Source organism: Arthrobacter sp. 05T45 (genome assembly GCF_056395875.1).
This window is the reverse complement of the sequence record NZ_JBFTKI010000012.1, coordinates 55969-113639: the sequence shown is the minus strand read 5'-3', so window position 1 is coordinate 113639 and position 57671 is coordinate 55969. Positions and strand designations below refer to the sequence as shown.

Genomic DNA, 57671 nt, shown 5'->3' with positions numbered 1-57671 from the left:
GCAGACCACCTCCTGGCCTGGGCCGACGGCGGCACCACCGGTATCTCGAACCTGGGCCAGCCCTGCCCGAAACACCACCGGCTCAAACACGCCTCCGCCTGGACACCGTCCCGGGCCAGCAAAGACCACCCGCCGGGCTGGACCTCCCCGTCCGGACGGCACTATCCCAGCGAACACCAGGACTGGGACCCACCCCACTGGCCCGAGGACTGGCTGCCCCACATCCAGGCCACGGACGAACCCGGCCCGGAACCCGACCCCGACACCGACACAGGCCCCGATCAAGGCCAGCCCGCGGATCCGGGCCCAGGCCTGCCCCCGGACCCCTTCCCGGACTGGCACCAATTCACCGCCGGGCATCCACTGCCCGAGGCGGACACAGATGATCCGTACTGGCCAGCAACCCCGGCCGACCCCTATTCGGAATGGCTCCTGCTCCAATGTGCCTGACCGACTGTGCCTGACCGAGCAGTTGCCGGTCGTCGGTGAACGCGGTGTGGTCGTTGACTCGTTAGGGCGGCCCGTTTGCATCACAGAAGTTGCCGAGGTTCGCGTCGTGCCCCTCGGCACCGTCGATGCAGCTCACGCGATCGACGAAGGCGAGGGTTACCAGACAGTCTCCGAATGGCGCGTAGGCCACGAGCAAACGGATCCGCTACCGGAGAGAAACTACCCGAACACTTGAAGCGCCATCAGCGTTCCAGTTGAAGAGCGTTAGGTGCCAGAGCTGCGGCCGTTTGCGTGAAGGGTCGATTAGTCCATTGGCGCCCAAACTCTGCAGAGCCTCTCGAACTTTCCACGACGGAGGCGTTCCACCCGCAGCAACAGCTCGTTGCCAGTCCGCCGCGGCGTCCGCGGGACTGATTCCAACGGACTTCAGAGCTTCGTGATCACGAAGATCTACAATACGGTTGGCCTCTACATTGAACTGCAACACCTCACGACCGGGAGTGCGTTCGTCAGTGTGGGCGATCATTGCAGCGGCGACACCTTCAGGTGACGAACTTAGGTACAGCGTTGGGACCTCTGGCGGCGAATACCGGCCAGCAGACCGAGATCCCGCAAGAGCCGCGTCACGGTAGGCAGGATCCACAGCACGGTAGAACGAACCTTCTACAGTGCGCATCAGGGCACTTTCCCAACTGACAACTGGTTGGTCTCGCTGCATGGTTTCCTTATCCTTACAATTTAGTTCAGGGACGCCAGTGTTCTAGGTACGGGAGCCAATCGGCTTACGAAACTTCGAGGCGCCAGGAACTCGCTGCCAGCTCCACGAATAAGGCAATTTCCTGTTCCGGCTCTTGGTCCCCATACCGCGAGTGTCCGGCCGGACTAGGTGATGGGGACCGTCTGTGCTTTGCGGAGCTGGGCGATGCCGATGAGAGTGAGTGCGGCTGTGCCCAGCAGGACCAGGATCAACAAACCCAACAGCGGGAGCTCGTGGATGGCGAGCTGGGGAATGCGGCGCGAGGGCACTGCCAGAACGCCCACAAAGGCGCCGATCAGACCGAAGTAGCTGCCCGTCATGAAACTGCGGTGGGCCCTGATGTTTCTCTTCCAGATGGCCCACAGTCCCGCTGTTAGTGTGAAGAACGTCAGCACTGAGAGTGCGTGGAGCCAATTGAACCCGCCGTCGATGGTTCTGATTCCAAACGAGGTCAGCACCACGACATACATGGAAGCAGCCCAGATTCGGCCCACGATCCGATGAACGCGGCCGCCTTTTGTCCTGCGCAGCAGGTTCATGGCTCCGAAAATCAGTGAGTAGCTGGCGGCGATTGCGTGAAGTGAGATCAGAACGGTCCAGGAGGAAGGCATAGTCCGGAGCCTAGCTGACCGTGCCCAGAGGGTTCGGAACGGCCCACCTGGAGACCTTGCTGCAGACGTAATTTCCCTTCACAGCGGCTCTAAGTCACAGAGCGGGCCAAAAGGTCCCGTAGTGGGTTCCGTAAACGGATTGTTCATCGGGCATCTGGTTGGGGTGGCTGATCTACTCGGCCTGGCAGTCCCGCCGACACCACGGCTGATTCCTGCGCGCGGGCTGCCGGACAGTCCGTAACAGGTGGCGGTAGGGCCGTTGCTCAAGCCGTCCCTACTCCGGTGGATCCGTCACCAGGATGCGCACCGCGCACAGGTCCGTGGCCGCCTTCTTCAGCACTGCGGCGCGCGGATCCGGGACGTCGAGGAACGCCAGCCTCGGCCGTGCCGCGTATTGCTTCAGCACCGGTTCGGCGAGGACCTGCTCGGCAAGGGTCCGGTCGCCGCCGGGAGCCAGATACTCGATCGGGTGCTCCGCGAAAATCCGCCCGGCATGCTCCGCAACGGCCTCCACCAGCGCATCGGCCTGGTTCGCCCGGCGCCGGGCAAAGCGCTGCTGCGACCAGCCGCCCGCAGCCGTCCGGGACTGGACATGCCGTGTACCGGTCTTCGACGCGAGCACGGCGCCGCCGCTCACCACCGCCACCGAGTAACCGCCGCGGCGGACCAATACCGCCCCGATGCCCCGCGACTGGGAGGCCAGGGAAGCGAGGCGGGCGACGGCGTCGCCGCCGCGCCCAGGACGGCCGTCCACCGGCCATGGCGCCTGGAGCAGAGCCACGGCCCCGTCGGCGGCGCGCAGCTGCAGACCTGCGTCGAGCTCCTCCTCCACCAGTGCGCCGTGGCTCGCGGCGAAGCGGTCCACCCAGCCCGGCAGCCGGTCGCCGGAGACGAAGGCCACACGGGTGTCGGGGATTGTCATGGCGGGGTCTCCGTTATGAGGGTGTCTGGACAGGCGGGAACTAGAAGTAGCCTATCTATGTGGATGATCTCTTTGGCGCAGGGCGGGACGGCGGCGCCGCTACCGAGGATGACGGCGACGCTGACCAGACCGGCGAGAGCCGCCGGGTCTCCCCGCGGAGCCCCCTCGCCGTCCGGATGCGGCCCCGCACCCTCGATGATGTCGTGGGCCAGCAGCACCTACTCGGCCAAGGCTCGCCGCTGCGCCAGCTCGCCGCCGGCACGGACGCCACCGGCCCCGCGGGTCCCAGTTCACTGATCCTCTGGGGTCCTCCGGGTACCGGCAAGACCACCCTTGCCCATGTGATTGCCAAGGGCCCAGGGCGGAAGTTCGTCGAGCTCTCCGCCATCACCGCCGGCGTCAAGGACGTCCGCCGCGTGATGGACGAAGCCCTGACCGCGCGCGACCTGTTCAAGACCACCACCGTCCTCTTCCTGGATGAGATCCACCGCTTCAACAAGGCCCAGCAGGACGCCCTGTTGCCCGGCGTCGAGAACCGCTGGGTGGTCCTGGTCGCCGCGACCACCGAAAACCCCTCCTTCTCCGTCGTTTCCCCACTGCTGTCCCGCTCGCTGCTGCTGACCCTGAAACCGCTCACCGACGCCGACGTCGAGGGCCTTCTCCTGCGGGCCGCAACGGATGACCGCGGGCTCGGCGGCAAAGTGGAACTCAGCGACGAGGCCCTGGCACACCTCGTCCGGCTCTCCGGCGGGGACGCCCGGCGTGCGCTGACCGCGCTCGAGGCGGCGGCGGGCGTCGCGTTCGGGGACGCGGACGACACTGACGCAGTCGTAGCCGGCACAGCCAGCGGGGCGCCCGAGGCGGCCCCGGTGAAGATCGAGCTCAAGCACACGGAGCGCGCCCTGGATGTCGCCTCCGTCCGCTACGACCGGGCCGGGGACCAGCATTACGACGTCGCCAGCGCGTTCATCAAGTCGATCCGGGGTTCCGACGTCGATGCCGCGCTGCACTACCTTGCCCGGATGCTGGAGGCGGGTGAGGACCCCCGGTTCGTGGCCCGCAGGATCGTGATCTCGGCGGCCGAGGACGTCGGCATGGCTGACCCGACTGCGCTGCAGACCGCCGTCGCGGCGGCCCAGGCCGTACAGCTGATCGGCATGCCGGAAGGCCGCATCATCCTCGCCGAGGCCGTGGTGCATCTGGCCACCGCGCCGAAGTCCAACGCCGCGTACATGGGCATTAACCAGGCGATCGCCGACGTCCGAGCCGGGCTCGGGAACGGCATCCCCGCCCACCTTCGCGATGCCCACTACCCGGGCTCGAAACAGCTCGGCCACGGCAAGGGCTACAAGTACGCCCACGATGCCCCGCACGCCGTCGCCACGCAGCAGTACCCGCCGGACGACCTCGTCGGGCGCAACTACTACGAACCCACCGGCAACGGGGCCGAACGCGACATTGCCACCCGGCTCGAGCGGCTTCGGAGGATCATCCGCGGCACCTGAAAGGCACGTGGGCGGCAAGTGAACGCCCGTGACCTGCGGCTGGTCGGCGGCGGCCCGTGGCGCCGGAATCCGCCGTTGACATAGGGGCCAAGAGGTCTAACGTGGAATTACGGCGGCATGGATCTGCTGACCGTCCGTGCGGCGCAGGGGACAGCGCGGTCACATCGCTGGCTCCCTCGTTCCGGACCCCGGAACGGCAGCTGGCTTCGCTCCATCCCAGCTCATCCAGCGCGAGCGTTCCCGTCCCGTCCCCGGCAGGTGTCCCATGAGTATCAACTTCGTTACAGCCATGGCAGTGAAGTCCTTCGATGTGCCGGACAAGAAACGGTGCCCGGACAAGGCCGAATTCGACCTCTGCACAGTGAACGACTACTCGGTGGCCCGGCTGATCCTGGGCCCGGGCTGGCGGTGGTCGGAGAACACCAGACCCTACGAGCGGACCGACGTCTGCCTGCACCACCATCTCGGCTTCTGCATCTCCGGTGAAATGGAAGTCGAAACGGCCGAAGGGCTGCGCTCCACGATCCACGCCAACGACACCTACGCGATTCCGCCGGGACACGACGAATGGGTGGTGGGCCCGAAACCGTTCGTGGCCGTGGAATTCCTGGGCGCGGCGTCCTTCGGGCGCAGCGGTGTCCGGGGAGCGCACGCCAGAATCTGAGTTCGGTCCGCCGGCCGGATCTGGTAGGCTGGATCGTTGTCTGGCAAGGCACGGACGCACAATCCATGGAAACTTCGGTTCGATGAGGGTTGCCCTGTGCCCAGTAGCAAAAGGCAGCGGTTGGCCGATGCTCTCCATCGTGGAGGCCAGTAACACTGACACACCGCAGATATTGGAAGGACACAAGTGGCTAACAACACTCGTGCTCGCCGTACCGCACGCCTTTCGCGTGCACTCGGCATCGCTCTGACCCCCAAGGCCGCCAAGTACATGGAGCGCCGCCCGTACGGCCCCGGTGAGCATGGCCGTGCCCGCAAGAAGCAGGACTCCGACTACGCCGTACGTCTGCGCGAAAAGCAGCGTCTGCGCGCCCAGTACGGCATCCGCGAAGCCCAGATGACCCGTGCCTTCGAAGAAGCACGCCGCACCAAGGGCCTGACCGGTGAAAACCTGATCGAACTGCTCGAAATGCGTCTCGACGCCCTCGTGCTGCGTGCTGGCTTCGCCCGCACCATCGCCCAGGCCCGCCAGCTGGTTGTGCACCGCCACATCCTCGTTGACGGCATCCGCGTTGACCGCCCGTCTTTCCGCGTCGGCGAGGGCCAGCTGGTCCACGTTCACAGCCGCAGCGAGACCATGCCTCCGTTCCAGGTTGCAGCAGCCGGCGCTCACCGCGACGTCCTGCCGATCGTTCCGGCTTACCTGGACGTCAAGCTTGACGCCCTGCAGGCCCGCCTGGTGCGTCGCCCCAAGCGCTCCGAGATCCCCGTGACCTGCGAAGAGCAGCTCGTCGTGGAATTCTACGCACGCTAATTCAAAAGGCATCACCTACAAAGAAGCCCGTGGCAAGCGCCGCGGGCTTCTTTGTATGTAAGGTACTTGGGGGAGTTCCCCGGGAGCCGGTTCGGCTTGCCGGATTTAACTGTCGGCGAAACCGTCGGAACCCGACGCAACAAGCAGGTATCCACTGCAGTTCAAGGAGATGAGTGTCTATGTCTGGTGGCGATATTGCCGGCCTGATCGCGGCTGGAGTGTTTGCACTGCTGGTCCTGCTGCTCGCCGTGCCGATCCTGAAGCTCGGGGGAGTGTTCGACGAAATGCGGACCACCATCCGCTCCATCAGCGACGGCGCCACCCCGCTCATGGACGAGGTCACCGCGACGGTGACCACCACCAACGAGCAGCTGAAGAAGGTTGACGGCATCTCCTCGAACGTCTCGGACGCCTCCGCCAACATCTCGGCGCTGTCCTCGCTCATGGCCGCCACCGTGGGCTCGCCGCTGATCAAGGTGGCAGCCTTCAGCTACGGCGTGCGCTCCGCCTTCAGCACCCGCAAAAAGCCCGCCACCGGCCGCCGCAGCCGCTAAACCCTCCGGGAGCACCTGACATGAACAGAATCATCTGGATGGGAATCGGCGTCGCGATCGGCGTTATCGCCTTCCGCAAAGTCACCGAAGCGCAGTCCGCCCTCGGCCCCGAAGGCCTGAACCGGGCCGTCGGACGGCTGACGGACGGCCTGCTCGACTTCGCCGATGCGGTCCGCGATGGCATGGGCGAGCGGGAGTCAGAACTCCGCACGGCCCTCGGGATCGAGACGGCAACGGACCTCGCCGCCGGCGGCACTGTCGCCCGCCGGGATGCGGTCCGGCGCTAGCCGGGAGAGAATTAGTAAGTAAGGTGCCCGTCACCGGGGGTGACGGCGCGCCGACGCCCCCGGTGACGGGTACCAGATTGACGGGCCCGGATCAGTGCCGGTCCTCAGCTTGTCCCGCGCAGCACAGACGCGGGCCACATAACGCAGTGAATATTGAAGGGTAAGAAAACAGCTCATGAAGTCGCAGGAGATCACCAAGCGCTGGATCGACTTTTTTGTCAGCAAGGGGCACACCGCCGTCCCCTCCGCCTCCCTGGTCTCCAGCGACCCGTCCCTGCTGTTTACGGTCGCCGGCATGGTCCCGTTCATCCCGTACCTGACCGCCCGTGAGGAGGCCCCCTACCAGCGGGCCACCAGTGTGCAGAAGTGCATCCGGACCGGTGACATCGAGGAAGTGGGCAAAACCGCCCGCCACGGCACGTTCTTCCAGATGTGCGGCAACTTCTCCTTTGGCGACTACTTCAAGGAAGACGCCATCAAGTTCGCGTGGGAGCTCCTGACCACCAGCGTGGACGACGGCGGGTACGGACTGCCGCCGGAGCGGCTCTGGGTCACCGTCTATGAAGAGGACGACGAGGCCGAGCAGCTGTGGCTGAAGAACACCGGCATGCCGGCCGAGCGGATCCAGCGCATGGGCAAGTCCGACAACTACTGGTCCACCGGCCAGCCCGGCCCCGCCGGTCCCTGCTCGGAGATCTACTACGACCGCGGCCCGTCCTACGGCGTCGAGGGCGGCCCCATCGCCGATGAAAACCGCTACGTCGAGATCTGGAACCTCGTGTTCATGCAGTACCAGATCGACAACGTCCGCTCCAAGGTGGATTTCGACATCACCGGAGAACTGCCCAAGAAGAACATCGACACGGGCCTGGGCATGGAGCGCCTCGCGATGATCCTCCAGGACGTCGAGAACATGTACGAGACGGACCAGGTCCGCCCCGTGATCGACCGGGCCGCGGCCCTCTCCGGCCGGGAATACACCTCCGCGGAGTCCGCCGAGGACCCGCACCACACTGACGACGTCCGCATGCGCGTCGTTGCCGACCACATCCGCTCGGCCCTCATGCTGATCGCCGACGGCGTGACCCCCTCCAACGAGGGCCGCGGCTACGTGCTGCGCCGCCTGATCCGCCGGGCCGTCCGCTCCATGCGCCTGCTCGGCGTCGAAAAAGCCTGCCTGCCGGAACTGCTGCCGGCCTCGCGGGACGCCATGAAGGGTGTCTACCCGATCGTCGAGACCGACTTCGAACGCATCAGCCGGATTGCCTACGCCGAAGAGAAGGCGTTCCTGCGCACCATCGCCTCCGGCACCGCCCGCCTCGAGGACGCCGTCAAGGAATCCAAGGCCGCCAACCAGCCGCTCTCCGGCGCCGACGCCTTTGCCCTGCATGACACCTACGGCTTCCCGATCGACCTCACCTTGGAAATGGCCGAAGAGGCCGGGCTGAAAGTCGACGAGCCCGAGTTCCGCAAGCTCATGCTCGAGCAGCGCCAGCGCGCCCAGGCCGACGCCAAGGGCAAGAAGGGGTCGCACGCTGACCTCAGCGCGTTCCAGGAGCTGCTGTCCGCCGGCGAGACAGTCTTCACCGGCTACACCGAGCTCCAGGGCGAGTCCAAGGTCCGCGGCATCCTCTCCGGCGGCCGGAAGGTCGCCCAGGCCTCGACCGGCGATGAAATCGAACTGGTCCTGGCCGAGACGCCGTTCTACGCCGAAGCCGGCGGCCAGGCTGCCGACACCGGGCTGATCACCGGCGACGGCTTCGTCGTCGAGGTCCTGGATGTCCAGCGCCCCGTCAAGGGCCTCAGCGTCCACAAGGCAATCGTCCGCGAAGGCGAAATCGGTGCCGACTCGCTGGTTCAGGCCGCCGTGGACCGGGAACGCCGCCACGCCGCTGAGCAGGCCCACACCGGCACGCACATTGTGCACGCTGCCCTGCACCAGATCCTCGGCCCGGAGGCCCTGCAGCGCGGCTCCTTCAACAAGGCCGGCTACCTGCGCTTCGACTTCGCCTGGGGTGAGGGCCTGAGCGCCGCCACCCGGTCCGAGATCGAGGAAGTCTCCAACATCGCCATCCGCAACAACTTCCAGGTGGAAACCAGGATCATGGGGCTCGCCGAGGCCAAGGCGCTCGGCGCCATGGCACTGTTCGGCGAGAACTACGGCAACGAGGTCCGCGTCGTGGAAATCGACGGCGCCTGGTCCCGGGAACTCTGCGGCGGCACCCACGTCGAGAACACCTCGCTGATCGGCAGCCTGTCACTGCTCGGCGAACAGTCGGTCGGCTCAGGAAACCGCCGTGTCGAAGCCTTCGTGGGCATGGACGCGTTCCGGCACCTGGCCGCGGAGCGGGCGCTCGTCACCGAGCTCACGGAAATGCTGAAGGTTCCCTCCGGGCTGCTCGCGGACCGGATTTCCAGCACCCTGACCAAGCTCAAGACGGCCGAGAAGGAACTCGAGCGGCTGCGCAAGGAGCAGCTCACGGCCGCCGCAGCCCAGCTGGTCGGCACCGCCCAGGATGCCGCCGGCGTCAAGGTCATCGCGCACGACGCCGGCCAGGTCAGCGGCGCGGACGACCTGCGCGGCCTGGCCCTGGACCTGCGGACGCGTCTCGGGTCCGAGCCCGCCGCCGTCGCGGTAGCCGGTGTCAGCAACGACCGTCCCGTGATCCTGATCGCCACCAACGAAGCCGCCCGGGCAGCCGGAGTCAAGGCCGGTGCCCTGGTGCGCCTCGCCGCAGGCATCCTCGGCGGCGGTGGTGGCGGCAAGGACGACGTCGCCCAGGGCGGCGGGACCGACGCCGCCAAGGTCGGTGCTGCCCTCGGCGCTGTCGTGGACGCCATTACCAGGCGATAGCGGATCCCACGTGTCTGAAGCTGCTGTGGCCGGCGTCTATCCCCGGGGCGTGAAGCTCGGGGTGGACGTCGGCACCGTCCGTGTGGGCGTAGCCGTCTGCGACCCCGACGGAATCCTGGCGACGCCGCTGCGCACTCTGGCGCGGAACGTGAAAAAGAACACCGACGTGCGAATCCTGGCCGCCCTGGCCGCGGAACTGGGCGCCGTGGAGATTTTCGTGGGACTGCCGCGCACCATGAAAGGCGAAGAGCACGCCTCCGCCAGGATGGCGACCGAGTACGCACAGCTGCTGGTACTGGCCCTGCAGGACGCCGGATCCGAGGTGCCCGTGCGCCTGGTTGACGAACGGCTCAGCACCGTGAGCGCCCACCGCAACCTGCACGAAGCTGGCATGAGCAGCAGGAATCACCGTACAGTTGTTGATCAGGTTGCGGCGGCAGGTATTCTGCAACATGCGATTGATATGCAAAAGGCCAGGGGAACGGAGGTCGGAAACCGCGTGTACGCGGAGTCTGCGCCGGGGCCGACCGGAGGCGGCGCACAGACCGGCCCGGCAGTACAGACGCACTCTTCAGAACATGGAAGGCTACAGTGAGCCCGGTCAACAGTGATGACTCCTCCGGTGACGCCCTTGGTGGCGCCGGCCGACCGCTGACGCGCAAAGAAATCCGGGCCCGGGAAAAGCTTCTGGCCACCCAGGGCCACAACGTGATCCCGCCGCAGGCTTTTGAGGCGGGACCGGACGTTCCGACGCCGGCACCGGCACCAACGCCGGCACCGGCAGAGGACAGCCTGCCGCAGTCCGCACCGGAACTTCCCGACGCGGCACCGACCGTGCACGAAGAAGCCGTTCGTGAAGGGCCGGTGCGTGAAGAGCCGGTGCGCGAAGAAGCCGTACGTGAAGAGCCCGTGCACGAAGAGCCGGTGCACGAAGAGCCGGTGCGCGAAGAAGCCGTGCGTGAAGAGCCGGTGCATGAAGACTTCACCCAGCTGATCCCTGTCCGCGATGTACCAGGCCACGAGGCACCTTCCCGCGACGAGCCCGTCCGCGAAGACGCTGGCCACGAGGACGTCGTCTATGCGTCAGCGGGCGGGCTCGGCCACGCGGCCAGCCACGATGCGGCTGCCCATGACGCCGGCGTCCACGATGGCTACGCTCCGCACCCCCACGACGAGGCCGACCATCTCTACGGCAACTCCGGTGACCCCCAGGCACAGCCGCACCCGGAAGCCGAGTACCACGGCGACCCGGGCGAGGAGCTGATGGCCGGAGCAGCCCGCTACGACAAGGGACCGTCCAAGAAGGTCCGCCGTAGGCGCCGCTTCCTGGCACTGGTGCTGACCCTGACGGTCTTCGTCGTCGCAATCGCCGTCGGCGCACAGTTCCTCAAGCCCCTCCTCGGCGGAGACACCATGGCCGACTACCCCGGCCCCGGAACCGGTGAAGTCACCATCACGATCGAACCCGGCGCCGGAACGCGGTCCGTGGCCACCGAACTTCAGTCGAAAAAGGTCGTGGCCAACGCGGACACCTTCCTCAAGGAGTTCACCGCTTCCGGCGGTGCCCTGAACCCCGGCACGTTCTCGATGCGCCAGGAAATGAAGAACTCCGATGCCGTGGATGTCCTGCTCAACAAGGGCCAGAGCAAGGTCATGTACTTTGCGCTCAGCGCCGGGCTGCGGATCGGCGAATCCCTGCAAGCGATTTCCGAGGGCACCGGGATTCCTGTTCAGGACCTGAAAGCGCTCAGCGATGCGCCCGCACAGTTCGGTGTCCCGGCCAAAGCCAAGAACCTCGAGGGCTACTTGGCGCCGGGGGAGTACCGCTTCCCGTTGGGCTCCTCCGCCAAGGACATTTTGCAGAAGCTCGTCGGCAGCACCCAGGATGAACTCAAGGCCCAGGGCGTTACCGATCCCGCGAAACAGTACGACGTCGTGACGGTGGCCAGCATCGTCCAGGCCGAAGGTGGCCAGGCCGAATATGGTGACGTCGCCGGCGCCATCTACAACCGCCTCAAGCCCAACAACACCGAGACCAACGGGCTCATCCAGTCCGATGCCACCGTCACCTACGGCCTGGGCATCCGCAGCTTCCACATCGACGAGGCCCAGAAGGCTGACAAGTCGAACCCTTACAACACCTACGCCAACCAGGGGCTGCCCGCCGGACCCATCGGTTCCCCCGGCAAGACGGCCATTGACGCCGCCGCCAAGCCCAAGTCCAACAGCTTCCTCTACTGGGTCACCATCAACCTGGACACCAAGGAGACCAAGTTCTCCAAGACGCTGGCGGAACACAACGGCTACGTGGCGCAGTACAACGCCTGGTGCGAGGCCAACCCGGGACGCTGCGTATGACGCTGCGGGCGGCCGTCCTCGGGCATCCCATCAGCCATTCGAAGTCGCCCGCGCTGCACCGGGCCGCGTACGCCCACCTGGGCGTAGATATCGCCTACTCCGCCATTGACGTGACCGAGGCCGCCCTGCCCGATTTCATGAGGCAGGTCAGGGACGAGGTGCGCGCTGAGGGTTCCTGGCGCGGCCTGTCGGTCACCATGCCGCTCAAATCGGCCATGGTGGCGGAAGTGGACGAGGTCCGTGGCGTGGGGCGCGCCCTCGGGGTCGTCAACACGGTTGCGTTCGAATCCGACGGCGGCAGTGCCGGCCACACGCGATTGGTCGCGTACAACACCGACGTCACCGGGATCGTCAACGCGCTCCGGCACGCGGGGGCAGCCTCGGCGCCCACCGCCGTGATCCTCGGCGGGGGCGGGACCGCGGCAGCAGCCATCGCGGCGCTCAAGGAATTGGGGTCGGTGTCCGCCGAAGTGTTCGTCCGCGATGTCAGCCGTGCGGCAGAGGCCCGCGCAGCCTCCGCCGCCGTCGGCGTCCCCATCCGGGTGCTTCCCCTCGCCGGGGCGGCAGCTGCTGTCGCCGCGGCCGACGTCGTCATCTCCACGCTGCCGCCGCGCGCGGCAGACGCACTGGCCGAAGAGCTGGTGGCGAAACGTCCAGGAGAACTGCCTCCGCATGGCAGCCCGGGCGTCCTCCTGGACGTCGCCTATGATCCATGGCCCAGCCGGATCGCCGCGGTCTGGCAGGAAGCCGGCGGCACGGTGGTCCCCGGACTGGAAATGCTGATCTACCAGGCCGTGGAGCAGGTACGGCACTTCACCGGGCTGGGCGAGGCCCTCCCTACCGGTGTCACAGATGTGATGTGTGACGCAGTCGGGGCGCCCCGACGGGTGTTCTAACCGCCCGACATGGCAGGATGGAATGTATGTTGCGTTGGTTGACTGCCGGAGAATCCCATGGCCCGGCACTGGTCGGAATAATTGAAGGCGTGCCCGCCGGTGTGGAACTCACCAGCGCCCACATCAGCGAGGCGCTGGCCCGCCGCCGGCTCGGCTATGGCCGCGGCGCCCGGATGAAATTCGAGCAGGACGTGGTCACGATCCTCGGCGGAGTCCGCCACGGCCTGACCCAGGGCGGCCCCGTCGCCATCCAGGTCGGCAACACCGAATGGCCCAAGTGGGAACAGATCATGTCCTCCGATCCCGTGGAGCCCGAAATCCTGGCCGACCAGGCCCGGAACGCCCCGCTGACGCGCCCGCGGCCCGGCCACGCAGACTTCACCGGCATGCAGAAATACGGCTTCGACGAGGCCCGCCCGGTCCTGGAGCGCGCCAGCGCCCGCGAGACGGCCACGAGGGTGGCGCTCGGCACGGTCGCCGCGGCCTTCCTCAAGCAGCTCGGCATCGAGCTCGTCTCCCACACCGTATCCATCGCCAGCGTCGCCGTGCCGGAGGGCCGGCCGCTGCCGGTGCCGGGGAACGTGATCGCCTTGGATGCCGACCCGCTGCGCTGCTTCGACCGCGAAACCTCGGACGCCATGGTGGCCGAGGTCGACGTCGCGCACAAGGAAGGCGAGACCCTCGGCGGCGTCGTCGAAGTGCTTGCCTACGGCCTCCCGCCGGGACTCGGCAGCTACGTGCACTGGGACCGGCGCCTCGACTCGCGTCTGGCGGCGGCCCTCATGGGCATCCAGGCCATCAAGGGCGTTGAAGTCGGCGACGGCTTCCTTACCGCCGCGCGCCGGGGCTCCGCCGCCCACGACGAGATCGTCAAGGACGCGGACGGCAAGATCATCCGTACCTCCAACCGCGCAGGCGGGATCGAGGGCGGCATGAGCATCGGCGATGTCCTGCGCGTCCGTGCCGCCATGAAACCGATCGCCACCGTACCCCGCGCGCTCAGGACGGTCGACGTCAGCACAGGGGAGGCCGCCAAGGCCCACCACCAGCGCTCCGACGTCTGTGCCGTGCCGGCCGCCGGCGTGGTGGCCGAGGCCATGGTGGCCCTCGTGATCGCCGAAGCGGTCGCGGAAAAATTCGGCGGTGACTCCGTGCAGGAGACCGCGCGCAACATCAAGGGTTACCTGGACAGCATTCCGGCGTCCCTGGACTCGATCGGCCACTAGTGCCGGCCGGGAAAACCGACGGGCCCTCCGCCGCGGCGGCGCCCGCGGCAAATAACGTTGGACCGGTGGTCCTGATCGGACCGATGGCCGTGGGCAAATCGGCGATCGGACAGCAGCTCGCCGAGCACTTGGGGTGCGCCTTCATGGACACCGACGCCCTCGTGGTGGCCCAGCACGGGACGATCGCCGAGATCTTCGCCAGCCGTGGCGAGCACGCCTTCCGCGAAATGGAGGCCCGGGCCGTGGCCCAGGCCATCGAAGAGGCACGGGGCGGCACCGCCGTCATTTCGCTCGGCGGCGGGGCCGTCCTTGATTCCGGTACGCAGCAGCTCCTGGGCCGCTGTACCGTTGTTTACCTCGAATGCGACGCCGAGACTGTGGCGGAACGCATCGCCAGAAATTCGGGCCGGCCGCTCCTGGCCGGCGACGCCATGGGCCGGTGGCGGACCTTGTTCGCCACCCGGCAGCCGGTCTACGAACGGCTCGCCGACCTCGTCCTCGATGTCCGGCGCGGCAGCGTTCCGGAGCTGGCTCACCGGCTGGAAGATGCGCTGGGGGAGCGCGCCGCGGCTAAGGCCGCGGCGGTGCCCACTCCGGCGTCGACAAAGGAAGTTGAATAGTGAGTACCGAATCAACCGTCATCAAAGTCACCGGACAAACGCCGGGTGAGAACTACGACGTCGTAGTGGGCCGCGGCCTCCTGGCAAGCCTGCCGGGCCTGCTGGGTGAGCGCGTCAAGCGCGTCCTGGTCATCCACCCCCGTGCGCTGCGGTTGACCGGGGACACCGTCCGGGAAGAGCTGGCCGCCGCCGGGTTCACCGCGCTGACCGCAGAAATCCCCGACGCCGAAGAGGGCAAACACATCGAGGTCGCCTCGTTCTGCTGGCAGGTGCTGGGGCAGAACGACTTCACCCGCTCCGATGCCATCGTCGCCGTCGGCGGCGGCGCCGTCACCGACCTGGCCGGCTTTGTCGCCGCGACCTGGCTGCGCGGCGTGAAGGTCATCCACATGCCCACGAGCCTGCTGGGCATGGTGGACGCCTCAGTCGGCGGCAAGACCGGCATCAACACCGCCGAGGGCAAGAACCTGGTGGGCGCGTTCCACCCGCCGGCCGGTGTCCTCGCGGACCTCGACACGCTGGAGACGCTGCCGAAGAACGAGATCATCTCCGGCATGGCCGAGGTCATCAAGTGCGGCTTCATCGCCGACCCGGCCATCCTGGACCTGATCGAGAAGGACCCGTCCGCGGTTTCCGATCCGCGCTCGGACATCCTGCGCGAACTGATCGAACGCGCCATCAGCGTCAAAGCCCGGGTGGTGTCCGAGGACCTGAAGGAAACCGGCCAGCGCGAGATCCTGAACTACGGCCACACCCTGGGCCACGCAATCGAACTCGCCGAGCGCTACTCCTGGCGGCACGGCGCCGCCGTCTCCGTGGGCATGATGTTCGCCGCCGAGCTCGCCCGCAGCGTCGGCCGGCTCAGCGACGCCGACGCCGACAGGCACCGGAGCATCCTGGAAAGCCTCGGGCTTCCCATCACGTACCGCCGCGACCGCTGGCAGGCCCTCCTGGACGGCATGCGCCGGGACAAGAAATCCCGCGGTGACCTGCTGCGGTTCGTGGTGCTCGACGGCGTTGGCCGGCCCGGCATCCTCGATGTTCCGGACACGTCCCTGCTGTTTGCCGCCTACCAGGAGATTGCCTCCTGATGCACATGGTCAAGGGCGGCACGAGCGAGTGGCCGGACGCGGGATTTCCCGGGATCCGGATCAACCCGCAGTCCCTGATGCCCCAGATCGTCAATGACGAGATCATGGCCGAGGCCCTGGCGGCCTCGACAGACCCCGGGGACCTGATCCTGGTCCGGCTCGTAGAAGGGCACGCGGCCGAAGCCGCCGAGCTCCTCGCCGAGGCCCGCTACAAGGACCCCGGCTCGCTCCGGCTGCGGATCTTCGAGGCGGACGTGCTCCGGGTCTCGAACCGGTTCGACCGGGCGGTGGAGGTGTTCCGCCAACTCCTCGCCGAGACCCAGGGCACCCTGGAGGAGGCCGCCGTCCGCCAGCACCTCGGCCGGTCCTACTTCGCCGGCGGGAACATTGGCGCCGCCGTCGAATCCTTCGCCAAGGCGCTGGATCTGCGCGTCGCCGGGTCCGCCGACGCGGCCCTCATCTATGCCTCCACCGTTGCGTTGCAGCGCGCCAGGGACGTCCTGGAACAGCAGTCCTGAGCCTGCGTCAGGCAGCTGTCCGCCGGAACCGGTAGAATAGATCTTGGATTTTTGACAAATACGCGCTGGCGGCCCGCTTGGCATGCCGGCCCGGCATAGATCGTCCGGCCGATAGCACCGGCCTGATGGAACCAGAGAGAAACTAAGAGGATACAGTGGCAACCACTAACGACATCAAGAACGGAACCGTCCTTAAGCTCGAGGGCCAGCTTTGGAACATCATCGAGTTCCAGCACGTCAAGCCCGGCAAGGGTGGCGCGTTCGTGCGCACCAAGATGCGCAACGTGATGTCCGGCAAGGTCGTCGACAAGACCTTCAACGCCGGACTGAAGATTGAGACCGCCACGGTGGACCGCCGCGACTACCAGTACCTGTACCAGGACGGCGCCGACTTCGTCTTCATGGACACCTCCGACTTCGACCAGCTCACCGTCTCGGCCGCCACCGTCGGCGACGCCACCAACTTCATGCTCGAGAACCAGATGGTCAACATCGCCATCCACGAAGGCAACCCGCTCTACATCGAGCTGCCCCCGAGCGTCGTCCTCGAGATCACCTACACCGAGCCGGGCCTGCAGGGCGACCGCTCCTCGGCCGGCACCAAGCCCGCCACCCTCGAAACCGGGTACGAGATCCAGGTGCCGCTGTTCGTCGAGAACAACACCAAGGTCAAGGTCGACACCCGCGACGGCAGCTACCTCGGCCGGGTCAACGACTAGTGAGTGCGCGCGGTAAGGCCCGGAACCGGGCCCTCGATGTGCTCTTTGAGGCCGAGCAGCGCTCAGCCTCCGCGTTCGACGTGCTGAAGTCCCGCCGCGAGCAGACAGACCAGATCGTCAACCCCTACACCCTCGAAATCGTCGAAGGCGTGGTCTCGCACCAGGTAGCCATCGACGAATTCCTGGAGACCTATTCGCAGGGCTGGACCCTGGAGCGCATGCCCTCCGTGGACCGCATCATCCTGCGGATCGGCACGTGGGAACTGCTCTACAACGACGACGTCCCGGACGGCGTTGCGGTCAGCGAGGCCGTGGCCTTGGCCAAGACGCTCTCCACGGACGAGTCGCCGTCGTTCATCAACGGCCTGCTGGGCCGGCTGCAGCAGCTCAAGCCCTCGCTGCTGGCGTAAGCTCTCAGCGCCCCGAAGAACCCCGGCCAGGACATCCTGGCCGGGGTTCTTTCTTTTCCCCGGTTGCCCACGCTGGGCTGGCCCCACTGGGTTCCAACGGTCCCTAACCGACGACGGCGGCCCGGAGCGCGGCGATCCCGGCGAGCTGGTGCTGCTCATCGCGCTGGTGTGCCGGCACGTCCCGGCCGCTGAGAATCCGCTGCCGGGTGAGGGCGAGCTGGGTGGCGGCATCGAGCAGCGCCTTCATCTGCACGCCCCGCCCCGTGGACCTGGCCCAGCGAAGCGCGGAACGGCGGCCGGCGGCTGTGGCCAGCATGTCGACCTCGGCCGCGGTAAACCATCCCGCGGCCGCGTATTCCGTCAGCCGCTGACGGGTGAGCCTGCGCTCAGCCACCCGCAGCAGCACGATCACCAGCACCGCCAGCAGGAAGATCGGCACCTGCACCATCACGTACCGGCCCAGGAAGTCCCGGCCCATGCTGTTCCAGGCGCTGTGCAACAGCATCGCGGGGACGAGGCCGGCGAAGAACGCCAGCACGGACAGCCCGGTGTTCCCGCGGCCGGCGGCGAAGCCCATCACCAGACCGGTCGTACCCGTGATAATGGCGTGGGCGAAGGGTGAGAGGACCCCGCGGAGAAAGAAAACCACCGCGAGGTCCGTGCCGGGATCGCTGGATTCGGCGATGGCGCGGCCGAAGTAGAGGATGTTCTCGGTAAACGCGAAGCCCGCCGCGATCGTGAAGGCGAACACCACACCGTCGACCGGTCCGTTGAAGTGTTTCGGGGCAAAGAGCACGAGCAACAGCAGCCCCAGGGACTTGGCGAATTCCTCCACCACCGGCGCCTGGACCGTCACGGCGAACGTCCTATAGTCCAGTCCCGAGGCGGGCCCGGCCACCAGTGAGAAATAGGGCTGGATCAGCATCGTCACCGCGATCGAGACGACGGCTCCCCAGGCAAATGCGAAAAGCAGCAGGGGTTTCGGCTCAGGTTCCCAGCGGTCGATGAAGCGCACAGTCAGCAATACGGTCCCCAGGGGAACCAGCGAGGCCACGAAACCAATGGCAAAGCCGGTGATTCCGGTCCTTTCCAGCAGGAAGGGCACCACCAGGAAGAGGCAGAGGACCGCCAGGAATCCGCCGGCCATCACCAGGCCGAATACGCCGGAACCGCGGCCGTTCTTCCAGCCCGGGCTGCCTCCCGCCGGCCCGGCGGGAGGCAGTGCCGGCTGCAGCTGGCCGCCGTCGTTGGCAGGGGCCAGCTGGTAGTTCGCGGGCTGGACACGCCCCAGCCACGTCGGGTTGGCCTGCCGGGGCAGCGGCCCCTGGCGGGGGCCGCCAGGGTGCTCATGCCCCGGCCGCGGTCCGTTCATCGTCATGGAACCGAGCCTATGTCCGTGTGAGGTTAAACGCATTCCGGCGGCGACGGGGCAGCGGTGCCGTTGTGGTAATTTGAAAGAGCAAATAATCCTTTTTTAATTCCGTCCCGTGAGGCGGGGAAAGGGGAGACGAGCTTTGACTTCCGTGCCTTCAGCACCGGGTCCGGCGCAGGTGGTGCTCACCCGGGTTGTCCTCAACCAGGCTGACATTGACCGCGCGCTCACTCGTATCGCCCATGAAATTCTTGAGGCCAACAAGGGCTCCCAGGACCTCGTCCTGCTGGGCATCCCGCGCCGGGGCTATCCCCTCGCCGTCCGCCTCGCCGCCAAGATCGCCGCCGCGGATCCCACCGTGGACGCCGCGGCCATTGTCGGCCAACTCGACGTCACGATGTTCCGCGACGACCTCTCGCACCAGCCCACCAGGCCGCCCTACCCCACCCAGCTGCCGCGCACGGGCATCGACAACAAAGTTGTGGTGCTGATCGACGACGTCCTCTATTCCGGGCGCACCATCCGGGCAGCACTGGACGCCATCATCGACCTCGGCCGGCCGCGGATTGTCCGCCTCGCCGTGCTGATCGACCGCGGCCATCGGGAACTGCCCATCCGCGCCGACCATGTCGGCAAGAACCTGCCTACCTCCTCATCGGAGAAGGTCCGGGTCCGGCTCGAGGAAACCGATTCTGCCGGAGGCGGGGCAGCAGACGGCGCCCCCGACGGCGTCCCCGTCAATGAAGTGGTCATCGAGGCCACCGCATGAGGCACCTGCTCTCCACCGAAGACCTGAGCCTGCACAACGCCATCCGCATCCTGGACACCGCCGAGGAAATGGCTGCGGTGGGGGAGCGCGAGGTCAAAAAGCTCCCCGCCCTGCGGGGGCGCACCGTGGTCAACCTCTTCTTCGAGGACTCCACCCGCACCCGGATCTCCTTCGAAGCCGCCGCCAAGCGGCTCTCCGCCGACGTCATCAACTTCGCCGCGAAGGGCTCGTCCGTCTCCAAGGGCGAGTCGCTGAAGGACACCGCCCAGACGCTCGCCGCGATGGGCGCCGACGCCGTCGTCATCCGGCACTGGGCCTCCGGCGCCCCGCACCGGCTCGCCGCGACCGACTGGATCGACGCCGCCGTCATCAACGCCGGCGACGGCACCCACGAACACCCCACCCAGGCGTTGCTGGACGCGTTCACGATGCGCCGGCACTGGTCGAAGCTGGCCGGCACGCCCTCGGCCGGCGCCGACCTCAAAGGCATGCGCGTCGCCATCGCCGGTGACGTCCTGCACTCGCGCGTTGCCCGCTCCAACGTCTGGCTGCTGCGCACCCTCGGCGCCGAGGTCACCCTCGTCGCGCCGCCCACGCTGCTCCCCATCGGCGTCGAAAAATGGCCGTGCGCCGTCAGCTTCGACCTCGACGAGACCCTCGCGCAAGGCGTGGACGCCATGATGATGCTCCGCGTCCAGGGCGAACGGATGAATGCCTCCTTCTTCCCCACCACCCGCGAATACTCGCGGCGCTGGGGCTTCGACGACAACCGGCTCCGTGCCCTCGACAGCCTGGGGCTCAAGGACACCATCATCATGCACCCCGGTCCCATGAACCGCGGGCTGGAAATCTCCGCGGCCGCGGCCGACTCGCCCCGCTCCACCGTGCTGGCGCAGGTGCGCAACGGCGTCTCAGTCCGGATGGCGGCACTGTACCTGCTCCTGTCCGGGGAGAACCGCGAGCCGGCCGCCGCACCAGTTTCTGCCATAGCTTCTGCCTCTGCGGCCGCGTCCGCGGCGCACGCCGCCATTCCGAACCTCACTTATTCCCACCAGGAGAGCCACTGATGGCCGATCAGCACCAGAACGCAGACAACAGCGGCGCCTACCTCATCCGGGGGGCCTCGATCCTGGGCGGAGCAGCCGAGGACCTCCTGATCCGGGACGGCGTGATCGCCGCCCGCGGCCGCCAGCTCGACGCCGACGGCGCCGGGGTGCGGGACGCAACAGTAATCGACGCCGCGGGCCTCGTCGCGCTCCCGGGCATGGTGGACATCCACACCCACCTGCGCGAACCCGGCCGCGAAGACGCCGAAACCGTCGAAACCGGCACCCGCGCCGCCGCCCTGGGCGGCTACACGGCCGTGCACGCCATGGCCAACAGCACCCCGGTGGCGGACACAGCCGGCGTCGTGGAGCAAGTCCTCACCCTTGGCCGGACCGCCGGATGGGTGGACGTCCGGCCGGTGGGAGCAGTCACCGTGGGCCTCGCGGGGGAGCAGCTCGCCGAGCTCGGCGCCATGGCCGACTCCCGCGCCCACGTCCGCGTGTTCTCCGACGACGGCATCTGCGTCCACGATCCGGTGCTGATGCGCCGTGCGCTCGAATACGTCAAGGCGTTCGACGGCGTCGTGGCCCAGCACGCGCAGGAACCCCGACTCACCGCCGGCGCCCAGATGAACGAGGGCGAGGTCTCGGCCGTCCTCGGCCTGGCCGGCTGGCCGGCCGTCGCCGAAGAGAGCATCATCGCCCGGGACGTGCTGCTGGCCCAGCATGTCGGGTCCCGCCTGCACGTCTGCCACGTCTCCACGGCCGGGTCCGTGGAGATCATCCGCTGGGCCAAGTCCCGCGGCGTCAACGTCACGGCCGAGGTCACCCCGCACCATCTCTGGCTCACGGATGAGCTCGCCCGCAGCTACGACCCCGTCTACAAGGTCAACCCGCCGCTGCGCACTGACGCCGATGTCCAGGCCCTCCGGGCCGCCCTGGCCGACGGCACGATCGACGTCGTCGGCACCGACCACGCCCCGCACCCGAGCGAACACAAGGAATGCGAGTGGGCGCAGGCGGCCATGGGCATGACCGGGCTGGAAACCGCGCTCTCCGTGGTCCAGCACACCATGATCGAAACAGGCCTGATGGGCTGGGAGGATTTTGCCCGCGTGACCTCCACGGCGCCGGCCGCCATCGGCCGGGTCCAGGACCAGGGCCGCCCGCTCGAGGCCGGGGAGCCTGCCAACGTCATACTCGTGGACCCGGCTGCGCGCTGGACCGTGGACCCTTCTAAGATGGCAACCATGGGCCGTAACTCTCCGTTTGCCGGCCGGGAACTGCCGGGAAAGGTAGTGGCGACGTTCTTCAAGGGCCACCCGACCGTTCTCGACGGAAAACTCAACACCCCGTACCGGTGGCCGGCCGAAGCGCTCGACGCAGGACCGGCGGGCCGCCGCCCGTGAGTGTCAAGGACCTCTCCCTGCTCTTCACGCTCGTCCTGATTGGCGTCGCGCTTGCCCTCATCGCCGTCGGCTGGCGTAACCGCCTGCGCCGCCAGTCCGACGTCGAGCCCCTCCCCGAGGTTCCCGCCGAACTCGGCGCCCCGCTGGCCGCCGCCGACGGCCAGTACGTCGCCTCCACCACCGCCGGCGACTGGCTGGACCGGATCGCCGTGCACAATCTGGGCATCCGCACCAACGCCAAGCTCTCCGTGCACCCCGAAGGCGTGCTGTTCGAGCGCGCGGGCGCCGGCCCGGTGTTCATCCCGACCGGATGCCTGACCGGTGTGCGGCAGGAAAGCGGCATGGCCGGAAAGTTCGTGGAAAAGGACGGCCTGCTGGTGCTCAGCTGGATGCTCGGTTCCCACGAACTCGACACCGGCTACAGGACGCGCCGCGCCGAGGACAAGGCCGTGCTCCTCACCACCCTCCAAGATTTGATCTCCGCAGCCCCTCAGGCAGAAGCCGATAGTGGAAAGTAACGACGTGACGGAATCCAACGAAGTGACAGAAACAGCAGTGTCAGAGAAAACAGTGACAGAAGAATCAGTGCCAGCTAACCCCACTGCACCCGCTGCAGCATCCACCCCCGCGGTCCTCGTGCTCGAGGACGGCCGGATTTTCCGCGGCACCAGCTACGGCGCCACTGGAACGGCCCTCGGCGAGGCAGTCTTCGCGACCGGCATGACCGGCTACCAGGAGACCATCACCGACCCCTCCTACGCCCGCCAGCTCGTGGTCCAGACCGCGCCGCACATTGGCAACACCGGCGTCAACACCGACGACGCCGAGTCCCGCCGCATCTGGGTGGCCGGCTACATCGTCCGAGACGCCGCGCGCCGGCCCTCCAACTGGCGTTCCGAACGCCCCCTCGACGACGAGCTCGTCGAGCAGGGGATCGTCGGCATCCAGGGCGTCGACACCCGCGCCATCACCCGCCACCTGCGCGAACACAAGACCATGCGCGCCGGCATCTTCTCCGGTGACGCCGCCCGCGCCACGGACAAGGAACTCGTCGACGCTGTCCTGGCCAGCGCGCCGATGGAAGGCTCACGGCTCGCCGAGGAAGTCAGCGTGGACGCCGCCTACACGGTGGAGCCCAAGGACTTCGGCTGGGACGGCGAGCCGCGGTTCAGCATTGCCGCCATCGATTTGGGCATCAAGCGCATGACCCCCGTACGGTTCGCCGAGCGCGGGGTCCGGGTGCACGTGCTGCCCGCCACGGCAACCCTCGCCGACGTCCAGGCCGTCAACCCGGACGGCTTCTTCATGTCCAACGGCCCCGGCGACCCCGCCACCGCGGACAACCAGGTGGCGCTGCTGCGCTCCGTGCTCGATGAGAAGATCCCGTACTTCGGCATCTGCTTCGGCAACCAGATCCTCGGCCGGGCTCTCGGGTTCGGCACCTACAAGCTCCGCTACGGCCACCGCGGCCTGAACCAGCCCGTGATGGACCGCCGCACCGGCAAGGTCGAAATCACTTCGCAGAACCACGGCTTCGCCGTCGACGCCCCGCTCAACGGCGCCACCCAGGCCCCCGAGGAGCGCTTCGGCCGGGTCGAGGTCAGCCACGTGAGCCTCAACGACGACGTCGTCGAAGGGCTGTCCTGCCTCGACATTCCGGCCTTCTCCGTGCAGTACCACCCCGAAGCGGCCGCCGGCCCGCACGACGCCGCCTACCTCTTCGACCGCTTCATCGAGCTGATGGCGGACGCTTCTTCAAAGACAGAGACCGGCACAAAGACTGCCACCGATTCCAAGACTGGGGACACGAAGTAATGCCCAAGAGAACTGACCTCAAGAGCGTCATGGTCATCGGGTCCGGCCCGATCGTGATCGGCCAGGCGGCCGAATTCGATTACTCCGGCACCCAGGCGCTGCGCGTCCTCAAGGAGGAAGGCCTGCGGGTCATCCTCGTCAACTCCAACCCGGCCACCATCATGACGGACCCCGAGTTCGCTGACGCGACCTACATCGAACCGATCACCCCCGAAGTGGTGGAGAAAATCATCGCCAAGGAGCGCCCCGACGCGCTCCTGCCGACCCTCGGCGGCCAGACGGCCCTCAACACGGCCATCGCGCTGGACAAGAACGGCGTCCTGGAGAAGTACAACGTCGAGCTGATCGGCGCCAATATCGCCGCGATTGAGCTGGGCGAGGACCGCGAGAAGTTCAAGGGCGTCGTCGAGCGCTGCGGCGCCGAGTCGGCCCGCAGCCACATCATCCACACCATGGACGAGGCACTCGCCGCGGCCGGTGACCTCGGTTACCCGATGGTCGTCCGGCCCTCCTTCACCATGGGCGGCCTGGGCTCCGGGCTGGCCTACGACGAGGGGGACCTGCGCCGGATTGTCGGCCAGGGCCTGCAGTACAGCCCCACGTCCGAGGTGCTGCTCGAAGAGAGCATCCTCGGCTGGAAGGAGTACGAGCTCGAGATGATGCGGGACAAGAACGACAACGTCGTGGTGGTCTGCTCCATCGAGAACTTCGACCCGGTCGGCGTGCACACCGGCGACTCGATCACCGTCGCCCCGGCGCTGACCCTGACGGACCGCGAATACCAGCGGCTGCGCGACATCTCCATCGCGGTCATCCGCGAGGTCGGCGTCGACACCGGCGGCTGCAACATCCAGTTCGCCGTCGAGCCGGACACCGGCCGCGTCGTCGTGATCGAAATGAACCCCCGCGTCTCCCGTTCCTCCGCCCTCGCGTCCAAGGCCACCGGCTTCGCGATCGCCAAGATTGCCACCAAGCTGTCCCTCGGCTACACCCTGGACGAGATCCCGAACGACATCACCCAGAAGACCCCGGCGTCCTTCGAACCGACCCTGGACTACGTGGTGGTGAAGGTCCCGCGCTTCGCGTTCGAGAAGTTCCCGGCGGCGGACCCCACCCTGACCACCACCATGAAGTCGGTGGGCGAGGCCATGGCCATGGGCCGGAACTTCACCGAGGCGCTGCAGAAGGCCTTGCGCTCCCTGGAGCAGAAGGGCTCCCAGCTGGACTTCAGCCACGTCCCGGAATGGGAAGTCGCGGAGCTGATCGAGAAGGCCAAGCGTCCCACCACCGAGCGCCTGCACCAGGTGCAGCGCGCCATGCTCGGCGGCGCCACCGTGGAACAGCTCTTCGAGGCGACCAAGATCGACCCCTGGTACCTGGACCAGCTCCAGCTGCTGAACGAGATCTCGCTCGAAATCCGCCAGGCCGCGGCGCTGACACCGGAGATGCTGACCCGCGCCAAGCGCCACGGCTTCTCCGACGAACAGATCGGTGCGCTGACCCACAACTCCGAGGACGTAGTCCGCGGGGTCCGGCAGGCCCTGGGCATCCGTCCCGTCTACAAGACCGTGGACACCTGCGCGGCCGAGTTCGCCGCCTACACCCCGTACCACTACTCCTCCTATGACGAGGAGGACGAGGTTGCGCTGCACGCCAAGCCGTCCATCATCATCCTCGGGTCCGGCCCCAACCGGATCGGCCAGGGCATCGAGTTCGACTACTCCTGCGTGCACGCCTCGATGGCGCTGCGCAAGGCCGGCTACGAGACCGTGATGGTCAACTGCAACCCGGAAACCGTCTCCACCGACTACGACGTCTCCACCCGTCTCTACTTCGAGCCGCTCACCCTGGAGGACGTCCTCGAGGTCATCGCGGCCGAGGAGCGCACCGGCGGGGTCATGGGCGTCTTCGTCCAGCTCGGTGGCCAGACCCCGCTCAAGCTCGCCCAGCAGCTCGCCGACGCCGGCGTGCCGATCCTCGGCACCTCGCCGGAGGCCATCGACCTGGCCGAACACCGCGGCGCCTTCTCCCGCGTCCTCGACAAGGCCGGGCTCGTCTCGCCGAAGAACGGCACCGCCGTGTCCTTCGAGGACGCCAAGAAGATCGCCGACGAGATCGGCTACCCGGTCCTGGTCCGGCCCTCCTACGTCCTCGGCGGACGCGGCATGGAGATCGTCTACGACGAGCCCAACCTCTCCCGCTACATCGCCAACGCCACCGAGATCACCCCCGACCACCCGGTGCTGATCGACCGCTTCCTCGAGGACGCCGTCGAGATTGACGTCGATGCCCTCTACGACGGCACGGAGATGTACCTCGGCGGCATCATGGAACACATCGAGGAGGCCGGCATCCACTCCGGCGACTCGGCCTGCGTCCTGCCGCCCATCACCCTGGGCGGCAACGTGCTGGAACGGGTGCGGACCGCCACCTTGGCGATCGCCGAGGGCGTGGGCGTCCGCGGCCTGATCAACATCCAGTTCGCCCTGGCCTCCGACGTGCTCTACGTCCTCGAAGCCAATCCGCGCGCGTCCCGCACCGTCCCGTTCGTCTCCAAGGCCACGGGTGTCCAGATGGCGAAAGCCGCTGCCCTGATCGGCACCGGCGTCACCATTAACCAGCTCCGCAGCGCCTACAAGATGCTGCCGGAGAGCGGCGACGGCTCCACCCTGCCGCTGGACGCGCCGGTCTCGGTCAAGGAAGCCGTGCTGCCGTTCAGCCGCTTCCGCACCCCGGAGGGCAAGGTGGTCGACTCCCTGCTCGGCCCGGAAATGCGCTCCACGGGCGAGGTCATGGGCATCGACAAGCACTTCGACACGGCCTTCGCCAAGAGCCAGGCGGCCGCGAACAACGCCCTGCCCACCGAGGGCAAGATCTTCGTCTCGGTGGCCAACCGGGACAAGCGCTCGGTCATCATGGGCGTCAAGCGGCTCTCGGACCTCGGCTTCGAGATCGTCTCCACCGGCGGCACAGCCGACGTGCTCCGCCGCAACGGGATCCAGGCCACCCCGGTCCGGAAGGTCGCCGAAGGCTCCAGCGCTGAAGGCGAAGGCACCATCGCCGACCTCATCATCGCCGGCGAGATCGACATGGTATTCAACACACCCTCCGGCGGCGAGGCCCGCAGCGACGGCTACGAACTCCGTGCCGCCGCGACCTCGATCGGGATCCCGTGCATCACCACCGTGGCCGAGTTCAACGCGGCCGTCCAGGCCATCGAGGCGCTGCGCACCTACGAATGGTCGGTCACGAGCCTGCAGGAACACGCCGCGAACCTGAAGGCGCTCCAGGATGCCTGAGGCATCTACCGCCCCGGCGGCCGGCCGGGAGACCTTCGGCTCCCGGCTGGGGCGGGCCATGGCGGACCGCGGCCCGCTGTGCGTCGGCATCGACCCGCACCCGGCGCTGCTGCAGCGCTGGGGGCTCACTGACGACGCCGCCGGGCTGGAACGCTTCTCGCTGACCGTGCTGGAGGCCGTGGGCTCCCTCGCCGCCGCGGTGAAACCGCAGGTGGCCCTGTACGAGCGTCACGGATCGGCTGGAATCGCCGTGCTCGAACGCACCCTGGCCGCGGCGGCGGAAGCGTCCGTGCTGACCATCGCGGACGCCAAACGCGGCGACATCGGCTCAACCATGGCCGCCTACGCGGATGCCTGGCTGCGGGACGGCTCGGCCCTGGCCGCGGATTCGGTGACGTTGAGCCCGTACCTGGGCTTTGAGTCGCTCCGGCCCGCCCTGGACCTGGCGGCCGGGACCGGCCGCGGGGTGTTCGTCCTCGCGCTGACCTCGAACCCGGAGGGCGCCTCGGTCCAGCACGTCGGCGGGGCCGATTCCGTCGCGCGGCGGATCACGGAAGCGGCCGCGGTGGAGAACCAGCGCTATGACGGTTCGCTCGGTTCCGTGGGCCTGGTGGTCGGTGCCACGGTGGGCTCGGCCCTCGCCGCACTTGATATCGATCTGGCGGCGGTCCGTGGGCCCATCCTGGCCCCCGGGCTGGGCGCTCAGGGCGCCACGGCCGCGGACCTGCGCCGCACGTTCGGTGCGGCCTATCCCCAGGTTCTGGGCACGTCGAGCCGGGAGATTCTCGGCGCCGGACCGCAGCTGCAGTCCCTCCGGGATGCCGCGCGGCGCACCCTCGACGGACTCCTCGCGGCTTAGCTGCAGCCGCCTCGCCGGCCCGGGACCGGAGCTGCCGGACCCGGGCCGGGGGCTGTCCCGTGCGGGATTGTGCTTTTCCCGTTCCCGAACTGGCCGGCGCGCAGATTTCCATTGATTTCTGCCGCCGCCTGACGGTAGGTTCGGGGCAAGGGCATGAGTGCCCCGTCCCGCCATGCAGGGAGGCCTTCCGTGAGTTTGAGACCACTCACTCCTCAGGAGCGTTCCGACGCCCTTCGCAAGGCCGCTGCCGCAAGGGCCACCAGGGCCGAGGCAAAGGAGCGACTCAAGACGGGCGAGCTGACCATCGCCAATGTCATCAGTGCCGCCGAATCCGACGACGCCATTGCCCGCATGAGAATCGTGGAGCTGCTCGAGGCCCTGCCCGGGATCGGCCGGGTCCGGGCGGCGGCCATCATGGACCAGCTCGGCATCGCACAATCCCGACGGGTCCGCGGCCTGGGAATCCACCAGCGCCGGGCGCTGGTAGATTTTATTGACGACAAGTAGCCCGGTCCGCCGAGCTGCCCACCACCGCCCAAAGGAATATGTGAGCAAGAAACCGGGACTGACAGTCCTCGCCGGCCCGACGGCTGTTGGCAAAGGCACCGTGTCCACCTACATCCGGGACAACTACCCCGGCGTCTGGCTCTCCGTGTCGGCCACCACGCGCCCGCCGAGGCCGGGGGAGCAGGACGGGATCCACTACTTCTTCAAATCGGCCGAGGAATTCGATTCCCTGGTCGAAAACGGCGAATTGCTCGAGTGGGCCGTCGTCCACGGCCGGAACCGCTACGGCACGCTGCGCAGCACGGTTGACGCCGCCATTGCCGAGGGCCGTTCGGTGCTGCTGGAGATCGATCTGCAGGGCGCCCGGCAGGTCAAGCAGGCCGTCCCGGATGCCCAGTTTGTGTTCCTGGCGCCCCCGAGCTGGGACGAAATGGTCCGCCGGCTGGTCGGCCGCGGCACGGAAAGCGCCGAAGAACAGCAGCAGAGGCTGGAAACCGCTAAACTAGAACTTGCCGCTGAACCGGAGTTCGACCACACCGTCATCAATGATGACGTTCGTCGGGCAGCGGACGAGCTTGTTTCACTCATGGGGCTGACCCCGAACCCGCGCTAGGCGCCGGGACGTACCGGCCCGTTAGAATTTGGAGAATTCGTGTCCACGAACCTTGAAGGCATCATCAACCCGCCGATCGACGAGCTGCTGAAGGCCGCCGACTCGAAGTACGGACTGGTGATTTTTGGTGCCAAGCGCGCACGCCAGATCAACGCGTACTATGCCCAGCTGCATGAGGGCCTGTTTGAGTACGTTGGCCCGCTGGTCGACACCAAGCTGAACGAGAAGTCCCTGTCGATCGCCCTGCGCGAGATCAACGAAGGCAAGCTCGTCTCCACGCCGATCGAAACCGCAGAGTAATTCCCCCCGCGGGAAGAACCAAGTAAACAGACTGCCTGCTGACGGAGATCACGTGCGCATAGTCCTCGGAGTCGGGGGAGGGATTGCCGCCTACAAGGTGGCATCGCTCCTCCGGCTTTTTACTGAAGCCGGGCATGACGTCACGGTCATCCCCACCGAGGCGGCCACCCGCTTCGTCGGCGTCGCCACGTGGGAGGCCCTGTCCGGGCACCCGGTGAGCAACAGCGTGTTCGACGCCGTCCACACGGTCAACCATGTCCGGCTCGGCCACGAGGCCGAACTGATCGTCGTGGCCCCGGCCACGGCCGATCTCCTGGCCCGCGCGGCCACCGGCCAGGCCGATGACCTCCTCACCAACACCCTGCTGATGGCCGGCGACTGCCCGGTGCTCATGGCCCCGGCCATGCACACCGAAATGTGGCAACACCCCGCCACCGAGGCCAACGTCGAAATCCTGCGCAGCCGCGGCGTCACCGTGCTGGAACCCGCGAGCGGGCGGCTGACCGGCGCCGACTCCGGTCCCGGCCGCCTGCCCGAGCCGGAGGCGATCTTCACCGCCGCCATGGCCCTCGCCGGCGCCGAAGCGGCCGCCGCCAACGCTTCCGCAACTTCCGCGGCGATGCCGGCCGTTGACCCGGACGTGGCCACTGCCCTGGCCGCCGTGCCTGCAGCGGCGCAGTCGGCGGTTACGCCGTTGGCCGGACTGACGGTGACCATCAGTGCCGGCGGCACCCGGGAACCGCTGGACCCCGTGCGGTTCCTCGGCAACCGCTCCTCCGGCAAGCAGGGCGTGGCCCTGGCCGCCGCGGCCCGCGACGCCGGAGCCCGCGTCCGGTTGCTGGCCGCCCACATGGAGGTCCCGGCGCCCGCCGGCGTCGAAATCGTCCAGGTCGAAACGGCCCTGGAACTGCGGGAGGCGGCGCTGCACGCGGCCGCCGACTCCGACGTCGTCATCATGGCCGCCGCGGTCGCGGACTTCCGGCCGGCGGACGTCGCCGGGACCAAGATCAAGAAGCGCGACGACGTCGCCGATCCCGTGATCAACCTGGTGCGCAACCCCGACATCCTGCGCGAACTCGTCGAGGTCCGCGACGCCGCGTCCCGGAATCAGCTGATCGTCGGCTTCGCCGCCGAGACGGGCGATGCCGGCGGCGATGTCCTGGACTATGCCCGGGCCAAGCTGCACCGGAAAGCCTGCGACCTGCTGGTCGTCAACCAGGTGGGCCGGGACTTGGTCTTTGGCGAGGACACGAACACAGTAGTCATCCTTTCCCGTGACGGCTCCGAACCCCAAGAGGCGTCGGGTTCCAAATCCGACGTCGCGGCTGCCGTGATCGACCGGATCAGCGCCGAGCTGAGCCGGGCTGTACCGCCGGCGTAGCCCGGCGTAACCAACATCTCCTTAGCACGGGGACACACGCCGCCGGACGTCCGTTATCCAACCAGTAAGGTAGTTGAGTGACTTTACCGCTGCACATCCCCGCCTTCCACGGGTCCACGCCCGCCGCGCTCCGGCTCTTCACGTCCGAGTCGGTGACGGAGGGCCACCCCGACAAGATCTGTGACCAGATCAGCGATGCGATCCTCGACGCACTGCTCGACAAAGACCCCGAGTCCCGGGTAGCCGTGGAGACGCTGGCCACCACCGGGCTGGTCCACGTCGCGGGCGAGGTCACCACCGATGCCTATGTCGAGATTCCGCAGATTGTCCGGGAGACCATCCTGGGCATCGGGTACGATTCTTCGGCCAACGGCTTCGACGGCGCCCGGTGCGGCGTCTCGGTATCCATCGGCCAGCAGTCCAACGACATCGCCGGCGGCGTGTTCAACTCCCTCGAAGCGCGTGAGGGCCGCCAGGAGGACGACTACGACCTCCAGGGAGCCGGCGACCAGGGACTCATGTTCGGCTACGCCAGCGACGAAACGCCGTCCTACATGCCCGTGCCGATCTGGCTCGCGCACCGGCTCTCCGAGCGCCTGACCGAGGTCCGCAAGAACGGCGAACTCGCCTACCTGCGCCCGGACGGCAAGACCCAGGTCACCGTGGGCTACGACGGCGACCGCCCGGTCTCAGTCGAAACTGTCGTCATCTCCAGCCAGCACGCCGAAGGCACCAGCCTGGACCAGCTCCGTGCCGACCTCGCCGAGCACGTGGTGGGGCCGGTCATGGCACTGTCCAACCTGGACACCTCACGGACCCGCAACATCCTCAACCCCGCAGGCGCCTTTGTGATTGGCGGCCCGGTAGGCGACGCCGGCCTCACCGGCCGCAAGATCATCGTCGACACCTACGGCGGCATGGCCCGCCACGGCGGCGGCGCGTTCTCCGGCAAGGACCCGTCGAAGGTGGACCGTTCGGCCGCCTACGCCATGCGCTGGGTCGCCAAGAACGTGGTGGCCGCCGGCCTCGCCAAGCGCGCTGAAATCCAGATCGCCTACGCGATCGGCCAGGCCCGCCCGGTGGGAACCTACGTTGAGACATTCGGAACCGAAACCGTGGACCCGGCCCGCATCAGCGCCGCGATCGCCGAGATCTTCGACCTGCGCCCGCGGGCCATCATCGACGCCCTCGACCTCAAGCGCCCGATCTACGCCAAGACCGCCGCCCACGGACACTTCGGCCGCGAAGACCCGGACTTCACCTGGGAACGCCTGGACCGGGTGGACGAGCTGAAAGCGTTCTTCAACGCCTAACGCCCGGCCAAACCGTCCAAAGCCGCCGCGACGGTGTGTTTTGACAGTGAGTTTGTCAGTCCTGCGTGATGTGCTGTAGCCAGGCCGCCCTCCGGTGGCCTGGCTACAGTGCATTTGGGAATACAGTGCATTTCGGAAGACAGCGCATTTCGGAAACAGTGCATGTGTCGAACGATCCTCAGGGGAGGTGCGAGCCGTGAGTCCCATTCCTGCCGGCGGCGCGCCCGGTGAACCCCAGCAGCTGTCCCTGCTCCAGGGTTTTCCAGCCTCCGCCGCGGAAGCGTCCGGGCCGGCCCTTGCGGCCCACCTGCCAGTGGCGCGGGTGCTCATCGAGTCCTCGCTGCCCCACCTGGACAGGCCTTTCGACTACAGCGTCCCCGCCGCCCTCGACGCCGACGCCATGCCCGGAGTCCGGGTCAAGGTCAAATTCAACGGGCAGGAACTGGCCGGATACCTGCTGGAGCGCACCGCCGGATCCGACGCCGGCCACCCCCTGGTGCCGCTGCACAAGGTGCTCTCCGCCGTCCCGGTCCTGACCCCCGCAGTGGCCGAGCTCGCCGGCCGGATCGCCTCGCGCTACGCCGGAACTGTCAGCGATGTCCTGCGCGTGGCCGTGCCGCCGCGCATGGCCAAGCTGGAAAAGGAATTCGCCCCGGACGGCCGGCTCGATCCCGCGCTGTTCGGCACTGAGACGTTCGGTCTGGCGACCGACGTGTCGCTTCCGTCGCCGGCCGCCGGCAGCATCTGGACCCGGTACCGCAACGGTGCGGCATTCCTCGCCCACCTCGCCGCGGGGGAGTCGCCCCGGGCCGTGCTGACCGCCCTGCAGGGGTACGGGCCCGCCGGCTGGCCGCGGATGATCGCCGAAGCCGTGGCCGCGGTGCGGATCTCCGGCCGCGGCGCCGTCGTCGTGGTGCCCGACTACCGGGACCTTGACCGCGTGGAATCTGCCCTGCTGGAACTGCTTCCCGCCGGCGACGTCGCCCGGCTCACCGCGGACGACGGCCAGACGCCGCGCTACCGCAGCTTCCTGCGCGTGCTCAGCGGCGCCGCCGGGGTCGCCGTGGGCACGCGGTCCGCGGCCTACGCGCCGGTGCCGAACCTCGGGCTCGTCATCTGCTGGGACGACGGCGACGACCTCCACATCGAGCAGCGCTCCCCGTACGCGCACACCCGCGAAGTCCTCCTGCTCCGGGCGGCCCAGGAGGGGGCCGCGTGCCTGCTCGCGGCCCATTCGCGCAGCACCGAAGCGGAGCGGCTGGTCGCCTCGGGCTGGGCCCAGGCCGTGGAAGCGGACCGTGCCGTCGTGCGGCGGACAGTCCCGCGGGTCCTGAACACAGCCGACAGCTATGAACTCGAGCATGACCCGCTCGCCCGGATCGCCCGGCTCCCCGGCGCGGCCTGGCGGGCCGCCAAGGAAGGCCTGGAACGGGGTCCGGTCCTGGTCCAGGTTGCCCGCGCCGGCTACGCCCCCTCGCTGGTGTGCGACACCTGCCGGGAACCGGCCCGCTGCACTGCCTGCAGCGGCCCGCTGGCGATCGCCGGCCCGGCCGGGAGCAGCGCCGTGCCGCAATGCCGCTGGTGCTCGGCCCCGGCCCCGGCCTGGCGCTGCGGCACGTGCAACGGCGCCAGGCTAAGGCGCGGCGCCACGGGAGCCCTCCGCACCGCGGAGGAGCTGGGCCGGGCGTTTCCGGGAAAACCGGTCATCACCTCCTCCGGTGGCCAGATCAAGGCCACCGTTGCGGAGACCGCGGCCCTGGTGGTGGCCACTGTCGGCGCCGAACCGGTGGCCTCCGGCGGGTACGCCGCGGCCCTGCTGCTCGACGGCGATTCGCTGCTGCGCCGGGAAAACCTGAGGGCGGGGGAGGACGCGGTCCGCCGCTGGTTCAACGCCGCGGCCCTGGTGCGGCCCGCTTCGGAGGGCGGCCTGGTGGTCATCACGGCCGACGACGCCGCCGGGGTTGGCGCCCTGCTGCGCTGGGATCCCGCCGGGTACGCCAGCCGGGAACTGGCACTGCGGCAGGAGCTGCAGCTGCCGCCCGCCGTGCGGGTCGCTTCCGTCACCGGCGGCAGGACCGCCGTCGGCCATTTCACGGATGCCATTCAGCAGCGGCTGGCGGCGCAGGGAACCGTCCTCCGGACGGCCGGGCCCGCGCCGGTCATTCTGCCGGCGGCCGCGGGGGCAGGCCGCACGCCGCCGCAGGATGCTGCGACGCGGGATACTGTGCCCCGGGATGCTGTGCCCCGGAATGCTGTGCCCCGGGACTCCGGCCAGGAGGTCCGGACCCTGCTGTTCATCCCCTACGCCCAGGCCGCGGCTGCCACGGCCGTCATGCGGGCCGTCAAGGCGGCGGCCGCAGCCAAGCGCAGCGACGACCCGGTGCAACTGCGCCTGGACGGCGTCGACGTCCTGTAGGACCCTCCATTGCGTCTCCGCGGCTCACATGGCCCCACCGGCACGGCGGTCCCTCTATTCAAAGGGCGCGCATGCCGCAACAGGCCCGCAGGCCGGCGGCCATTCGCCGCAGATGGCCGGAATGAGGCTCCGTATTGCGGCCCTCCGCGGCAAATGGGTGGTCGGGGACCGTGGCGCCGGCGTCATCCCGGCCTCGCTTTGGGTGCGGCGCGGAGCGGATCTCCGCGCCGGCCACTTACAGCCGTTCCGGCTATCTCCGGTCGCGGGGCCGGTTCCGGAGCGCGACGGCCTCTTCGGCGACGGCCACGAGCCGCCGCGCCGACTCATCCCAGCTGAAGTCTGCGGCCCGCTCCACTGAACGGCGGGACCGGGCCTTCCACAGGGCGGGGTCCTCGAGCGTGCGCACCGCCTCGGCAAACTCCGCCGGGGAGTCCGGATGCACGTAGCTGACGGCATCGTCACCGACCTCCCGGAAGATCGGGATGTCGCTGGCAATCACCGGCGTGCCGTGGGACATGGCCTCGACGAGCGGCAGTCCGTAGCCCTCGGCCCGGGACAGGCTGACCAGGGCGGTGGTGCGTGCCAGGAGGGCCTCATACTCGGCGTCGGTCACCCCGTTGTGGAAGACGATGCTTGCGCCCTCCGGAGCCAGGGCCTCGAGCTCGGCCCGCCGCTCGGGCGTGATGCGGCTGAGCAGATGCAGGGTCATGTCCGGGAGTTCCGCCATGCCGCGGACCATGGTCTCCACGTTCTTATAGGGCATGAAGGAACCCATGTAGAGCAGCGTTTTGTCGGCCCCCGCCCCGGGATCGCGCGGGGTGTGGCCGTGCTGGGGGGCGTTGCCGACAATCCTGACAGGACGCCGGGTGAGCCGGTACTTCGCCATCAGGGCCGCCGTGGTGGAGCTGATCGTCGCCACGATGTCCGCCCGGTTCAGCAGGAGCCGCTGGGGCCAGAACGCTTTGTGGTACAGGCGCCACAGGACCCTGACGGGGGCCGGCAGGAATCCGGGAGGGGTGGGGTGCTCGTAGTAGATGAGGTCGTGCAGGGTCAGCACCAGGGCGTACTTCCGGCCCCAGCTGCCCATGGTCTGCATGGGGCATACCACCACGTCGGCGCCCAGCTTGTTGACCTTGGCCGCCACGAAGAGTTCGGCCGGGGACAGCGGGCTGTTGATCAGGGTGTAGGGAACATCGGGCAGGAGCGCGAGCTGGCGGGTGTCGCTGATCAGCATCGAGACGTCGGCGATCCTGGCGGCCGCCGCGATCAGGCTGGCGCCGTAGCGGCTGATGCCGTCGTGGTGGTCCAGCCGGGTGAAGCGGGCATCAATGAGAATTTTCACGCGGCGTGGTCCTTTAGGAAGCGTCTGATGTAGCGGGCAGCGGGCTCGGGGGTTTCGTAGTGGATCAGGTGCCCGACGCCGGGAATGACCTCCAGCCTCCCGTCCGGGAGCCGCGCCGCGAGTTTGTGCTGGTCCGCCAGCATGGCGATCTCGTCCTTCTCGCCCGCGATCAGCAGCACCGGCAGCGTCAGGTCGCCGGCCACCTCGGTGACGTTGCTGCCCACCGAGGCCTTGAAGGCCTGGAGCAGGCTGTCCCGGTCTGCGAAGGAGGAAAAATAGGCGCTGTGCTGGGCGTGCACGAACCGGCGGATGTCCTTGTCCCCGGTCTTGGCCATGGTCACGCTCATCACCCGCACGATCGCCTGGCTGCGCAGCAGGGCCAGCCCGAGCCGCTGGGGAAGGCGTGCGGCGGCCTCGTAGTAGAGCACCGCGAGCTTCGTCATCAGGCCCTTGGGCCCTTCGAGGGCGGGCGCCGCGATGGGATTGACCAGGATCAGTTCGGCCACGGCACCGGGGTTGGCCGCCACGAAATGGCTGGCGATGATCGAACCGAACGAATGCCCCAGCAGGACCGTGTCCGCGCCCAGTCCCAGAGCAGCCATGAAACCGCCCAGGAACTGGCTGTAGCCGGCAACGCTGTGCCCGGTTCCCGCGAAGGCGGCCGAGCTGCCGAAGCCCGGCAGATCCGGCATGATCAGGCGCATGTCCGTCAGCTGGTCGGCTACCCGGAGCAGGCCGTGGTGGTCGCCGCGGAACCCGTGCACCACCAGGATGGTGCGCGTTTCGGGGGTGACCTCGGCGGGTTCGTAGACCCAGTACGCGATCCGGGCACCGTCAACCTCAACGGACGCGGCCCGGGTGCGGGCGTCGAGTCCGCCGCTGAAGAGGGGCGTGCGTGAGGACCCGGTATCCACTTGTTCCATTGGTTCGAATCCTATGCGACGTTGTCGGGGTGGGAGCCGGTCCGGAAGCCGCGTTCGAGGCCGCCGACCTCCGTCATATCCAGCGGGGAGAGCTCAAAGTCGAAGACCTCGAAGTTTTCACGGATCCGCCCGGACGAGCTGGCCTTGGGGATGGCGATATTGCCCAGCTGCAGGTGCCAGCGCAGGATGATCTGTGCCGGCGTGCGGTCGTGTTCGGCCGCCAGGGCCAGGATCACGGGGTCCTTCAGGACCTGGCCGCGGCCCAAAGGACTCCACGCCTCGGTGCGGATACCCAGCAGCTCGTGCTTTTCCCGCAGTTCATCCTGCTGCAGCCAGGGATGAAGTTCGATCTGGTTCACGGCGGGCACCACCTCCGCCGTTTCCAGGAGCCGGTCCAGGTGCTGCGGCTGGAAGTTGGAGACGCCGATTGCGCGGACCTTGCCCTCGCGGTACAGCGTCTCCAGGGCCCGGTACGTTTCCGGGAACAGGCCACGGCGCGCGCACGGCCAATGGATCAGGTAGAGGTCGATGTATTCCAGGCCGAGGTCGGAGATCGAGGTGTCGAACGCACGCATGGTGGCGTCGTAGCCGTGGTCGTCATTCCAGACCTTGGTGGTGATGAAGAGGTCCTCGCGGGAAACGTAGGGTGCGGTTTCCCCCGGCCCGCCGCCGGTGCCCTCAAATCCGGACAGGGCACCGATTCCCTTGCCGACGCCCGTCTCGTTGCCGTACATGGCGGCGGTGTCGAAGTGCCGGTAGCCGGTCTCGACCGCCATGGTCACCAGGCTGGCGGCGTCGGCCGGGGGGACCTTGTACAGCCCGAACCCCAGCCGGTCGATCAGTACGCCGTTGTTCAGGGTCAGCCGGGGGGAGAGTCTCATGACAAAGACTTTACCCACTGGCGCTGGCGAGTGCCGGACCGTCGTTGCCGCCGGCCGCGCCGGTCACGGTGCCCGCAACCGCTCAGCCCAGTCCGTCGAACCGGACGAGCCTGCGGGCGCTGGCCTCGTCCAGGATCAGGTCGGTGGCCAGTCCTGCCGCCAGCGCGCCCCTGAGCCCGTTGATTTTGGAAGCACCGGACACCACGCAGATGCGGCGCCGGACCTGGCGGAGCTGGGCCAGGTCCGGGCCGGTGGAGCGCGCGTTGAGCGTGATGCCGTCCGAGGACCCGTCGGCGCGGAAGAACACCGTGGCAACATCGCCCACCACATCGGAGTTCGCCAGGACGTTCAAGTCGTCTTCATCGAGGTAGCCGCCGGCGTAAACGTGGCTGGGGTAGTCGGCGTCGACCGATCCGACACCAAAGATCGCGATGCTCATCCGGGCCTGCAGCTCCAGGATCCGCTGAACACTCCGCTCATTCCACATGGCCCTTTTGGTCGCGGCGTGGTCGAAGAAGGCCGGCACGGGAAACTGTTCCACCCGTGCTCCGTAGGCGCTGCCGAACCGCCTCATGATGTCCGAGGCATAGGTGATGCCGGTGGTCTGCATGTTCCCGGCGCCGTTGAGCTGGACGATCACGCTGTCGTGGGTGATCTTGCGCGTCAGGTGCCGGCTCACGGCGCTCAGGGTGGAGCCCCATGCGACGCCGATGATGGCGTTGGAGTCCACCAGCGGTCCGATCGTCCGGGCGGCCTGCATGGCCACACGGTCCAGTGTTTCCGCCTCATTGAGGGTGTCCACCACCGGAACGACATGGACATCCACCTTGTATTCGGCGCGGATCATGCCCTCGAGTTCGGGCCCGGTGTCCAGCGGGCTGCGGATCTGGATCTGCACGAGACCCGAATCGCGCGCCGCGGACAACAGCCGGGAAACCGTGGACCGGGACGTCCGGAGCTCGCGGGCGATGGCGTCCATGGTCAGGTCCTGCAGGTAATACAGCTGGGCCGCGCGGAGGGCGTCGGACTGGCGTGATTGCATCATGACATTTCCCATCTGCACGTTTGTGCATAGTGCTTGACTCCATTTTCCATTAGTCCAAAGAATAGTGTTGAACGGCGCCGCGCCACGGGCGTGCCGCACAGAATCAAACCCAAGGGAGCAATTTTGGGACAGAAGGACTCAGTCGGCACACCGGCGAACGATCGCGCCTCGGTGCAGAAGCTGCGGACGCGGCGGCACGCGCAGGTTCTGATCATCGGAGGCGGAATCAACGGGGTCGGAACGTTCCGTGACCTGGCGCTGCAGGGCGTGGATGTGGCGCTCGTTGAGCGCGGCGATTACTGCCAGGGTGCCAGCGGCGCCTCTTCCCACATGATCCACGGCGGTATCCGGTACCTCGAAAACGGCGAGTTCCGCCTGGTCCAGGAGTCGGTGACCGAGCGCAACAGGCTTCTGCGGATCGCGCCGCACTACGTCAAGCCGCTGCAGACCACGATCCCGATCTTCAGCACCTTCTCCGGGGTCCTGGCCGCCCCCATGCGCTTCCTGACCCACAAGCAGGGCAGGCACACCGAACGCGGGGCGTTCCTGATCAAGCTCGGCCTGAGCATGTACGACTTCTTCTCCCGCGACGGCGGCACGGTTCCGCGCCACCAGTTCCGCGGACGCAAACGCGCCCTCGCCGAGCTGCCCCGCCTGCACCCCGGGATCAAGTACGCGGCCACGTACTTCGACGCCTCCGTCCACAACCCCGAGCGCCTCACCCTCGACGTGCTCCAGGACGGCGAGAAGGCCGGCGGCGCGGACGGCCACGCCCGCGCCAGCAACTACGTCTCCCTGGTCTCGCTGGGCGGCTCCGGAACCCCCGGAACCCCCAGCACCCCCGGAACCACTGTCCAGCTGCGCGATGAACTGACCGGTGAGGTGTTCGACTTCACTGCCGACGTTGTCGTGAACACCACCGGCGCCTGGGTCGACCTGACCAACGAGGCCATGGGGGCGGCGTCGTCGTTCATGGGCGGAACCAAGGGTTCGCACATCGTGCTGGACCATCCGGAGCTGCTCGCGGCGTGCAACGGCCGCGAAATCTTCTTCGAGCATACCGACGGCCGGATCGTACTGATCTACCCGATGGGGGACCGCGTCCTGGTCGGCACCACCGACGTCGACGCCGACATGGCCCAGGACGCCGTGTGCACCGAAGCGGAAATCGACTACTTCTTTGACCTGATCGGCCACGTGTTCCCGGACATCCCGGTGGGCCGGGACCAGATTGTCTACTCGTTCTCCGGTGTTCGGCCGCTTCCGAAGCACGACGCGACCCAGCCCGGCTTCGTCAGCAGGGACTACCGGATCGAACGCCGTGCGGCGGCGGGCGGCGCCGTCCTCAGCCTCGTCGGCGGCAAGTGGACCACGTTCCGGGCCCTCGCCGAGCACCTGAGCAACGACGTCCTGGCCGAACTCGGTATGGAACGGAAGGTTTCGACGGCGAAGCTCGCCATCGGCGGCGGCGCCGGCTTCCCGGACAGCGAGGACGGCGTCCAGCGCTGGATCAAGGCCCACATGTCGGCCGGCCGCGACGCCGCCCGCGTCACCGGGCTGCTGACCCGCTACGGGACCCGTGCCGAAGAAGTCATCCGCTTCCTGGACGGGGCCGCGGCCGGCGAGCCGGACCGGCTGCTGCATTCCACCCGCGAGCTGAGCACCCGGGAACTGGAGTTCATGGCCGCCCATGAGCAGATCGGGCACCTCGTGGACGTCCTCATCCGCCGCACGTCCCTGGCCTTTCGCGGCCTGGTGACAGGGGAACTGCTCAACGAAGTCGCGGACATCCTTTCCGGACCGCTCGGCTGGGACGCGGCACGCCGGGCCTCAGAGATCAGCCACGCACAGGAGGTGCTACAGCGGTTCCACGGTGTCCGGGTCCACAGCCTGGTCGCCTGATATTGCTTGCGTGCCCGGGCAGGGAAGCCCGGGTGCAAGCACTGCGCGGTCCGCCCTGGCGGCCGGCGCAGTGGCCGGCCGGCAGCACGAGCATGCTGCCGGCCCAACGGCTTCCAAACTCGCGGAGGCCGACAACAGAAAATAGAGGAGTCAAAGATGTCTCTTGGAATAGTTTTCCTATCCGAATTATTCGGTACCGCCATGCTGACCCTGCTGGGTTGCGGCGTTGTGGCCAACGTTGCGCTCAAAGGCACCAAGGGCAATAACGGCGGGTTCCTCATGGTCACCTGGGGGTGGGGCCTTGCCGTCTTCTCCGGTGTCTATGTTGCTTCCATCTCAGGTGCGCACCTGAACCCGGCCGTGACTTTTGGCCTGCTGGTCAACGGCAAGAAGTTGTACGCCCCCGGTGTTCCGGTTGACTTCGCCTCGACCCTGACGTACTTCGGCGGTGAACTGACCGGTGCCTTCCTCGGCGCCGTCGTGATGTGGCTGGCCCACAAGCAGCACTTTGATCTCGAGCAGGAGCCCGCCAGTCAGCTGGCCGTCTTCTCCACGGGCCCGGCGATCCGCTCCAACCAGTGGAACCTGATCACCGAGATCATCGGCACCTTTGTCCTCGTGTTCGTTATCCTGACCTTCGGCGGGACGCCTTCCGGGCTCGGCCCGCTGTCGGTGGCCCTGCTGGTCGTCGGTATCGGTGTTTCGCTCGGCGGCCCCACCGGCTACGCCATCAACCCCGCCCGTGACCTGGGCCCCCGCATCGCGCACGCCTTGCTCCCCATCAAGGGCAAGGGCTCCAGCGACTGGAGCTACTCCTGGATCCCGGTGGTCGGTCCGCTCATTGGCGGCGGCCTCGGCGGCCTCGTGGCAGCAGTCGTGCCGATCATCATCCCCGTCATCCCTCACTAACTGCCCGTTCAACCGTCAGTACAACTGCCACGCCAAACAGACAAGGACGTCACTATGAACCAGTACGTAGTTGCAATCGACCAGGGGACCACGAGCACCCGAGCCATCGTGTTCGACCACAGCGGCAGCATCGTCTCCTCCGGCCAGATGGAGCACGAGCAGATCTTCCCCCAGCCCGGCTGGGTGGAGCACAACCCCGCTGAAATCTGGAACAACACCCGCGAGGTGATCGGCTCGGCCCTGTCCAAGGCGAACCTGACCCGGCACGACATCGCCGCCGTCGGCATCACCAACCAGCGCGAAACAGCGGTGGTGTGGGACAAGACCACCGGCGAGGCGATCTACAACGCCATCGTGTGGCAGGACACCCGCACCCAGCCGATTGTGGACGAACTCGCGAAGGACGGCGGGGTAGAACGCTTCAAGCAGAAGGTGGGCCTGCCGCTGGCGACCTACTTCTCGGGCACCAAGATCAAGTGGATCCTGGACAACGTCGAGGGCGCCCGGGCCAAGGCGGAGGCCGGCGACCTCGTCTTCGGCAACACCGACTGCTGGGTGCTCTGGAACCTGACCGGCGGGACCGACGGCGGAGTGCACGTCACCGACGTGACCAACGCCTCACGGACCATGTTCATGGATCTTGAGACGCTGTCGTGGGACCAGGAGATTCTGGACGCGTTCGGCGTCCCGGCCTCCATGATGCCGGCCATCAAGTCCTCCTCCGAGGTCTATGGCACGGTGCACACCTCCCAGCTGCTTCGCGAGGTTCCTGTGGCCGGGATCCTGGGCGACCAGCAGGCGGCCACGTTCGGGCAGGCGGCGTTCGATGCCGGGGAAGCCAAGAACACCTACGGCACGGGCTGCTTCCTGATCTTCAACACGGCCGAGGAAATTATCCATTCCAAGAACGGGCTGCTGACCACCGTCGGCTACAAGCTCGGCGACGCGGCGCCGCACTACGCGCTGGAGGGCTCCATTGCCGTCACCGGTTCCTTGATCCAGTGGCTGCGGGACAACCTCGGCATGATCAGCAGCGCCCCGGAGGTCGAGACCCTCGCGGCCTCGGTGGAGGACAACGGCGGTGTGTACATTGTGCCGGCATTCTCCGGCCTCTTCGCACCGTACTGGCGCTCGGACGCCCGCGGCGCCATTGTGGGCCTGACCCGCTATGTTACCAAGGCCCATATCGCCCGCGCGGCGCTGGAGGCCACCGCCTTCCAGACCCGTGAGGTGCTGGACGCCGTCAACGCCGACTCCGGCGTACCGCTGACGGAGCTGAAGGTCGACGGCGGCATGGTCGCCAACGACGCCCTGATGCAGTTCCAGGCGGACATCCTCGGCGTGCCGGTCATCCGTCCGAAGGTGGTCGAGACGACGGCGCTGGGCGCAGCCTACGCGGCCGGCCTGGCGGTCGGATTCTGGAAGGACCTGGGCGAGTGCTCGGCCAACTGGGCCGAGGACAAGCGGTGGGAGCCGCAAATGGACCAGGCCGAGCGGGAACGCCAGATGCGTCTCTGGAAGAAGGCCGTCACCAAGTCGATGGACTGGGTTGACGACGACGTGAAGTAGGCGCGCACAAGGAGCCCCGGCCGGGAAGATCCCGGCCGGGGCTCCTTTGTCTATTGCCCGGGAGCGGTAGGGCCGTTAGTGGTAGTGGTGGCCATCGTAGCCACGTGCCACCTCAGCGCGCGGCGTCTTCGCGTAGACGTCCTTGCTGACCGTATAGCCCCGGCGGTCGATCTGCAGCGCCTGCTCGTTGACGCTCTTCAGCTCGGAGCGGCTGAGCTTCTTGATCTTGACGAGATTCAGGAACTCCTGGTCCTCTCCGCCCACGGCCGTGACCTTGATCAGACCCATGTGCTTGGAATAGAACTTTCGCTGGTGGCCGGCGCTTGGCGGGTCCAGCGGGTTGAACTCATCGATGACCAGCACATCGCTGTAGCAACCAGTGGCGACGCAGACGCGTTGGTCCTTCGCGAACACATCACCGCAGTCCAGGAAGTCCACGCTGGGTGCGTAGGCCTGGGGGTAGGCGGGGGTCTTCAGGCGCGGGTGGCTCTGCATGGCGATGCCCGCCTGGGCCTTGTCGATGCCGCTGATGAACGTACTTGGCGCACCCACAAGCTTCCCGTTCTCGTACTCCTCCGGATATTCGCCGAAGAGCCACACGTCGCCCTTCCGTGTCTCGGCGAAGAAGGCAAGTTCCGATTCCGCGAGCTCACCGTCGGAGTAGTCCCGGTCCCATATCGCGATGGTCTTCACCCCGTCGATCACCTTGGTCAGCCCCGTGACCGTGCTGACAACCTTGCGGGTGGTTGTCCCGTCCGGGGAGACTACTTTGCCGGTGGTGGTGTACTGCATGCCGGGTTCGAGGGGGAACCACTTGTTGTCAATCTCCGGCCTGGACGGGAAGGCGCTGCGGTTGAATTTGATTGCCGAGCCGGGGCCGCACAGTTCCTGCGAACGGGCGGCCGCCGGCGCGGTGGCTGCCGTCGCCGCGGCCGCCGTCGCCGCCGTCAGCGACGCCACCACCAGCAAGACCGCGGAGCCGTAAGCGGTAAATCTCTTAGATAGTGGAGTCATCTGACTGGCCTCTCATTGTTGGTAGTTGTTGCTATACGGCTGATACAGGTTCCGGCTCGCGGGGCTGACGGTCATGACGTGCCGGACCCTTCTTGGCGAACCGCAGGTAGAGCGATGGAACGATGAACAGGTTGACCAGTGTCGATGTCACCAGCCCGCCCAGGATCACCACGGCCATGGGGTGCTCGATCTCATGGCCGGGGCGGTTGCCCATCACCACCAGCGGGACCAGGGCGAGTGCGGTGGCGAGCGTGGTCATCAGGATTGGTGACAGGCGTTCGGCTGCGCCCCGCAGGACCAGGTCCCGGCCGAACGGCACGCCTTCGAACTGTTCCAGGTGCTGGCAGTGGTTGATGAGCAGGATGCCGTTGCGGGCGGCGATGCCCATCACTGTCAGGAACCCGACCAGCGACCCGAGGGACAGGATTCCGCCGCTCATGTGCGCGGCGATCACCCCGCCCACCAGTGCCACCGGCAGCGTCAGGATGCCCAGAACGGCAAGCCGCCAGCTCCGGAATGCCGCCTGGAGCAGGAGGAACACCACAACCAGGGCGCCCATCGCGAAGAGGAGAAGCCGCTGCGAGGCGGCCTGCCGCTCCGCGTATTCGCCCAGGATCTCGGCGCTGTATCCGGTGGGGAACTCCACGGACTTGAGATCGGATTCGAGCTTCTCGACGACTTTGGCCAGATCGCCTTCCTTGACGTTGGCGCTGACATCGAGGCGGCGGGACCCTTCCGAACGCTCAATGACGTTGGGAGTGGGCTTTACCGTGATCTTGGCGACATCGGCCACCCGGATCTTCTGCCCGCTGGGAGTGTCCAGCGGGAGGTTCTCGATGCTTGTGACGCTGGTCCGGATCGCCGGAGGACTCCAGACCTGGACGTCATAGGCCTTGCCGTCCCGGTAGACGTCGCCGACCTCTTCGCCGGATACCAGGGTGGCTGCGGCACGGCGGACGTCACCGGGCTTCAAGCCGTAGCGGTTGGCGGCGTCCAGGTTCACCTCGACGTCCACCTGCGGAACGTTGACCTGGAGTGCGACTTTGGCTCCGATGGCACCCTCGATGCCGGCCAGGGCAGTCTTGACCTTGTCCGCCTGCTTCTTCAGCGTGTCCAGGTCATCGCCGTACACGCGGACCACGATCGAGTAGCCCGTACCGGTGAGCACCTCGCGGACACGTTCCTTGAGGTAGGTCTGGACGTCCCGGTGGATGCCGGGATACCCGTCCACGACCTGCTGGATGGAGGCCAGGGTCTTGTCGTAGTCGACCGAGGGGTCAACGCTGATCCAGTTCTCGCCAAAGTTGACTCCCACCACCTCATCGGCGGCGAAGGCCTGACCGATGTGGGACCCGCAGTTGTTGACGCCTGGAATGGTCATCAGCTCCTGGCAGGCCAGTTGGCTGACGCGCACTTCCTCGGCGTTGGAGGTGCCGGGTTGCGTGACCCAGTGCATGAGGAAGTCACGTTCCTTGAACGAGGGCAACAGTGACTGGCCCAGGAGCGGGGCCGCTATGATTCCGACGACGCCGAGTGCCCCCACCGCGAGGTAGCCCGGGAGCGGGCGTTTCACAATGGGACGCAGGGCGGCGCCGTACCAGCGCTTGAGGACCCGGACCACCGGCGGATCGCGGTCTTCCAGCTTGGCATTGCGCAGGAAGATGTACGCCATGGCCGGCGTGACCGTGAGGGCCACCAGCATGGACGCCAAAACCGCCAGGGTGTAGGCGGTCGCCAGGGGCCGGAAGAAGGCGCCCGTCAGGCCGTCCAGGAAGAAGATCGGTACCGTGGCGGCAACGATAATCAGGGTGGCGTAGACGATGGGGCCGCGGACTTCCAGGGAGGCGTTGACGACCACGCGGGCGGTGCTTTCGGTCCCGCCGCTGGCGCGGTGGTGCCGGAGCCGCCTGACGATGTTCTCGACGTCGATGATGGCATCGTCCACCACGACCCCGACGGCAATCACCAGCCCCGCAAGCACCATCGTATTAATCGTGCCTCCGGTCCAATACAGCACCAGGGCCGCTGCCATCAGCGACAACGGGATCGCCGTCACGCTCACCAGGGCTGTCCGCCATTGGAACAGGAAGACGCTCAGCACCAGGACGACCAGGAAGCAGCCCAGCAGCAGCGCGAGGCTCAGGTTGCCGAGCGACTCCTCGATGAACGAGGCGGGCCGGAACAGGGTGGTGTCGACTGCGATTCCGGTCAGGCCGGGCTGCAGTTCCTTGAGCGCTTCCTCGACCCCGCGGGTGACTTCGAGGGTGTTGCCCCACGGCAGCTTTTCGACGATCAGCATCAGTCCGGGGCCGCCATTGATAACCGCGTCACCGATCAGTTGCTGGTGGTCCTCCACGACGGTTGCCACGTCGGCGAGCTTCAGGGGCGGCAGTCCCTCACGTTCCTCCAGTGGCACCTGGGCAAGGTCCGCCGGAGACGTGATGGGTTGTACGTGCCTGATGGACATGCTCTGGCTGGGTGTTTCCAGCGCCCCTCCGGTGCCGATCAAGGCACCGGGGGAGTACTTGAGCAGGCCGGCGTCCAAGGCGTCGGACGTGGAGTTCATGACGTTTTCCAGCGTCACGTTGTTGGCTGCCAGCTTGGTCGGATCAACCTGGACCTGGAGCATCTGAAGCCGTTCGCCCCAGATCGCAACGTTCGCCACGCCAGGCACCCGCAGCAGGTGTGCCCGGATGTTCCAGTAGGAAACCATGGACATTTCGATCAGGGAGCGGGTCTCGGAGGAGAGCCCGATCTTCATGACACGGCTGGTGGAGGACAGCGGCTGGAGCATTATTGGCGGCGCGGCCCAGGTCGGCAGAGTCGGTATGACCGTTGCCATCCGCTCCGACACCAGCTGCCGGGCGGTGAGCAGATCGGTCCCGGGTTTGAACTCCATCACGATGGCGGACAGCTGCGACACAGACTTCGACCGCATCTGGTCCAGGCCGTCTATGCCATTGAAGGCCTGCTCCATCGGAACCGTTACGAGTTCCTCGACTTCGGAGGCAGTGAGACCCAGACATGCCGTCTGAACCTCGACGCGGGGCGGTGCGAACTCCGGGAAAACATCCACCGAAGCGCTGCTGAGTTGCGCGCCGCCCACGATCATGAGGGCGGCCGCCATCGCAATGATGATCGACCGGAACCTCAGGCTTGCAGCGACAATCCGGCGCATGTCAGTGCGCCGTATCGAATTCAGCGCCGAAGAGTTCAGCCGCGCCGACGGTTACGATTGCGGTGCCGACCGCGGGGCCGGCCGAGGCCGTGACCACTCCGTCCTCCACCTTGGCTACCGTGACCGACTGCCGCTGGTAGACCCGCGGGGCCGGGTTGGTGTACACCCAGGTTTTTCCGCTGGCGTCGTAGAGCAGGGCTGAGTAGGGCACGACGACGTCCTTGCCCTTTCCGGCCTTGACGGTGTCGGTCTTCAGGTCGAGGCGTTCGATTCCCTTCTCCGTCAACGTCAGTTTCGCGATGCCTGTTGCGGCATTCTTCTCCACCTTGGCGGGTTCGTTGGCCGAGACGGCGGCGGGGGCCGCCGCCGTCGTCTGGGCACATGCGGGCAACGCGAACAGAAGTGCTGCGCATACAGCGGCCGCCAGGGGCAGGCGCCGCGAGGGCTGTTGGCTGGTCATTTTGCTTCCACCTTTTCCTGCGTAACGGGCTGGACGGGAACTTCGGCCTCGTACACTTCGGCCCACTCTTCCGGGGCGGAACCGGGCCCGAACCAGAGAGCGAGCAGGGGGAGTACGAAGATCCCGATGAGAGTTGTCGTGATGAGTCCGCAGACGATGATCAGGGCCATCGGGCCCAGGAAGGACCCGCCGACGGCGCCGCCGAAGAGTCCCGGCGGGATCAGGATCGCCACCGTGATCAGGGCTGCCTTCAGAATGGGCGAGACCCGGTCCCGGGCCGCCATCATGATGACCTTGTCAGGGGACTCGTGCGGGGTGGCCCGCCACAGCTCATCCGTCCGGGCGGAGAGCAGCGCCGCGTTGCGGGCTGCAACGGCCAGCACCGCGGCAAAGGCCGTGAGTGCCAGCACAGTGATGGCGCCTCCCGCGATCCACGCTGCCACGGCGGCCCCGGCCAGCGCGGCCGGCAGGGACAGGAAGATGGCAAGCGCCAGCTTCCAGCTCCGCACCGCTGTCTGGAGAAGGAGCAGGATTCCCAGAAGGGCAGCCGCGCCGATCCACAGAACCATGGCGTCCCCGGCGAGCTGTTCACTGTACTTCGTGGGGATTTCGGCGTGGTATTCCAGCGGGAACTGGATCTGCTCGATCGCCGCGTTGATGTCGCGCTGGATATCCGCGAGCGGACGTCCGCTGACCTCGGCCACCACATCGATCCGGCGCGAGGTGTCATCGTGCAGAATCACGACTTCATTGGGAACGAGCCGGATGTCGGCGATTTGGCCCAGCTGGACCTGGCCGCCGCTTGGCGTGTCCAGCAGGAGCTCACGGATGCTGGTCAGGTCATCCCGGACGTCCACCGCGCCGCGCACCACCACTTCAAAGACCTTCTGCTGTTCGAAGAGGTTGCCGACGACGATGCCTTGCATCAGGGCGGCGGCGGCGCGGCGTGCGTCGCCGGGTTTGATGCCGACCTTCTGCGCCGCCTCGAGGTTGACCTCGACTTCGACGATGGGCGTCATGGCGCTGGCGTTGATCGTCGGGTTCTTCACGCCGTCGACCTTTTCGATGGCCTTGCGGACCTCTTCTGCCTTCTCTCGCAAGACGGGCAAGTCCGTTCCGTAGACGCGGACAGCGAATCCGGGATCCATGCTGCTGCGCTCCTGGCCGATCTGCTGCTGGGAGTAGTTCACCACGTTGTGGGCGATACCGGGGTAGCCCTGGACGACGTCACGGACCGCCTGCTCCGTTTCGCTGAAGTCGGCATCCGGTGTGATGGACACCCAGAGTTCCGCGGAACTGTTCCCGACAACCTGGTCGGAGGAAATGGCGCGGCCGATGTGGCCGCCAACTCCCGAGACACCAGGCAGGGTCCGCAGTTCGTCGGACGCCTTGGACGCCACCCGACGCACCTCGTCGTTGGACGTGCCTGCCATCGAGTCCCACTGCACCAGGAGTGTCCGGTCCGGAATCGTCGGCACGACCGCCCGGTTCCCGACCAGCTGCGATGCCGCGGCGAGCCCCAGCAGTCCAACGACGGCGACAGCGACAATGCCGAGGGCACGGCGGGAACGTGCCCCCTCGAGTGCCCTGTCGTACGTGGACCTTGCCCGGACAACACCGGGCGAGTCCGCCCGCCGGGCTTTCTCACCGGGAAGCAGGAGATATGCCAGGACCGGTGTCACGGACAAACCCACCAGCATTGACACGGCAAGCGCCAACGCCAGGGACCAGAAGAGGGGCTGGAAGAACGCACCGCCGACTCCCGTGACGAACAGCGTCGGTACGAGCGCGAGGGCCATGATGAGCGACCCGTGGAACAGCGGTGTGCGGACGCTGCGGACAAGCTGGACCATGCGGAACCTGATGGTGGCATCTGTCTCGGTCCCGGTGGTCCGCAACGGCCGGCGCCGCTGCGCCTGCACATCCTCCACGATGTCTCCGACAATCACAGAGACGCCCAGCAAGATGCCGGCGAGGATCGAGATATTCAGTGTGGAGTCGAGCAAGTAGAGCACCACTCCCGCCGCCATGACGGTGGTGCTGATCGCCACGAGGGCGATCACGGCCACCCGCCAGGAGCGGAACAGGGCCCAGAAGAGCAGCACGGCGATCAGGAGGCTCACGAGCAGCGCCAGGCCGAGTCCGTCCACGGCATCCTGCAGGAAGGAGGCGGGCCGGAAGACGGACGTATCCATCTGGATTCCGGAAAGCCCGGGCTGCATGTCGTTCAGCGCAGCCTCGAGGTCCTTGGTGACCTGCAGCGTGCTGGCTCCGGGGAACTTCTCCACGACCAGCAGGAGGCCCGCATCCTGGCCGACGACGGCATCGCCGATCAGCGGCTGGTGGTCCTCCTTCACCTGGGCAATGTCACCCAGGAGCATGGGAGATCCGGCGTCTTCGACACTGACCTTGGCCAGGTCCTCCGGTGTTCGGATGGGCAGCACGTGCTGGATGCCCAGGCGTTGGCTCGGCGACTCCACGAACCCGCCCGTGCCGGGGGTGGACGCCTCAAGGAAGCTCAGCGGCGACACCCAGACTGCGTTGCCGGTGGTCTTGATGACCTGTTCGAGCGTGATGCCCTTGTCACGCAGCTGCGTGGGGGTCACCTCTACTTGGAGCTGCTGTTCGCGCTGTCCCCAAATGGAAACGTTGGCGACCCCGGGAATGCCGATCAGCCGCGGCTTGATCTTCCACCGGGCCAGGACCGACATTTCGATCCCGGAAAGCTCTTTGGAGCTCATCCGGACCATAAGGACGCGGCTGGTGGACGACAACGGCTGCATGATCAGCGGCGGCGCCGAGACGTTCGGCAGCGCGTGGGCCTGGGTCATGCGTTCGGCCACGAGCTGGCGCGCGCGCAGAAGGTCGGTGCCCGGCTCGAACACGAGCTCGATCGAGGACAGGCCGGGAACTGATTTGGACCGGATTTCATCGAGCCACGCCACCCCGTTAAGGAGGTCGGCTTCCATCGGGGCAGTGATGAGCTGTTCAACTTCGGCAGCTGAGAGGCCCAGGGCCTCGGTCTGGATCTCGACGTGGGCCGGGGCGAACTCGGGCATGCTGTCGATGGCGACGTGGGGGACGTTCACTACCCCGAAGGCAATGAGTCCGGCCGCCATGGCGAGAACCAGGATGCGGAACTGCATACTGAAACGGGTGATCCAGCCGAACATGGCTAGCCCTGTTCCAGGGAGCCGGCGTCGCAGGTGCGGCCGGCGGGGGATTTCGGCAAATGCACGGAAGAATTGCGCAATTGATACATGACAGGCTCCTCAACCCGAGACCATTTGCGAATCCCCCCGAGAGATCCCATTTCTTGCTGATCTTTATCGAATAGTGTTCCCATTTGAATCGTTTGGCAAGATCAAAATTTTAGGCCTGCTTCACGGTTTTTCACGGGTTTCTCCCAGCTTGGAGGCTCACAATGCGCTCTCCGAAGAAACTTCGCGGAAGGGCCCGGGCGCCCGTGGCCGGCCACCCGGGTGTTCGTTGTTTTTCTACTTGTTTTCCGCGCCGAGCTACCCGAATTTCTGTCGTAGTTACTTGCCCGATACGTCGGGCAATTGGCAGTAAGTACCGCTATTCCATAGGTATGTCGTTTGTAACAATTGCGGACATAGCAGCCCGCACAGGCCGCCGGAGCGCGAGTCGACTGCGACTACCGGGCCGTATCCGGCCCGTCGGTTCAGCACGAACCAGCCCGAGGGGCTAAAGTGGTCCTATGCGCGCCGTGCTCCTGCTTAGCTAGCCGCCCGGCATCCCGGCGAGACCTCGTTTCCGAAGAGTCCCCGGATTGCCGAGCGGCGGCCCCTCCATGTCGAGGGGCTTTTGTGTGTCCGGGGTAAATTCCGGTCCGCAACGCACGAAGTTACAGCAGGAGCACCACGTACGGACAGTATGGAGTCAGGACCGGGCAGCCGGCCGTGACAGTGCAGACTTGATGGTGAACAGGCCTGGCGGCAGGCAGGCCTGAAGGTAGACAGGCCTGGGTAACAGGCCGCACAGAACAGAAGAGGCCAGCAGTGAGCGTTCAGCCGGAAACACAGACCGGATCGCCAGCAGCCGCGGCGGAGGGGCCTGAGGAAGGTGCCTACAGCTTCGCGGCAATGGAAGCCAAATGGCCGCAGGTCTGGGAAGACCTGAAGGTCTTCACGCCGCTCGACGACGGCTCAAAGGAACGCCGCTACGTGCTGGACATGTTCCCGTATCCGTCCGGTGACCTTCACATGGGCCACGCCGAGGCGTTCGCGATGGGCGACGTTGTGGCGCGCTACCTGCGCCAGCAGGGCTACGACGTGCTGCACCCGATCGGCTGGGACTCCTTCGGCCTGCCCGCGGAAAACGCGGCGATCAAACGCAACGCGCACCCCAGTGAGTGGACGTACGCCAACATCGACACCCAGGCGGCATCGTTCAAGCGCTACGCAATCTCCGCGGACTGGTCCCGCCGGCTGCACACCTCGGACCCGGAGTACTACCGCTGGACCCAGTGGCTGTTCACGCGGTTCTACGAGCGTGGACTGGCCTACCGCAAGAATTCGCCGGTCAACTGGTGCCCCAAGGACCAGACCGTGCTGGCCAACGAACAGGTGGTCAACGGCGCCTGCGAGCGGTGCGGCACTCCCGTGACCAAGAAGTCCCTGAACCAGTGGTACTTCAAGATCACCGACTACGCCGACCGCCTGCTCGATGACATGGACGAACTGCGCGGGCACTGGCCCGAACGCGTCCTCGCGATGCAGAAAAACTGGATCGGCCGTTCCGAGGGCGCCCACGTCAACTTCGTGATCGAGGCCGACGGCGGCAAAGCCGCCAAGGACGTCACCGTCTTCACGACGCGCCCGGACACCCTCTACGGCGCCACGTTCTTCGTCGTCGCCGCCGACGCGCCGCTCGCCGTCGAACTGGTCACCGACGAGCACGCCGCCGCCCTGGACGCCTACCGGGAACAGGTCAAGGCGCTCTCCGAAATCGAGCGCCAGTCCACCGAGCGCGAAAAGACCGGCGTCTTCACCGGGCGCTACGCGACCAACCCGCTCAACGGCGAAAAGCTGCCCGTCTGGGCCGCCGACTATGTCCTGGCCGACTATGGCACAGGCGCCATCATGGCCGTCCCGGCCCATGACCAGCGCGACCTCGACTTCGCCAAGACCTTTGACCTGCCCGTCCGGGCAGTCCTGGACACGGGCGAGGAAGACCCGGCTGCCACGGGCATCGCCACCACCGGCGAGGGGACCCTGATCAACTCCGGCGTCCTCGACGGGCTGCCCAAGGCCGAGGCCATCCCGGCGGCCATCGAAATCCTGCGCGAGTTGGGCACCGGCGAGAAGTTCGTGAACTTCCGGCTGCGTGACTGGCTGCTCAGCCGGCAGCGGTTCTGGGGCACACCGATCCCCATCATCCACTGCCCGGCCTGCGGGGAGGTCCCGGTCCCGGATGATCAGCTGCCCGTGACCCTGCCGGCGGACCTGCGCGGCGAGGACCTGTCCCCGAAGGGCACGTCACCGCTCGCCGCGGTCGAAAGCTGGGTCAATGTCGAGTGCCCCAACTGCCAGGGCCCGGCCAAGCGGGACACGGACACGATGGACACCTTCGTGGATTCCTCCTGGTACTTCCTGCGCTTCGTCTCTCCGCAGTACACCGGCGGTCCGTTCGATCCGGAGAAGATCAACGACTGGATGCCGGTCGGACAGTACGTGGGCGGCGTGGAGCACGCCATCCTGCACCTGCTCTATGCGCGGTTCTTCACCAAGGTCATCCACGACCTCGGCATGATTGAGGCGGACGAGCCGTTCAGCGCACTGCTGAACCAGGGGCAGGTCCTCAACGGCGGCAAGGCCATGAGCAAGTCCCTGGGCAACGGCGTCGACCTCGGCGAGCAGTTGGACAAGTTCGGTGTGGACGCTGTCCGCCTGACCATGATCTTCGCCTCCCCGCCGGAGGACGACGTCGACTGGGCGGACGTATCGCCGTCGGGCTCCGCGAAGTTCCTGGCCCGGGCCTGGCGCCTCGGCCAGGACGTCACAAGCGCACCCGGCGTCGATGCCGCCACCGGTGACCGTGCCCTGCGCACCGTCACCCACCGCACGATCGCCGATGCGCAGGCCCTGCTGGACAACAACAAGTTCAACGTGGTTGTGGCAAAGCTGATGGAACTGGTCAACGCGACCCGCAAGACCATAGATGCAGCCAGCGGTGCCGGCGGTGCGGACCCAGCAGTCCGCGAGGCCGTGGAAGCCGTAGCCGTCATCCTGAGCCTGTTTGCGCCGTATACCGCCGAGGATCTGTGGAACGTCCTGGGGCACCCGGCATCGGTCGCCAACGCCGGCTGGCCCACGCACGACAACGCACTGCTCGTGGAGGACACGGTCACCGCCGTCGTCCAGGTGCAGGGCAAGGTGCGGGACCGGCTGGAGGTTTCCCCGGACATCTCCGAGGAGGACCTGCGCGAACTGGCGCTGGCATCGGAAAATGTCCAGCGCGCCCTCGACGGCCGTGCCCTGCGCACGGTGATCGTACGGGCGCCTAAACTGGTCAACATCGTCCCGGCCTAGCCGGACGTACCAGCTTGACACTGGCCGCCGGCTGATCCCGGCGGCCAGTGCAGACAACCAGCGCAGACAATGGGACGGGCACAAGTGCCCCCGCCGGAGAAGCAAGTCCACGCGTCCCCACAGCAGGAGGTCCTTCGTGCCACACCGCGAGCCGTCAGGCTGGCCATGGCTGCGCGAGCGGCTTGTTCGCCTGCGGCAGGGTTCCCGGGACAGCATCCCCGAAGCGGCTCCCGCCGCCGTCGTGCAGGTTGCGGTGGTCACAGACTCTGCCGCCGCGCTGCCCGCGGACTGGGTCCGGGCTTTCGCTGCTGACGGCCGGCTCACCGTGGTCCCGATGCCCGTGATGATCGGCGCCGAAATCTACGGCGAGGGTGAGGACGACATTGCGGAGACCATCGCCGTGGCCCTGGCCAGCGGCAAGCCCGTCAAGACCTCGCGTCCGTCACCGGGGCAGTTTGAACACGCCTACCGGGAGGCCAGCGAGCGTGGCTTCCAGTCGGTGGTCTCCATTCACATCTCGGCGGGGCTGTCCGGGACAGCCGACGCCGCCCGCCTGGCAGCCCAACGGGTCGGCATACCCGTAGAGGTCCTCGACTCCCGGACGGTCGGAATGGCCCAGGGGATGGGCGTGCAGGGCGCGGTGGTCGCGGCCGCCGACGGCAGGAGCGCGGCCGACGTCTTGGCCTTCGCGCAGTCCCGGCTGGACCGCACCAAAGTGTACTTCTATGTCCCGACCCTGGAACAGTTGCGCCGGGGCGGCCGGATCGGGGCGGCGGCCTCGCTCTGGGGGACCATGTTCTCCATCAAACCCATCCTGGCGGTGGAAGACGGCCGGATCATCCCGCTGGAAAAAGTCCGGTCAGCGGCGAAGGCCATCGCACGCCTGGAAGAAATCGTGGCCGCGGACGCCTCCGGCCGCCCTGCCGGGCAGGCGCGGCTGGCTGTGCACCACTTTGGCAACCAGGCCGAGGCTGAAGACCTTGCCCGGCGCCTGGCCGTGGCATTACCGGCATGTCCGCCGGCCCAGATCAGCGCTCTCCCGGCAGTCCTGGCGGCCCACGCCGGGCTCGGTGTGCTCGCCGTGATCGTGGGGGAGGGCAGCACCCCTGCTGCAGCGAAACCCGATGCCTTCCCCGGGGACATCGCCAGCCCGGACAGCGGGGAAGCGCACCCTGGCAGGGCTGCGGCCGAAGCGACGGAAACCGGCGACTAGCGCGGCGGGTCCATGTGCTCCATCTGCGCGGACGCCGGACTCTGGCCGTGAACGGGCGGCGGCGGTAAAGTCACTCCACCGAACCCAGCGAACCAGCGAATCCGGAGGCCGCCATGGCAATGCAGGTGCACCACGTAGTCCAGTTCGATCGCGACGTTGCCGAAGAGGTGACCAAGTGGCTGAAATACCTCAAAGGCCAAGTGACCAGCGTTCAATTCCTCACCACCACGGTCCCGGATCCCAAGGCTGCGGATAAATGGCGCGTGCAGTACGAGGCATACATCACCTATCAGAAGTGAACCCCCGACTGTAGCTGCGTTTCAGGGGGTAGGCACGGGCGATGTCCGTCCGGGCGTGGGCGATGCTGTACGCGCGGGTGTGGCTGGTTCCGTTGGCGCTGTCTCTGGCGTTGTAGCTGACACGGTGGTTGGTGGGGCGGTGGTTGGTGGGGCGGCCGGCTCGGACGTTGGCGGGGCGGGCGTTTCCGGGACCGTTGGTGGGGCGGCCGGCTCGGACGTTGGCGGGGCGGGCGATTCCGGGACCGTCGGTGGCGCGGCCGGCTCGGACGTTGGCGGGGCGGGCGTTTCCGGGACCGTCGGCACGGTGACTGGCGCGGACGTTGGCTCGGTGGTCGTTTCCGGGACCGTCGGTGGCGCGGCCGGCTCGGACGTTGGTGCGGCGGGTGTTTCCGGGACCGTCGGCACGGTGACTGGCGCGGACGTTGGCTCGGTGGTCGGTATGACGGTTGGCGTCGTGGGCGCGGGTACCGACACTGACGTTGGTGGAGTCGTTGGCGTTAGGGAGGCCGGCGGGGCTGTGGGAGGCGGAGTCGTTGGCGGCGGGGTTGGCCCGGGGGCTGGCTGATTCGGCCCGATAGTGTAGCTGGGCTGCTGGCCTGAGCCGTTGACCCACAGGGCGGCCTGCACCCGGCGGGCACTTCCGGGCTCCAGCCACCAGAGCACCTGTACGTTGCAGTGGTAGACAATCGTGACATTGGCGACGGCGCCCTGCGGCGGAACTGCATGGATCGAGGTGGCGGCTGTTTGGGTGGTCCAGATGAAATTCTGGTCGGCAGTCATTCCGGCCGTGCCGTCGACCGAAACATGCGCTATGCCGTACAGACCGTACTGGGGGCAGAAACTGCTTTCCAGAGAAAAATTGACCACCTGGGTTGAGGTGGCTTGCGTTGTGTCTGCCACGACCGGTGGGGCTGGCAGCATGGTGCCGCCAAGCGCCAGCACCGCCGCGGGCCCAAACAACCACTTCATTGCACACCAGCTTTCGACGCCTGAAATTTACCTCCAGGCGATCAGGGTTGCCCCCAGCCGGCAAAGTCTTCTCGATTGGATGCAGACGTTACCACCGGGTCCGGGCGGGCACCAGCGTAGGGAATACTTGCCTGATGCCGCGGATCTACGCGTATTACTCAGGTATATCCACATACGCCCGGTCCCCGGTATCAGCGGGGGTGAGGGCTGCCTAGAGTCGTTCCATGCCACGCCGCAACCCGGGAACTGAATCCGCCACAGGCGTCAGGGTTGCCCGTGATCGCCTGGCAGCGACGCGCTGGGCTGCCCGGGGTGCGAAAGATACTGCGGAGCCGGGCGAATCCCCGGCTCCGGGCCGGGAACCGGGCGACTCAGCGGGGCTGCTGGAGTTGCAGGTTCCGGCGCCCGGCAGCCCTGTCCCGGTCCGGGCTGATGGCGTCCTCGCTGCTGGACGATGCGTCGGGGGCGGCCCTTCACACCATGCGGATGAAACCCGCGGGTACCGCCGGGGAAGAAGGCCGACGCTGGCTATGCGATTTCGGGCCAGGACAGGGGTTAAAGCCGCTGCCCTGCTGGGCGTCCTTGCCGTGGTGCTGGGCGGCTGCTTCTGGTGGCAGGCCGGAACCGGCGGCGCGCAGGTGGTGGCTCTCAGCGACTCCGCCCCCGCCGCCGAGGAAGCACCCGATCCGGCGGATGACGGGTCAACCGCGCCGCCGGGAGATGAGGCCACCGCGGCGCCCGAAAGGATCGAGGTCCATGTTGCCGGTGCCGTGGCCAGCCCGGGGGTGGTTCAACTGCCGGCGGGAAGCCGGCTGCATGAGGCGATTGCAGCGGCGGGCGGGCCCACGGTTCTCGGGGATCCGGACCGGCTCAACCTGGCCGCCGTGCTGGAGGATGGGCAGAAGGTCCTGGTGCCCATCCGCGGCGAACCCGGTGAGGCCGATACGCCCACGGGCGGCTCACCTGCGCCCGGTTCCGGTCCGGGCGGCACGGGGCCAGTCGGCGGGGGCGGGAAGGTCAACCTCAACACCGCCGGCCTCGAGGAACTCGGGACCCTCC

General features: G+C 67.3%; 50 protein-coding genes (2 of these 50 only partly in view). 37 read left to right on the top strand and 13 right to left on the bottom strand.

Going from position 1 to position 57671, the window contains the following annotated elements:
• Positions 1-450 carry part of the coding region annotated (locus AC1DGD_RS13325; protein ID WP_476857090.1) for an HNH endonuclease signature motif containing protein on the top strand (this coding region is incomplete at its 5' end). Its footprint begins 315 nt before the window's first position, so 450 of the 765 annotated nt are shown.
• Complete coding sequence (locus AC1DGD_RS13320; RefSeq protein ID WP_476857089.1) at positions 383-685, top strand: ASCH domain-containing protein; 303 nt, start codon at positions 383-385, stop codon at positions 683-685. The genes AC1DGD_RS13325 and AC1DGD_RS13320, both read left to right, overlap by 68 nt.
• Here AC1DGD_RS13320 and AC1DGD_RS13315 read toward each other — a convergent pair.
• From AC1DGD_RS13315 to AC1DGD_RS13305, 3 genes are all read right to left on the bottom strand, one after another.
• Positions 656-1126, bottom strand: coding sequence for an RES family NAD+ phosphorylase (locus AC1DGD_RS13315; RefSeq protein ID WP_476857088.1), 471 nt, complete (start codon positions 1124-1126; stop codon positions 656-658). The genes AC1DGD_RS13320 and AC1DGD_RS13315 overlap by 30 nt on opposite strands.
• 206 nt (positions 1127-1332) lie before the next feature.
• The gene (locus AC1DGD_RS13310) at positions 1333-1818 is read right to left on the bottom strand and encodes a DUF2306 domain-containing protein (RefSeq protein ID WP_476857087.1); all 486 of its coding nucleotides are present in this window, start codon (positions 1816-1818) and stop codon (positions 1333-1335) included.
• Positions 1819-2092: 274 nt separating this feature from the next.
• Positions 2093-2740 (bottom strand): acVLRF1 family peptidyl-tRNA hydrolase, encoded by a 648-nt coding sequence (locus tag AC1DGD_RS13305; protein WP_476857086.1) that lies wholly within the window; start codon positions 2738-2740, stop codon positions 2093-2095.
• Between the two features lie 59 nt (positions 2741-2799).
• Here AC1DGD_RS13305 and AC1DGD_RS13300 point away from each other — a divergent pair, with 59 nt between their 5' ends.
• The 15 genes from AC1DGD_RS13300 to nusB all read left to right on the top strand — a co-directional run bounded on the left by AC1DGD_RS13300 (position 2800) and on the right by nusB (position 17255).
• Complete coding sequence (locus AC1DGD_RS13300) at positions 2800-4245, top strand: replication-associated recombination protein A (protein ID WP_476857085.1); 1446 nt, start codon at positions 2800-2802, stop codon at positions 4243-4245.
• Between the two features lie 265 nt (positions 4246-4510).
• Entirely contained in the window at positions 4511-4909 is a 399-nt protein-coding gene (locus tag AC1DGD_RS13295; RefSeq protein WP_028276474.1) for a cupin domain-containing protein, read from the top strand.
• Positions 4910-5095: 186 nt separating this feature from the next.
• On the top strand, positions 5096-5722 hold the full coding sequence (rpsD, locus tag AC1DGD_RS13290) for a 30S ribosomal protein S4 (RefSeq protein WP_018773157.1): 627 nt from the start codon (positions 5096-5098) through the stop codon (positions 5720-5722).
• Between the two features lie 179 nt (positions 5723-5901).
• Complete coding sequence (locus AC1DGD_RS13285) at positions 5902-6276, top strand: DUF948 domain-containing protein (protein ID WP_018773156.1); 375 nt, start codon at positions 5902-5904, stop codon at positions 6274-6276.
• A 20-nt stretch (positions 6277-6296) separates the two neighbouring features.
• Complete coding sequence (locus tag AC1DGD_RS13280; RefSeq protein ID WP_253906754.1) at positions 6297-6563, top strand: DUF6167 family protein; 267 nt, start codon at positions 6297-6299, stop codon at positions 6561-6563.
• 175 nt (positions 6564-6738) lie between these two features.
• On the top strand, positions 6739-9417 hold the full coding sequence (gene alaS, locus AC1DGD_RS13275) for an alanine--tRNA ligase (RefSeq protein ID WP_476857084.1): 2679 nt from the start codon (positions 6739-6741) through the stop codon (positions 9415-9417).
• A 10-nt stretch (positions 9418-9427) separates the two neighbouring features.
• Positions 9428-10012 carry a Holliday junction resolvase RuvX gene (gene ruvX, locus AC1DGD_RS13270; protein WP_223916695.1) on the top strand — a complete coding sequence of 195 codons (585 nt, stop codon included), beginning with the start codon at positions 9428-9430 and terminating at the stop codon, positions 10010-10012.
• The gene (gene mltG / locus AC1DGD_RS13265; protein ID WP_476857083.1) at positions 10009-11775 is read left to right on the top strand and encodes an endolytic transglycosylase MltG; all 1767 of its coding nucleotides are present in this window, start codon (positions 10009-10011) and stop codon (positions 11773-11775) included. Before ruvX ends, mltG begins: the two co-directional genes overlap by 4 nt.
• Positions 11772-12671, top strand: coding sequence for a shikimate dehydrogenase (locus tag AC1DGD_RS13260; RefSeq protein WP_476857082.1), 900 nt, complete (start codon positions 11772-11774; stop codon positions 12669-12671). Before mltG ends, AC1DGD_RS13260 begins: the two co-directional genes overlap by 4 nt.
• 26 nt (positions 12672-12697) lie before the next feature.
• Entirely contained in the window at positions 12698-13897 is a 1200-nt protein-coding gene (gene aroC, locus AC1DGD_RS13255; RefSeq protein WP_026266381.1) for a chorismate synthase, read from the top strand.
• Positions 13898-13962: 65 nt separating this feature from the next.
• Positions 13963-14517, top strand: a complete 555-nt coding sequence (locus AC1DGD_RS13250) for a shikimate kinase (RefSeq protein WP_476857081.1) — start codon at positions 13963-13965, stop codon at positions 14515-14517.
• Positions 14517-15608, top strand: a complete 1092-nt coding sequence (gene aroB, locus AC1DGD_RS13245; protein ID WP_079554549.1) for a 3-dehydroquinate synthase — start codon at positions 14517-14519, stop codon at positions 15606-15608. The genes AC1DGD_RS13250 and aroB overlap by 1 nt, the downstream gene beginning before the upstream one ends.
• Complete coding sequence (locus tag AC1DGD_RS13240) at positions 15608-16126, top strand: tetratricopeptide repeat protein (RefSeq protein WP_476857080.1); 519 nt, start codon at positions 15608-15610, stop codon at positions 16124-16126. Before aroB ends, AC1DGD_RS13240 begins: the two co-directional genes overlap by 1 nt.
• 155 nt (positions 16127-16281) lie before the next feature.
• Positions 16282-16845: an elongation factor P gene (gene efp, locus AC1DGD_RS13235; RefSeq protein WP_018773146.1), complete on the top strand. Its 564-nt coding sequence runs from the start codon at positions 16282-16284 to the stop codon at positions 16843-16845.
• The gene (gene nusB, locus AC1DGD_RS13230; RefSeq protein ID WP_018773145.1) at positions 16845-17255 is read left to right on the top strand and encodes a transcription antitermination factor NusB; all 411 of its coding nucleotides are present in this window, start codon (positions 16845-16847) and stop codon (positions 17253-17255) included. Before efp ends, nusB begins: the two co-directional genes overlap by 1 nt.
• A gap of 103 nt (positions 17256-17358) precedes the next feature.
• Here the strand turns inward: nusB and AC1DGD_RS13225 are convergent, their stop codons facing one another.
• A complete protein-coding gene (locus AC1DGD_RS13225; protein WP_476857079.1) occupies positions 17359-18633 on the bottom strand; it encodes a PrsW family intramembrane metalloprotease in 1275 nt (424 codons plus the stop codon).
• 136 nt (positions 18634-18769) lie between these two features.
• Between AC1DGD_RS13225 and pyrR the strand changes: the two genes are divergently transcribed.
• The 13 genes from pyrR (at position 18770) to AC1DGD_RS13160 (ending at position 34354) form a co-directional block, all read left to right on the top strand.
• Entirely contained in the window at positions 18770-19396 is a 627-nt protein-coding gene (gene pyrR, locus AC1DGD_RS13220; protein WP_476857078.1) for a bifunctional pyr operon transcriptional regulator/uracil phosphoribosyltransferase PyrR, read from the top strand.
• Positions 19393-20463 carry an aspartate carbamoyltransferase catalytic subunit gene (locus AC1DGD_RS13215; RefSeq protein WP_476849298.1) on the top strand — a complete coding sequence of 357 codons (1071 nt, stop codon included), beginning with the start codon at positions 19393-19395 and terminating at the stop codon, positions 20461-20463. Before pyrR ends, AC1DGD_RS13215 begins: the two co-directional genes overlap by 4 nt.
• Complete coding sequence (locus AC1DGD_RS13210) at positions 20463-21851, top strand: dihydroorotase (protein ID WP_476857077.1); 1389 nt, start codon at positions 20463-20465, stop codon at positions 21849-21851. The genes AC1DGD_RS13215 and AC1DGD_RS13210 overlap by 1 nt, the downstream gene beginning before the upstream one ends.
• Entirely contained in the window at positions 21848-22369 is a 522-nt protein-coding gene (locus tag AC1DGD_RS13205) for a PH-like domain-containing protein (RefSeq protein ID WP_476857076.1), read from the top strand. Before AC1DGD_RS13210 ends, AC1DGD_RS13205 begins: the two co-directional genes overlap by 4 nt.
• 37 nt (positions 22370-22406) lie before the next feature.
• Complete coding sequence (gene carA, locus AC1DGD_RS13200; RefSeq protein WP_476857075.1) at positions 22407-23666, top strand: glutamine-hydrolyzing carbamoyl-phosphate synthase small subunit; 1260 nt, start codon at positions 22407-22409, stop codon at positions 23664-23666.
• Positions 23666-26965: a carbamoyl-phosphate synthase large subunit gene (gene carB / locus AC1DGD_RS13195; RefSeq protein WP_459384934.1), complete on the top strand. Its 3300-nt coding sequence runs from the start codon at positions 23666-23668 to the stop codon at positions 26963-26965. The genes carA and carB overlap by 1 nt, the downstream gene beginning before the upstream one ends.
• Positions 26958-27824 carry an orotidine-5'-phosphate decarboxylase gene (gene pyrF, locus AC1DGD_RS13190; protein ID WP_476849295.1) on the top strand — a complete coding sequence of 289 codons (867 nt, stop codon included), beginning with the start codon at positions 26958-26960 and terminating at the stop codon, positions 27822-27824. The genes carB and pyrF overlap by 8 nt, the downstream gene beginning before the upstream one ends.
• 189 nt (positions 27825-28013) lie before the next feature.
• Positions 28014-28331 carry an integration host factor, actinobacterial type gene (gene mihF, locus AC1DGD_RS13185; protein ID WP_223916673.1) on the top strand — a complete coding sequence of 106 codons (318 nt, stop codon included), beginning with the start codon at positions 28014-28016 and terminating at the stop codon, positions 28329-28331.
• A gap of 40 nt (positions 28332-28371) precedes the next feature.
• A complete protein-coding gene (gene gmk, locus AC1DGD_RS13180; RefSeq protein WP_028276459.1) occupies positions 28372-28944 on the top strand; it encodes a guanylate kinase in 573 nt (190 codons plus the stop codon).
• A gap of 39 nt (positions 28945-28983) precedes the next feature.
• The gene (gene rpoZ / locus AC1DGD_RS13175; RefSeq protein ID WP_018773134.1) at positions 28984-29244 is read left to right on the top strand and encodes a DNA-directed RNA polymerase subunit omega; all 261 of its coding nucleotides are present in this window, start codon (positions 28984-28986) and stop codon (positions 29242-29244) included.
• Positions 29245-29296: 52 nt separating this feature from the next.
• Entirely contained in the window at positions 29297-30625 is a 1329-nt protein-coding gene (locus AC1DGD_RS13170; protein WP_476857074.1) for a bifunctional phosphopantothenoylcysteine decarboxylase/phosphopantothenate synthase, read from the top strand.
• Between the two features lie 77 nt (positions 30626-30702).
• Positions 30703-31938 carry a methionine adenosyltransferase gene (gene metK / locus AC1DGD_RS13165; RefSeq protein ID WP_028276457.1) on the top strand — a complete coding sequence of 412 codons (1236 nt, stop codon included), beginning with the start codon at positions 30703-30705 and terminating at the stop codon, positions 31936-31938.
• Between the two features lie 196 nt (positions 31939-32134).
• Positions 32135-34354 carry a primosomal protein N' gene (locus AC1DGD_RS13160; RefSeq protein WP_476857073.1) on the top strand — a complete coding sequence of 740 codons (2220 nt, stop codon included), beginning with the start codon at positions 32135-32137 and terminating at the stop codon, positions 34352-34354.
• Between the two features lie 250 nt (positions 34355-34604).
• Here the strand turns inward: AC1DGD_RS13160 and AC1DGD_RS13155 are convergent, their stop codons facing one another.
• From AC1DGD_RS13155 to AC1DGD_RS13140, 4 genes are all read right to left on the bottom strand, one after another.
• The gene (locus tag AC1DGD_RS13155; protein ID WP_476857072.1) at positions 34605-35696 is read right to left on the bottom strand and encodes a glycosyltransferase family 4 protein; all 1092 of its coding nucleotides are present in this window, start codon (positions 35694-35696) and stop codon (positions 34605-34607) included.
• A complete protein-coding gene (locus AC1DGD_RS13150; RefSeq protein ID WP_476857071.1) occupies positions 35693-36619 on the bottom strand; it encodes an alpha/beta fold hydrolase in 927 nt (308 codons plus the stop codon). Before AC1DGD_RS13150 ends, AC1DGD_RS13155 begins: the two co-directional genes overlap by 4 nt.
• Positions 36620-36630: 11 nt before the next feature.
• Positions 36631-37500 (bottom strand): aldo/keto reductase, encoded by an 870-nt coding sequence (locus AC1DGD_RS13145; protein WP_476857070.1) that lies wholly within the window; start codon positions 37498-37500, stop codon positions 36631-36633.
• 82 nt (positions 37501-37582) lie between these two features.
• Complete coding sequence (locus AC1DGD_RS13140) at positions 37583-38545, bottom strand: sugar-binding transcriptional regulator (protein ID WP_476849289.1); 963 nt, start codon at positions 38543-38545, stop codon at positions 37583-37585.
• Positions 38546-38668: 123 nt separating this feature from the next.
• Here AC1DGD_RS13140 and AC1DGD_RS13135 point away from each other — a divergent pair, with 123 nt between their 5' ends.
• The 3 genes from AC1DGD_RS13135 (at position 38669) to glpK (ending at position 42925) form a co-directional block, all read left to right on the top strand.
• Positions 38669-40447: a glycerol-3-phosphate dehydrogenase/oxidase gene (locus tag AC1DGD_RS13135; protein ID WP_476857069.1), complete on the top strand. Its 1779-nt coding sequence runs from the start codon at positions 38669-38671 to the stop codon at positions 40445-40447.
• 156 nt (positions 40448-40603) lie between these two features.
• Positions 40604-41356 carry an MIP/aquaporin family protein gene (locus tag AC1DGD_RS13130; RefSeq protein ID WP_476857068.1) on the top strand — a complete coding sequence of 251 codons (753 nt, stop codon included), beginning with the start codon at positions 40604-40606 and terminating at the stop codon, positions 41354-41356.
• Positions 41357-41410: 54 nt separating this feature from the next.
• Complete coding sequence (glpK, locus tag AC1DGD_RS13125) at positions 41411-42925, top strand: glycerol kinase GlpK (protein WP_476857067.1); 1515 nt, start codon at positions 41411-41413, stop codon at positions 42923-42925.
• Between the two features lie 75 nt (positions 42926-43000).
• Here glpK and AC1DGD_RS13120 read toward each other — a convergent pair whose 3' ends face one another.
• From AC1DGD_RS13120 to AC1DGD_RS13105, 4 genes are read right to left on the bottom strand one after another with little or no spacing between them, the layout of a single operon-like run.
• Positions 43001-43939 carry a hypothetical protein gene (locus AC1DGD_RS13120; protein WP_476857066.1) on the bottom strand — a complete coding sequence of 313 codons (939 nt, stop codon included), beginning with the start codon at positions 43937-43939 and terminating at the stop codon, positions 43001-43003.
• A 31-nt stretch (positions 43940-43970) separates the two neighbouring features.
• Positions 43971-47117 carry an efflux RND transporter permease subunit gene (locus AC1DGD_RS13115; RefSeq protein WP_476849284.1) on the bottom strand — a complete coding sequence of 1049 codons (3147 nt, stop codon included), beginning with the start codon at positions 47115-47117 and terminating at the stop codon, positions 43971-43973.
• A 1-nt stretch (position 47118) separates the two neighbouring features.
• Positions 47119-47577, bottom strand: coding sequence for a hypothetical protein (locus AC1DGD_RS13110; RefSeq protein WP_230008548.1), 459 nt, complete (start codon positions 47575-47577; stop codon positions 47119-47121).
• Positions 47574-50723, bottom strand: coding sequence for an efflux RND transporter permease subunit (locus tag AC1DGD_RS13105; RefSeq protein WP_476857065.1), 3150 nt, complete (start codon positions 50721-50723; stop codon positions 47574-47576). Before AC1DGD_RS13105 ends, AC1DGD_RS13110 begins: the two co-directional genes overlap by 4 nt.
• A gap of 876 nt (positions 50724-51599) precedes the next feature.
• On the opposite strand from AC1DGD_RS13105, the gene leuS reads away from it, so the two are divergent.
• The 3 genes from leuS to AC1DGD_RS13090 all read left to right on the top strand — a co-directional run bounded on the left by leuS (position 51600) and on the right by AC1DGD_RS13090 (position 55643).
• Entirely contained in the window at positions 51600-54131 is a 2532-nt protein-coding gene (gene leuS / locus AC1DGD_RS13100; protein WP_476857064.1) for a leucine--tRNA ligase, read from the top strand.
• A gap of 136 nt (positions 54132-54267) precedes the next feature.
• The gene (locus AC1DGD_RS13095; protein WP_476857063.1) at positions 54268-55344 is read left to right on the top strand and encodes a DegV family protein; all 1077 of its coding nucleotides are present in this window, start codon (positions 54268-54270) and stop codon (positions 55342-55344) included.
• Positions 55345-55463: 119 nt separating this feature from the next.
• Complete coding sequence (locus AC1DGD_RS13090) at positions 55464-55643, top strand: hypothetical protein (protein ID WP_476849342.1); 180 nt, start codon at positions 55464-55466, stop codon at positions 55641-55643.
• Here AC1DGD_RS13090 and AC1DGD_RS13085 read toward each other — a convergent pair.
• On the bottom strand, positions 55627-56256 hold the full coding sequence (locus AC1DGD_RS13085; RefSeq protein ID WP_476857062.1) for a hypothetical protein: 630 nt from the start codon (positions 56254-56256) through the stop codon (positions 55627-55629). The two genes, AC1DGD_RS13090 and AC1DGD_RS13085, sit on opposite strands and share 17 nt — an antisense overlap.
• Positions 56257-57142: 886 nt before the next feature.
• Here AC1DGD_RS13085 and AC1DGD_RS13080 point away from each other — a divergent pair.
• Positions 57143-57671 carry the 5' portion of a ComEA family DNA-binding protein gene (locus AC1DGD_RS13080; RefSeq protein WP_476857061.1) on the top strand. It continues 143 nt past the right edge of the window, so only the first 529 of its 672 coding nucleotides appear in the window; it begins with the start codon at positions 57143-57145; the stop codon falls past the right edge of the window.

What these genes read in the sequence shown, in the direction of transcription:
- AC1DGD_RS13320 (WP_476857089.1), top strand. Translation starts at nt 383, where the DNA reads ATGATCCGTACTGGCCAGCAACCCCGGCCGACCCCTATTCGGAATGGC.
- AC1DGD_RS13315 (WP_476857088.1), bottom strand. Translation starts at nt 1,126, where the DNA reads ATGCGCACTGTAGAAGGTTCGTTCTACCGTGCTGTGGATCCTGCCTAC.
- AC1DGD_RS13310 (WP_476857087.1), bottom strand. Translation starts at nt 1,818, where the DNA reads ATGCCTTCCTCCTGGACCGTTCTGATCTCACTTCACGCAATCGCCGCC.
- AC1DGD_RS13305 (WP_476857086.1), bottom strand. Translation starts at nt 2,740, where the DNA reads ATGACAATCCCCGACACCCGTGTGGCCTTCGTCTCCGGCGACCGGCTG.
- AC1DGD_RS13295 (WP_028276474.1), top strand. Translation starts at nt 4,511, where the DNA reads ATGAGTATCAACTTCGTTACAGCCATGGCAGTGAAGTCCTTCGATGTG.
- AC1DGD_RS13285 (WP_018773156.1), top strand. Translation starts at nt 5,902, where the DNA reads ATGTCTGGTGGCGATATTGCCGGCCTGATCGCGGCTGGAGTGTTTGCA.
- AC1DGD_RS13280 (WP_253906754.1), top strand. Translation starts at nt 6,297, where the DNA reads ATGAACAGAATCATCTGGATGGGAATCGGCGTCGCGATCGGCGTTATC.
- alaS (WP_476857084.1), top strand. Translation starts at nt 6,739, where the DNA reads ATGAAGTCGCAGGAGATCACCAAGCGCTGGATCGACTTTTTTGTCAGC.
- AC1DGD_RS13260 (WP_476857082.1), top strand. Translation starts at nt 11,772, where the DNA reads ATGACGCTGCGGGCGGCCGTCCTCGGGCATCCCATCAGCCATTCGAAG.
- aroC (WP_026266381.1), top strand. Translation starts at nt 12,698, where the DNA reads ATGTTGCGTTGGTTGACTGCCGGAGAATCCCATGGCCCGGCACTGGTC.
- AC1DGD_RS13240 (WP_476857080.1), top strand. Translation starts at nt 15,608, where the DNA reads ATGCACATGGTCAAGGGCGGCACGAGCGAGTGGCCGGACGCGGGATTT.
- AC1DGD_RS13225 (WP_476857079.1), bottom strand. Translation starts at nt 18,633, where the DNA reads ATGACGATGAACGGACCGCGGCCGGGGCATGAGCACCCTGGCGGCCCC.
- AC1DGD_RS13215 (WP_476849298.1), top strand. Translation starts at nt 19,393, where the DNA reads ATGAGGCACCTGCTCTCCACCGAAGACCTGAGCCTGCACAACGCCATC.
- AC1DGD_RS13210 (WP_476857077.1), top strand. Translation starts at nt 20,463, where the DNA reads ATGGCCGATCAGCACCAGAACGCAGACAACAGCGGCGCCTACCTCATC.
- carB (WP_459384934.1), top strand. Translation starts at nt 23,666, where the DNA reads ATGCCCAAGAGAACTGACCTCAAGAGCGTCATGGTCATCGGGTCCGGC.
- pyrF (WP_476849295.1), top strand. Translation starts at nt 26,958, where the DNA reads ATGCCTGAGGCATCTACCGCCCCGGCGGCCGGCCGGGAGACCTTCGGC.
- AC1DGD_RS13150 (WP_476857071.1), bottom strand. Translation starts at nt 36,619, where the DNA reads ATGGAACAAGTGGATACCGGGTCCTCACGCACGCCCCTCTTCAGCGGC.
- AC1DGD_RS13145 (WP_476857070.1), bottom strand. Translation starts at nt 37,500, where the DNA reads ATGAGACTCTCCCCCCGGCTGACCCTGAACAACGGCGTACTGATCGAC.
- AC1DGD_RS13140 (WP_476849289.1), bottom strand. Translation starts at nt 38,545, where the DNA reads ATGATGCAATCACGCCAGTCCGACGCCCTCCGCGCGGCCCAGCTGTAT.
- AC1DGD_RS13130 (WP_476857068.1), top strand. Translation starts at nt 40,604, where the DNA reads ATGTCTCTTGGAATAGTTTTCCTATCCGAATTATTCGGTACCGCCATG.
- glpK (WP_476857067.1), top strand. Translation starts at nt 41,411, where the DNA reads ATGAACCAGTACGTAGTTGCAATCGACCAGGGGACCACGAGCACCCGA.
- AC1DGD_RS13120 (WP_476857066.1), bottom strand. Translation starts at nt 43,939, where the DNA reads ATGACTCCACTATCTAAGAGATTTACCGCTTACGGCTCCGCGGTCTTG.
- AC1DGD_RS13115 (WP_476849284.1), bottom strand. Translation starts at nt 47,117, where the DNA reads ATGCGCCGGATTGTCGCTGCAAGCCTGAGGTTCCGGTCGATCATCATT.
- AC1DGD_RS13110 (WP_230008548.1), bottom strand. Translation starts at nt 47,577, where the DNA reads ATGACCAGCCAACAGCCCTCGCGGCGCCTGCCCCTGGCGGCCGCTGTA.
- AC1DGD_RS13105 (WP_476857065.1), bottom strand. Translation starts at nt 50,723, where the DNA reads ATGCAGTTCCGCATCCTGGTTCTCGCCATGGCGGCCGGACTCATTGCC.
- AC1DGD_RS13090 (WP_476849342.1), top strand. Translation starts at nt 55,464, where the DNA reads ATGCAGGTGCACCACGTAGTCCAGTTCGATCGCGACGTTGCCGAAGAG.